Here is a 57,307-nt window from a genome sequence, read left to right as displayed (position 1 = left end):
GTCCTGATGCCCTGACGCTTGCGGCCGGGCCTGCCGCCCGGCCGCAACCAATGCGCCGCACACGCGGCGAAGCAAAGAAAAGGGGCGGAGACATCTCCGCCCCTTTTCGATTCACGGGAATTGCCGGGCGACCCTGCCCTGCCACACCACCAGCGCCGGCACCACCACCAGCTCCAGCGTGAGACCGGCCAGGTGGGGGACCGACGGGACACCGTTGACCACCAAGCCAAGCAGGCGCGCCAGCCCGCCCGCCACCACCAGCGTAGCGGCCAGCCGGAACAGCGCCGTCTTCCGCTCGATCGAGGGAATGGTGGCATAGAAGGTCAGCCCGAGCGCCAGGAAGATGCCCGAGAGATAGCGGACGTGGCTGTCGAGATCGACGGGCCAGCCGCCGGCGCTGGAGAACGCCGCGGGTCCGAGGATCACGCCGGCCGCGCCGGCGGCGACGGGGACGACGCCCAGCACGGCCACCACGGCCTGCAGACATCGCTTGCTGACATTTGGTGACATGAGGCCCGCTTGTGCCGGAGGAAGTCTTCACTCCGGCTTACGCACACCAGTGCCCGCCGTATCACATGGCCACCAGATCGTGGCCCGGGGAAACCGTCAGCGGGTGTCGACCTTGTGGTCGAGCGGATTGGGGAACGGCAGGTCGTCGAAGCTGAGGTCGGAGACGACCACGGCATTGACGCCGAGCAGCACGAACACCGCCAGCACGGCGGCGATCACCCCCTTCAGCAACAGGCGCGGCCGCGCCGGTGCTTCCGACATCGACCCCGGCACGATCTCCTCGCCCGCTTCCGCGTGGGTTCGATTTCCCCACGGCAGCAGCAGGAAGAACATGAGCCACCAGACGATGAAGTAGATGGCGATGATGCTTGTCAGGGACATGATGCGCGGGGTGCCCGTCTGTCGTGGGAGGCGATCACGGTCGCCGGTCCGGTCAGGCCTGCTCGAGCTCCGTCAGGGTCCCGCAGAAGTCCTTCGGATGCAGGAACAGCACCGGCTTGCCGTGGGCGCCGATCTTCGGTTCGCCGTCGCCGATGACGGTGGCACCCGCCTCCACGAGCCGGTCACGCGCGGCGAGGATGTCGTCGACCTCGTAGCAGATGTGGTGCATCCCGCCCGCCGGATTGCGGAGCAGGAACTTGGCGATCGGCGACGCCTCGCCCAGCGGTTCGAGCAGTTCGATCTTGGTGTTCGGCAGTTCGATGAAGACCGTCGTCACTCCGTGATCGGGCTGCTGCACGGCCTCCGACACCTTGGCGCCGAGCGTGTCGCGATAGACCGCGCTCGCCGCCGCGATGTCGGGCACGGCGATCGCCACATGGTTGAGCCGTCCGATCATGCCCATCGCCTCCCGTTCCGTGAGCGGTCCGTCCGACCAGTCATAGTACCGTGACGTCGACCCGGCAAAGCGGCTTCTTGCCCCACTTCTGGGACATGATCGAGCGGAGCGCCTTGACCGACGCCTTGGCGACCAGGTCGCGGTCGCGGCGGCGCTGGCGCGGAATCCCGTCGATCGCGTCGTCGACGGCGTCTTCCAGGATCTCGATGAAGCTCTCCCCCGCCGCATCGAATTCCGGCAGGCCGAACGCGATGATGGTCGGGTCGGTCAGGATCTCGCCCTTGCCGTCCAGCGTGACGTGGGCGACGACGCAGCCGGCGAACGCCAGCTTGTTGCGCTCAGGCACGCCCGACTTTTCCGGCCCGGCGATCAGGTTGCCGTCCTTGTAGAGGAAGCCGGTCGGGGCGTGATCGGTGATCGCAAGCGGGCCCGGCGCGATGCGGAAGATGTCGCCGTTCTTGCCCTTCACCACTTCCCGGACGCCCTGCTGCTTGGCGAAGCGGGCGTGCTGGTCGAGATGGTACGGCTCGCCGTGCACCGGGATCAGCGCCTCGGGCTTGAGCCAGCTGTAGAGATCGGCCAGTTCGTCGCGGCGCGGGTGGCCGGAGACGTGAACCAGATCGTCCCTGTCCGTCAGGATCTGGATGCCCCGCTCGGCAAGCGCGTTCACCACCGAGATCACCGGCGGCTCGTTGCCCGGGATGGTGCGCGACGAGAAGATGACCAGATCGCCGGGCGACAGCGCCACGCGCGGATGCTCGTCGTGGGCGATCCGCGCCAGCGCCGCGCGGGACTCCCCCTGGCTGCCGGTCAGGAGCGCCACCACCTTGTCGCGCGGCAGGTAGCCGTAGGCGTCCTCGTCCAGGAACGGCGGCACGTCGGACAGATAGCCGAGCTCGGTCGCCACATCGATCACGCGCTTCATGGCGCGGCCCATCACGACCACGTCGCGGCCCGCCGCCCGGGCGGCGACGGCCACCCCGTGGATCCGCGCGACGTTGGAGGCGAAGGTGGTGACGGCGACCCGGTTCGGCGCCGCCTTGATGATTTCCGTCAGCCGCTCGGCGACGTCGGACTCCGACGGCGACCGGCCGCTGCGCACCGCGTTGGTGGAATCGCAGATGAGCGCGCGCACGCCCTCTTCGCCCACCGCCTTCAGCCGGTCGACGTCGATCGGCCGCCCGATGCCGGGAGTCAGATCGATCTTCCAGTCGCCCGAGTGGACGACGGTGCCGTGCCGGGTGCGGATGACGAGTGCGTTCGGCTCGGGGATCGAGTGGCTCATCGGCACCAGCTCAACCTCGAACGGGCCGACGTTGATGCGCGATCCCTGCTCGACGATGGTCACCGGGACCGGCTTCGAGCCGCGATTCTCGGCGGCCTTCGCCTCCAGCAGCCCCGCGGTGAACGCGGTCGCGTACAGCGGAACGCCCAGGCGCGGCCACAGGTCGAGGATCGCGCCGTAGTGATCCTCGTGGGCGTGGGTGATGACGATGCCGGCCAGCCGGTCCTTGTTTTCCTCGATGAAGGTGATGTCGGGGTAGATCAGGTCGACGCCCGGGGTGGTCTCATCGCCGAACGTGACGCCGAGATCGACCATCAGCCACGTGCGGTCGCGCCGCGACCCGAGCCCGTACAGGCCCAGGTTCATCCCGATCTCGCCGACGCCCCCGAGCGGAAGGAATACGAGCTCGTCCTTGTCGACTTTACTCAAAACGTTCTAGCTCCTCGTTGTGGCGGCAGCCCCGAAATGCACATCGCCGGCCGCGATCGTTTCGCGTCCGCCGTCGGCCGTCCTCACCACCAGATGTCCGTCTTCGTCGACGGTCTCGAATATGCCGCGGACCGTGCGTTCACCGATCGAGACCGCAATCTCCGACCCGATGCCGCTGCCGCGTTCCAACCAGCGCTCGCGGAGGCCGGAAAAGCCGGAGCCCGCCTCCCAGAGCGCGAAATTATCAACCCATGCGTTCGAAAGCGCCTCGAACACGTCTTCCGCCGTCACGTTGGGCGCATAGGCCCGCAGATGCGTCGCCGGATAGGGCGTCCCAGTCGGCGCCGACAAGACGTTGACGCCAATCCCCGCGACGATCGCCGTCTCGCTCTGCCTGGCGCGCGCCTCCAGGAGAATCCCGGCGAGCTTCGCGCCACCGAGCAGCACGTCGTTGGGCCACTTCAGCGAGAACCGCCCGCCCGCATGATCGCCGGCATCGAGGCCGACCGCGAACATGCGCCGGCCGCCAAGCGCCTCGAGCGCATCACCGAGCGCCAGGCCGGCGACGAACCCCACCGTGGCAGCCACGGCAGGCGGCTTGTCCAGGGTCACCAGGATCGACGCCGCCAGATTTCCCGGCCGGCCCTCCCAGGGCCGTCCGCGCCGTCCGCGACCACCGGTCTGATCCGCCGTCACATACCAGACCGGTCCGCGCTCGCCGCCGTCGGCCTCGGCAAGCGCCGCGGCGTTGGTCGAGCCGATCGTGTCGAAATCCTGGAGGCGGTGGCCCGCCTCCCGGGCGTGCGCGCCGAGACGAAAGGCCATCTAGGTCACGACGCCGTCAGGCGACCTCAAGCCGGCCCGCGTCGCCGCCTCACCTGACATAGCGCGGGATGTGGGCGGGAAACCGGTCACCACGTTCCCCTCACCCGCCCTAGAACAGGCTTTGGGCAGCCGCGGTGGCGGCGGCCTCGAGCGGTGCCGCCACAAACACGAAGAACACGATGAAGATGCCGCTGAGCCCCAATACGACGCGCAGCTCTCCCGGCATCGGCTCGAACGCCTCGGCCGGCTCGTCGAAGTACATCAGCTTCACGATCCGCAGATAGTAGAACGCGCCCACGACCGACGTCAGCACGCCGATGATGGCCAGCGTGTAGAGCCCCGACTGCATCGCCGCCGCGAACACGTAGAACTTTCCGAAGAAGCCGGCGAGCGGCGGAATGCCCGCCAGCGAGAACATCAGCATCGCCAGGATGAACGCCATCATCGGACGCGCCCGGGCAAGCCCGGCCAGTTCGTCGATGTCGTAGACCATCCCCTCCTTGCGCCGCATGGTCAGAATGCAGGCGAACACGCCCAGCGTCATCGCGACGTAGATGGTGAGGTAGAGGATCACGCCCTGGACGCCCTGGGCGGTGCCCGGCGCCACGCCCACCAGCGCGTAGCCGACGTGGCCGATCGACGAATAGGCCATCAGGCGCTTGATGTTGCGCTGGCCGATCGCCGCGAACGCGCCGAGCGCCATCGACAGGATCGAGATGAAGATGATGATCTGCTGCCACTCGAAGTGCGCCGGACCGAACGCCTCGATCACCACCCGCATCAGGAGCGCCAGCGCGGCGACCTTGGGGGCTGCCGCGAAGAACGCGGTCACCGGCGTCGGCGCGCCCTCGTAGACGTCCGGCGTCCACATGTGGAACGGCACGGCGGAGATCTTGAAGGCAAGTCCGGTCAGCACGAACACGATGCCGAAGATCGCGCCGATCGAGGCACCGTCCGCCTCCAGCACGCCGGCGATGGTGTTGAAGTCGATGGAGCCGGTGAAGCCGTACACCAGCGAGATGCCGTACAGCATCATGCCCGACGCCAGCGCGCCGAGGACGAAGTACTTCAGGCCGGCCTCGGTGGAGCGCACAGAATCGCGGTTGATCGAGGCGACCACGTAGAGCGCCAGCGACTGCAGCTCCAGGCCCAGATAGAGCGCCAGCATGCTGCCGGCCGAGATCATGATCATCATGCCCACGGTCGAAAGGACCACGAGCACCGGGTACTCGAAGCGCTCGAAGCGGGCCGCCCGGGCGTAGGCCGTCGTCATCACGATGGCGAAGCCGGAACCGATCAGCGTCAGCACCTTCATGAAGCGCGCGAACGGGTCGAGGATGAAGGCCCCCTCGAAGGTCGTGCCGTAGACCGGCGCGAACACCAGCAGCGCGGCGGCGACGACGATCAGAATCACCGCTCCCGCCGTCACCGTCCCGACGGGCTCGTCTCCGGCGAACACGCCGATCATCAGGAGCACCAGCGCCCCGACAGCCATCACGAGCTCGGGAAGAAGGGGCATGAGGTCGGGCACAGCGGTCATCCCTTGGGCCTCGCGGGAGTGAGTTTGACGGCGTCGATCAATGGAGCACCTGTGCGGTCTGGGCGGCCACTTCCAGCGCGGCGTGATAGTGCTGCAGCAGGTTGTCCACGGACGCGGCGGTGACGTTGAGGACCGGAGTGGGCCAGATGCCGAACAGGATGGTCAGCACGACCAGCGGAACCAGCACGACCTTCTCGCGCAGGTTCAGATCCGGCAGCGCCTTCAGGCTTTCCTTCTCCAGCGGCCCGAACGCGACCCGGCGATAGAGCCACAGCGCGTACGCGGCCGACAGGATGATGCCGGTGGCGGCGAGGAACGCCGTCAGGGTCGACACTTGGAACGCACCGACCATGGTCAGGAACTCGCCGACGAAGCCGCTGGTGCCCGGAAGGCCCACGTTGGCCATGGTGAACACAAGGAACGCCATGGCGAACCACGGCATCTGCTTGGCGAGCCCGCCATAGGCGGCGATGGCGCGGGTGTGGGTACGGTCGTAGATGACCCCGACGGAGAGGAACAGCGCGGCCGACACGATGCCGTGGGAGAGCATCAGGTAGATCGCGCCCTGGATGCCCTGGGTCGTCGCCGTGAACATGCCCATCGTCACGAAGCCCATGTGGGCGACGGACGAATAGGCGATCAGCTTCTTCATGTCCTCCTGCATCAGCGCGACCAGCGAGGCGTAGATGATCGCGATCACCGACAGGCCGAAGATGTAGGGGGCGAAGAAGTCGGAGGCGACCGGGAACATCGGCAACGAATAGCGCAGCACGCCGAAGCCGCCCATCTTCAGGAGGATGCCCGCCAGCACGCCGGAGGCCGCCGTCGGCGCCTCGACGTGGGCGTCCGGCAGCCATGTATGGACGGGCCACATCGGCATCTTCACCGCGAACGACGCGAAGAAGCCGAGGAACAGCCAGTACTGCATCGAGACCGGGAAATCGTGCTCGAGCAGCAGTGGCACGCTGGTGGTGCCCGCCTCCCAGTACATCGCCAGGATGGCCAGCAGCATGAACAGCGAGCCGAGCAGCGTGTAGAGGAAGAACTTGAACGTCGCGTAGACGCGCCGGTCGTGGCCCCAGATGCCGATGATCAGGAACATCGGGATCAGGCCGCCTTCGAAGAAGACGTAGAAGACCACGATGTCGAGCGCGGTGAACACGCCGATCATCAGCGTTTCCAGGACGAGGAACGCGATCATGTACTCCTTCACCCGCCACTGGATCGCCTGCCAGCTGGCAAGGATGCAGAACGGCATTAGGAGCGTGGTCAGAAGCACGAACAGGATCGAGATCCCGTCGACGCCCACGTGGTAGGTGAACGGCCCGCCGATCCAGTCGTACTGCTCGACGAGCTGGAAGCCGGGATCGCTGGAATCGAACTGCAGCAGGAGCAGCAGCGAGACCAGGAAGGTGAACACGGTCGTGATCATCGAGACGCGACGGATGTTCGTCAGCGCCGTCTCGTCCTCCCCCCTCACCAGCAGGATGAAGAGCACCCCGACCAGCGGCAGGAAGGTAACGATCGTAAGGAGCGGCCAATCACTCATCAGGGAGCTCCCACGCCCGTCATCATTGCCCAGGTGATCAGCGCCGCAACGCCGATCAGCATCGCGAACGCGTAGTGGTAGATGTAGCCCGTCTGCAGCCGCACGACCCGCTGGGTCACGTCGAGCACCCGGTGCGAGACACCATCCGGACCGAACCCGTCGATGAGCCAGCCATCACCTTTCTTCCAGAGGAAGTGGCCGAGGCGCTTGGCCGGACGGACGAACAGGAAGTCGTAGAGTTCGTCGAAGTACCACTTGTTCGCGAGGAACTGGTACAGGCCCGGATGCTCGCGGGCGAGCGTCACCGGCGTCTGCGGCGAGCGCATATACCAGAGGTACGCCCAGCCGAAGCCGATGATCATCATGACGGTCGGCGCGAGCGGCACCCAGCCCGGAAGGTGATGCATCTCTTCGAGGATGTGGTTCTCTGCCCCGAGGTAGAGCGAGGCGCGCCAGAAGTGCTCGTAGCCCTCGCCGATGAACGCGCCGTGCAGCAGGAAGCCGGCGAACAGCGCGCCACAGGACAGGAGCGCCAGCGGGATCAGCATCACCGGCGGGCTCTCGTGGGCGTGCTTGAACACGTCCGCCGCGGCCCGCGTCTTGCCGTGGAACGTCATGAACATCATGCGCCAGGTGTAGAAGGCCGTGAGCAGTGCCGCGAACAGCGTCAGCCAGAAGGCGTACACCGAGAACGGATTCTCCGCGGCGAACGTCGCCTCGATGATCGCGTCCTTGGAGAAGTAGCCCGAGGTGAACGGGAAGCCGGTGAGCGCCAGGCCGCCGATCAGCATGGCGGCGTAGGTCCACGGGATCTTCGAGCGCAGACCGCCCATGCGGCGCATGTCCTGCTCGTCGTGCATCGCGTGGATCACCGAGCCGGCGCCGAGGAACAGCAGCGCCTTGAAGAAGCCGTGGGTCATCAGGTGGAAGATGCCGGCCGAGTAGGCCCCCACCCCGAGCGCGGCGAACATGTAGCCGAGCTGCGAGCAGGTCGAGTAGGCGATCACCCGCTTGATGTCGTTCTGGACGCAGCCGATGGTCGCCGCGAAGAAGGCCGTGGTCGCGCCGATGAACGTGACGAAGGCCAGCGCCGTCGGCGCGTATTCGAACAGCGGCGACATCCGCGCCACCATGAACACGCCGGCCGTCACCATGGTGGCGGCGTGGATCAGCGCGGAGACCGGCGTCGGGCCTTCCATCGCGTCCGGCAGCCAGGTGTGCAGGCCGATCTGGGCCGACTTGCCCATGGCGCCGATGAACAGCAGGAAGCAGATCGTCTCGACCGCGTTCACCTCGTAGCCGAGGAACGCGAAGGTGGTGGTCGACAGTGTCTGGGCGTCGCCGAAGATGGTGTCGAGGTCGACCGAGCCGACCAGCATGAACAGCGCGAAGATGCCCAGCATGAAGCCGAAGTCGCCGACGCGGTTGACCACGAACGCCTTGATCGCCGCGGCGACCGCCGAGGGCCGCGTGTACCAGAAGCCGATCAGCAGGTAGGAGGCGAGACCGACGCCCTCCCAGCCGAAGAACATCTGCACGATGTTGTCGGCGGTCACCAGCATCAGCATGGCGAAGGTGAACAGCGACAGGTAGGCGAAGAAGCGCGGCCGGTCCGGATCGTGGGACATGTAGCCGATCGAGTAGAGATGCACGACGGCGGAGACCGACGTCACCACGATCAGCATCACCACGGTCAGCGTGTCGATGCGGAGCGACCAGACCACCTCCAGCGCGCCGGACGTGATCCAGGGCGACAGCGCCACCTTGATCGGCTCGACGTCGGAGAAGCCCACCTGGATGAAGGCGACCCACGACAGGATCGCGGAGACGATCAACAGGCTCGTGGTGACGATCTCGCTGGCGCGGGCCCCGATCACCCGGCCGAAGATGCCTGCGATCAGGAAGCCGATGAGCGGCAGGAAGACGATTGCGGCGTACATCAGCCCGTCAGCCCTTCATCGTGTTGATGTCTTGCACCGCGATAGAGCCGCGGTTGCGGAAGAAGACGACCAGGATGGCCAGGCCGATCGCGGCCTCGGCCGCGGCAACCGTGAGCACGAACAGCGCGAAGACCTGGCCGACGAGATCGCCCAGGAAGGCGGAGAACGCGATAAAATTGATGTTCACGGCCAGCAGGATGAGTTCGATCGCCATGAGGATGACGATGACGTTCCGCCGGTTCAGGAAGATGCCGAACACCCCGAGGGTGAACAGGATCGCCGCGACCGTGAGATAATGCGCGAGACCGACCGCCATTTTCGGTGCTGCCCCTTCTGGAAATGTCGTTCGAACGACCGGATGCGTCAGATGCCCTTGCGGGAAGGCACCTTGCGCACCTCGACCGACTGTTCGCGAGTACGTGCAACCTGCTGGCTGATGTTCTGCCGCTTCACGCCTTCCTTGTGGCGCAGCGTGAGCACGATGGCGCCGACCATCGCGACGAGCAGAACCAGCCCCGCAGCCTGGAAGAAATAGACGTAGCGGGTGTAGAGCAGCTGACCGAGCGCCGCAATGTTCGACACCTGGTCGGCCGGCGGGATCGGAGCCGAGGCCACGGCACTGACGTCGGGCGCGATCGCCCAGGCGCCGAGCACCAGCACCAGCTCCAGGAACAGGATGATGCCGATGAGGCCGCCGATCGGCAGATACTGCAGCGCCCCCTGGCGCAGCTCGGCGAAGTCGACGTCGAGCATCATCACCACGAAGAGGAACAGCACCGCGACGGCGCCCACGTAGACGACCACCAGGATCATCGCCAGGAACTCGGCGCCGAGCAGCAGGAACAGCCCGGCCGAGTTGAAGAAGGCGAGGATCAGGAACAGCACCGAGTGCACGGGATTCCGCGACGAAATCACCATGAACGCCGACGCGACGGTCACCGCGGCGAAAAGATAGAAGAAGAGTGTCTGCAGGATCATCGCCTGGCCCGCCCCGTTGTCGGAGTGGTCGTCTGCCCGCGTCGTCTCATAGCCGAGCCCTCATTGCGCGTCCACACCCTCACCGGAACGGTGCGTCCTGAGCGATGTTGCGCGCGATATCGCGTTCCCAGCGGTCGCCGTTCGCGAGCAGCCGCTCCTTGTCGTAGTAGAGTTCCTCGCGCGTTTCGGTCGCGAACTCGAAGTTCGGCCCCTCCACGATCGCGTCGACCGGGCACGCCTCCTGGCAGAACCCGCAATAGATGCACTTCACCATGTCGATGTCGTAGCGCGTGGTGCGGCGGGTGCCGTCGTTGCGCCGCGGACCGGCCTCGATGGTGATCGCCTGCGCCGGGCAGATCGCCTCGCACAGCTTGCACGCGATGCAGCGCTCCTCGCCGTTGGGATAACGGCGCAGCGCATGCTCGCCGCGAAAGCGCGGAGAGATCGGCCCCTTCTCGAAGGGGTAGTTCAGGGTCGACTTGGGCTTGAAGAAATATCGCATGCCCAGAAAGAAGGCCGATACGAATTCCGACAAGAGCAGCGATTTGGCTGCGCGATCCAAGGCTGCCATGACGCGTGTCCTCGTAGTCCGATCCTAGAACGGGACGGGACCCCTGCCCCGCGTCCCCGCTCCTGCGTGTCTGTTTCGCGCCGGCCCCAACCGTCGGGGCGGCGCGTCGCTCAGTCCGTCAGCCCCGCCCGTCCTCAGGCATACCAGCCGGTCAGCTTCAGCACCGTCGCCACCACGATCACCGCCACCAGCGAGATCGGCAGGAACACCTTCCAGCCGAGTCGCATCAGCTGGTCGTAGCGGTAGCGCGGCACGATCGCCTTCACCATGGCGAACATGAAGAACACCAGCAGGCACTTCAGCACGAACCAGACGATGCCCGGCACCCAGATGAACGGCACCACCGCCACCGGCGGCAGCCAGCCGCCCATGAACATGATGCTCATCAGCGCGCACATCATCGCGATCGAGACGTACTCGCCCAGCATGAACATCATGTACGGGGCCGAGCCGTATTCGACCATGAAGCCGGCGACCAGCTCCGATTCCGCTTCCGGCAGGTCGAAGGGCGGCCGGTTGGTTTCCGCCAGCGCCGAGATGAAGAACACCACGAACATCGGGAACAGCGGCAGCCAGTACCAGTTCAGGATCGTCAGCCACGGGACGCCGAGCATCGTTGCCAGTCCGGTCTCCTGGGAGTGGACGATGGCGGAGAGGTTCAGCGAGCCGGCGCACATCAGCACCGTGATGATGACGAAGCCGATGGAGACCTCGTAGGACACCATCTGCGCCGCCGAGCGCAGCGCGCCCAGGAACGGGTACTTCGAGTTCGACGCCCAGCCGCCCATGATGACGCCGTACACGCCGAGCGACGAGATCGCGAAGATGTAGAGGATGCCGACGTTGATGTCGGCGATCACCCAGCCGTCGGCCACCGGCACCACCGCCCAGGCCGCCAGCGACAGGATCACGGTGACCAGCGGCGCCAGCAGGAACACCGTCTTGTCGGCGCCCGCCGGGATCACCGGCTCTTTCAGCACGAACTTGCCGAGGTCGGCGAACGACTGCATCAGGCCGAAGGCGCCGACGACGTTCGGACCGCGCCGCATCTGGACGGCCGCCCAGATCTTGCGGTCGGCGAGCAGGATGTAGGCGATCACGACCAGCAGCACGACCAGGAGCAGCAGGCTCTGGCCGAGCATGATCAGGAACGGAAAGCCGTAGGTGGACCAGAAGTCGTTCATGACCTTTCGGAACCCTCGTTCATCATGCCGTTCAGGCCGGTCGTTCCCATCGTCGTCGATGCGCGGATCGTCATGGTCGCCACCTCACTCCGCCGCTTCGGCGCCGAGCCGGTCGCGGGCGATCGCGGAACACTCCGCCATCACCGCCGACGCGCGCGCGATCGGGTTGGTGAGATAGAAGTCGCGCACCGCCGACACGAACGGAGCCGGGTCGACCGAACCGCCGAGATCGGCCAGCGCGCCGAGGTCGGCGGCATCGGACGGCGTCACGACGTCGCCGACGGCGAGGTGCGGGTGCTTGGAGAACATCGCGGCGCGCAGCTCCGGCAGCGAATCGTAGCCGAGCTGGTGACCCAGATGCGGCGACAGGGCGCGCAGGATCGCCCAGTCCTCGCGGGCCTCGCCGGGCGGGAAGCCCGCGCGGTTGGCGCGCTGTACCCGACCCTCGGTGTTGACCCAGGTGCCGGCCTTCTCCGGATAGGCGGCGCCCGGCAAGATCACGTCTGCGCGGTGCGCACCGACATCGCCGTGGGTGCCGATATAGACGACGAACGCCTCGCCGAGCCGGCGCGTGTCGAACTCGTCGGCGCCGAGCAGGAAGACCACGTCGAGCCCTCCGCTCTCGGCCGCTCCAAGCATGCCCGCAACGTCGAGACCGCCCTCGCCCGGCACGCAGCCGACGTCGAGGCCGCCGACGCGACCGGCCGCCGTGTGCAGCACCGAGAAGCCGTTCCAGCCTTCAACGACGGCACCGGCCGTCCGGGCCACCTTCGCGGCCAGCGACAGGATCGCCTCGCCGTCGGGGCGCGACAGCGCGCCCTGCCCGACGATGATCAGCGGACGCTCGGCGTCGGCCAGGATCTTCGCGAACGAGTGGCTGCCGTCGACGATGCCCTGAAGCGTGTCGGTGCCGGCGCCCAGATACTCGTAGTCGTAGGTGAGGTCCACGCGCTCGCCGATCACGCCGACCGGCAGCGGGCCCATCCGCCACCGCTTGCGGATCCGGGCATTGAGCACGGCCGCTTCCCAGCGCGGGTTGGTGCCGATCATCAGCACCGCGTCGCAGTCCTCGATGCCCTCGATGGTGGAGTTGAACAGGTAGCTGGCCCGCCCGAACTTCGGATGCAGCCTGGTGCCGTCCTGGCGGCAGTCGACGTTGGCGACGCCGAGCTTGTCCATCAGGTCCTTCAGCGCGAACTGCTCTTCCGTCGTGGCGAGATCGCCGGCAATCGCCGCCATCCGATCCGACGCGACGCCCTTCGCCTTCGCCGCGATCGCCTCGAAGGCCTCGGGCCAGGTCGCCGGAACGAGACGGCCGTCCTTGCGGACATACGGACGGTCGAGACGCTGGGTGCGCAACCCGTCCCACACGAAGCGCGACTTGTCGGAGATCCACTCCTCATTCACCGCCTCGTTGAGGCGCGGCATGATGCGCATCACCTCGCGGCCGCGGCAGTCGACGCGGATCGCCGAACCGAGGGCGTCCATGACGTCGATGGACTCGGTCTTGGAGAGCTCCCACGGGCGCGCCTTGAAGGCGTACGGGCGCGAGGTCAGCGCACCGACCGGGCAGAGGTCGATGACGTTGCCCTGCAACTCCGAGCTCATGGCGTGCTCGAGGTAGGTGGTGATCTCCATGTCCTCGCCGCGGCCGATGGCGCCGAGGTCCGCCACGCCGGCGACCTCGGTGGTGAAGCGCACGCAGCGGGTGCAGTGGATGCAGCGGGTCATGATCGTCTTGACCAGCGGGCCGATGTACTTGTCCTCGACGGCGCGCTTGTTCTCGTGGAACCGCGAGCCGGAGACGCCGTAGGCCATCGCCTGGTCCTGCAGGTCGCACTCGCCGCCCTGGTCGCAGATCGGGCAGTCCAGCGGGTGGTTGATCAGCAGGAATTCCATCACCCCTTCGCGCGCCTTCTTCACGAAGGGCGTGCGGGTGTTCACCTGGGGCGGCGAGCCGTCCTTGCCGGGACGCAGGTCGCGCACGCCCATGGCGCAGGACGCCACCGGCTTCGGCGGACCGCCGACGACCTCGACCAGGCACATGCGGCAGTTGCCGGCGATCGACAGCCGGTCATGGAAGCAGAAGCGCGGGATTTCCGCGCCGGCCGCCTCGCAGGCCTGCAGGATCGTGTAGTGGTCCGGCACCTCGACTTCGGATCCGTCGACGATCAGCTTGGCCATCGATCAGTTTCCCTCGTTCGTCGCGCGGGCGGCATAGGCGGCAAGCATGTCGCTCACCAGCACGCCATCGATACGCATTCCGCCAATCTGGGCGTCAACGATCTGCACGTTGCTGAGATTGACGTCCGCCAAAACCGAACTGGACAGGTTTGCGTTCTCGATCCGCATGTTCGTCAGATTGGCGTCGGTGATCTTCGCAACCGAAAGATTCACGTTGTTGAAGCTGGTGTTCGACAGGTTCACGTTGTCGAACATCGCGTTCGTGAGGATCGCGCTCCGCACGTCCAGTTGGTCGCGGATGTCGTGGATCTGCATCATTGCCCCCTACTGCGCCGCCACCGCGGGACGACCCGCGTCGGCGGCACGGCGCTGGGCGATGCGGTCCTCGATCTCCGGGCGGAAGTGGCGGATCAGGCCCTGGATCGGCCACGCGGCGGCATCGCCGAGCGCGCAGATCGTGTGGCCTTCAACCTGCTTGGTGACTTCCAGCAGCATGTCGATCTCGGCCGGATCGGCGCGGCCCTCGACCAGGCGCTCCATCACCCGCCACATCCAGCCGGTGCCCTCGCGGCACGGCGTGCACTGGCCGCAGGACTCGTGCTTGTAGAAGTGCGCGAGCCGCGCGATCGCCTTGATGATGTCGGTGGACCGATCCATCACGATCACCGCCGCGGTGCCGAGGCCCGACTTCTTGTCGCGCAGCGTGTCGAAATCCATCGGCAGGTCCTGGCATTCCGACGCGGGAAGGCACGGAACCGACGAGCCGCCCGGGATCACCGCCAGCAGGTTGTCCCAGCCGCCGCGAATGCCGCCGCAGTGCTTCTCGACCAGCTCGCGGAACGGGATGCCCATCTCCTCTTCCACCGTGCACGGCCGCTCGACGTGGCCGGAGATGCAGAAGAGCTTGGTGCCGACGTTGTTGGGCTTGCCGAGCCCGGCGAACCAGGACGGCCCCCGGCGCAGGATTTCCGGCGCCACGGCGATCGACTCGACGTTGTTGACCGTCGACGGGCAGCCGTAGAGGCCGACGTTCGCCGGGAACGGCGGCTTCAGGCGCGGCTGGCCCTTCTTGCCTTCCAGGCTTTCCAGGAGCGCCGTTTCCTCGCCGCAGATGTAGGCGCCGGCGCCGTGGTGGACGACGATGTCGAAGTCCCAGCCATGGACGTTGTTCTTGCCGATCAGCCGGGCCTCGTAGGCCTGGTCCACGGCGGCCTGCAGGTGCTCGCGCTCGCGGATGAACTCGCCGCGCACGTAGATGAACGCGTGATGCGCGCCCATCGACACGCCGGCCAGCAGGCAGCCTTCGACGAGGAGATGCGGATCATGCCGCATGATCTCCCGGTCCTTGCAGGTGCCCGGCTCGGATTCGTCGGCGTTGACCACCAGGTAGTGCGGCCGCGCCGGATCGACCTCCTTCGGCATGAACGACCACTTCAGACCGGTCGGGAAGCCGGCGCCACCGCGCCCGCGCAGCCCCGAGGCCTTCATCTGCTCGATGATCCACTCGCGACCGTTGTCCACGAACTCCTTCGTCCGGTACCACTGGCCGCGTTTCTTCGCGCCTTCGAGGCCCCAGTCGTGAAAGCCGTAGAGATTGGTGAAGATGCGATCCTGATCGGCCAGCATCTCAGCTCTCCTTCTCGCTCGGGGAGCCCTTGGTCCGGGCGCGCGCCTTGGCCTTTGACCCCTCGGCACCGTCGGCATCCGCGGCCGGCTCGCCCTTGTCGGCGGCGGTCGCCTTGCCCGACTGGCGCGCGGCGGCAGCCTCCGGCTCGGCGTCGTCGTCCGGCCGGCCCTTGTTCTGGTCGGCGGCCTTCGTCGTCGCCGGGTCGACGGAGGTGTCGGGCTCGGCGTCGGTCTTGGCCGGAGCCGCGTCCGTCTTGGTGTCGTCGCGGTAGCGGCTGCCGTCGTAGAGCGACGGATCGGTCAGGGTGGTCGCCCCGGTGATCGGCTCAGACGACTTTCGGTCGCTGAGCGGACCGGGAGCCGGCGGATTGCCGGAGGCAAAGCCGTCGATCAGCGCCTCGAAGCTCTCCGGCGTCAGGTCCTCGTAGGTGTCGGATCCGACCTGCACCATCGGCGCGTTCACGCACGCGCCCAGGCACTCGACCTCTTCCCACGAGAACTTGCCGTCGCCGGACAGCTCGAAGGCATGCGCGTTGATGCGCCGCTTGCACACCGAGACCAGCGCTTCCGCGCCGCGCAGCTGGCACGGCGTCGTCCCGCACACCTGGATGTGCGCCGTGGTGCCCACCGGCTTCAGCTGGAACATCGTGTAGAAGGTCGCGTTCTCGAAGACGCGGATGTACGGCATATCCAGCATGTCTGCGACGAGCCGGATCGCCGGCTCCGGCAGCCAGCCGTGCTGCTCCTGGGCGCGCCACAAAAGCGGCACCACGGCAGACGCCTGACGGCCTTCCGGATACTTCGCGATCGTCTTCTTCGCCCAGGCGAGGTTCTCCTCGGTGAACGAGAAGCTCTCGGGCTGCACTTCAGCAAGGCGGCGGACAGCCATGACTCGACGAAAACCTCCGCGATTGCGGTCGCGCGACATGCGCGGCAAGGAACAATGGACCGCTCGACCCAGCCCGCGATGAGGCGGCGTCGAAAACCGATCCTTTTCAAGGCCCTGGACTTATCACCTCACCCCGTGCGGGGGGTTGGCAGGTCCAGGTTCGGGCGGACCGCCCGGACAATTCAGGCGCCGGTCAGCGATCGACTTCGCCGAACACAATGTCGAGCGAGCCCAGCACCGCCGACACGTCGGCGAGCAGGTGGCCGGAGCAGACCATGTCCATCGCCTGCAGATGCGCGAAACCGGGCGCGCGGATCTTGCAGCGATAGGGCTTGTTGGTGCCGTCGGACACGAGGTAGACGCCGAACTCGCCCTTCGGCGCCTCGACGGCGGCATACACCTCGCCCGCCGGCACGTGATAGCCCTCGGTATAGAGCTTGAAGTGATGGATGAGCGCTTCCATCGAGCGCTTCATCTGGCCGCGGGTCGGCGGAACCACCTTGCCGTCGCGGCTGTGCACCGGGCCGGCCTCGCGGCTCAGCCGCTCGCAGCACTGCTTCATGATCTTGATGGACTCGCGCATCTCTTCCATGCGGATGAGATAGCGGTCGTAGCAGTCGCCGTTCTTGCCGATCGGGATGTCGAACTCGAGATCCTCGTAGCACTCGTAGGGCTGCGACTTGCGCAGGTCCCAGGCCGCCCCCGAGCCACGCACCATCACGCCCGACATGCCGTTGGCCCACGCCTCGTCCAGCGTGACCACGCCGATGTCGACGTTGCGCTGCTTGAAGATGCGGTTGCCGGTGAGCAGCGTCTCCAGATCGTCGCAGACCTTCAGGAACGGATCGCAGAAGGCGTGGATGTCGTCGACCAGCTCCGCCGGCAGGTCCTGGTGGACGCCGCCCGGCCGGACGTAGGCCGCGTGCATCCGGCTGCCGGAGGCGCGCTCGTAGAAGACCATCAGCTTCTCGCGCTCCTCGAAGCCCCACAGCGGCGGGGTCAGCGCGCCGACGTCCATCGCCTGGGTCGTCACGTTGAGGATGTGCGAGAGCAGCCGGCCGATCTCGGAATAGAGCACGCGGATCAGCTGGGCCCGCATCGGCACGGTGATACCCAGCAGCTTCTCCACCGCGAGGGCGAAGGCATGCTCCTGGTTCATCGGCGCGACGTAGTCCAGCCGGTCGAAATACGGGACCGCCTGCAGATAGGTCTTCTGCTCGATCAGCTTCTCGGTGCCGCGATGCAGCAGGCCGATGTGCGGATCGACGCGGGTCACCACCTCGCCGTCGAGCTCCAGCACGAGACGCAGCACGCCGTGGGCCGCCGGATGCTGCGGACCGAAGTTGATGTTGAAATTGCGGACCTCTGCCTCGGGCATCCCGTCAATTCCCCTGAAACATGGCGAAGAGCTCGGCACCGGTCATCTTCTTCGTGTCGCCGGCCAACGCATAGGTCGACGGCTTGGAATCGATGAACACCTCGACCGCGAGCGGCAGCTCCGTCGGCTCGTCGAAGGCGAATGCCGAAACGGTGACGAACCGACCGTCCTTGGTGCGGTAGGCGAGCGACGTCCCGCAGCTCTTGCAGAACAGCCGTTCGGCCCACTCCGACGAATTCCACACCCCCAGCGCGGACTCGTCGCCGACCGCGAAATCGCCAACCTCGATGCCCATCAGCGGCCCGGCCGACCAGCGCCGGCAGGTCTCGCAATGGCAGGCGTCCATGTGGGCGCCCTTCACCGTCGCGGTGAAGCGCACCGCGCCGCACGCGCAGCCCCCTGCCCTGCTTTCCTCGGTCATCGTCATCTTCCGTCAGCTCGCCTTTTCGTCGCCGGGCAGAACGTAGTCGGTGCCTTCCCAGGGCGAAAGGAAATCGAAATTGCGGAACTCCTGGGTGAGCTTCACCGGCTCGTAGACGACCCGCTTGAGGCTGTCGTCGTAGCGCACCTCGACGAACCCCGTCACCGGGAAGTCCTTGCGCAGCGGATGCCCCTCGAAGCCGTAGTCGGTCAGGATGCGACGCAGGTCCGGATGGCCGGAGAACAGGATGCCGTAGAGATCGTAGGCCTCGCGCTCGAACCAGTCGGCGGCGGGGAACACGTCGACCACCGACGGCACCGGGGTCTCCTCGTCGGTCTGCGTCTTGATGCGGACGCGGAGGTTATGCTTGGGCGACAGCAGATGGTAGACGACGTCGAAGCGCCGCTCCCGCGACGGCCAGTCGACACCGCAGATGTCGATCAGGTTGACGAACAGGCAGCGCGCGTCGTCGCGCAGCGTGCGCGCCACGTCCTGGATGCGCGCGGCCTCGACGTCGAGCGTCAGCTCGTCGTGCTCGACGCGCCAGCCGACCAGATCCGCGCCCAGCTTCTGGGCCAGATAGTCTCCAAGTTCGCTCAGCGTCTCGTCCATGGATCCTCGCCTGCCGTCACCGCCACGAAGCGGCGGTCTGCGGCCGGGTTCAGCGTTCGATGGTGCCGGTGCGGCGGATCTTCTTCTGCAGCAGCAGCACGCCGTAGAGAAGGCCTTCCGCCGTGGGCGGGCAGCCCGGCACGTAGACGTCGACGGGGACGACCCGGTCGCAGCCGCGCACCACCGCGTAGGAATAGTGATAGTAGCCGCCGCCGTTGGCGCACGAGCCCATCGAGATGACGTAGCGGGGCTCCGGCATCTGGTCGTAGACCTTGCGCAGCGCCGGCGCCATCTTGTTGGTCAGCGTGCCCGCGACGATCATCACGTCGGACTGGCGCGGGCTCGCCCGCGGTGCGAAGCCGAAGCGCTCCACGTCGTAGCGCGGCATCGAGACCTGCATCATCTCGACGGCGCAGCAAGCCAGGCCGAACGTCATCCACATCAGCGAGCCGGTGCGGGCCCACTGGATGAGGCTGTCGGTGGAGGTGACGAGGAAGCCCTTGTCGGCGAGCTCGTCGTTCACTTCCATGAAGAAGGGGTCGTTCGCTCCGACCACGCGGCCGGTGTCCGGATCGATCGCGCCGGTACCGCCGTGGGCGACGAGCGGACGCTCGGAGGTGCTCAGTCCCATTCCAGAGCTCCTTTTCGCCACTCGTAGATGAAGCCGATGGTCAGCACGCCGAGGAACGCCATCACCGAGAAGAAACCGAACCAGCCGACCTCGCCGAACGTCACCGCCCACGGAAACAGGAAGGCGACCTCAAGGTCGAAGATGATGAACAGGATCGACACCAGATAGAAGCGCACGTCGAACTTCATGCGCGCATCGTCGAACGCGTTGAAGCCGCACTCGTAGGCCGACATCTTCTCCGGGTCGGGATTCTTGTAGGCCACCAGAAACGGCGACACGAGGAGCGCCAGTCCGATGATCCCTGCCACGCCGATGAACACGACGATCGGCACGTATTCCCTCAGGAGATCGTTCATGCTCGCAAGCCTCCTCAGACCGCTCCGGTTGCGGTCCCGGCTTGCGGGGCCGCAGTGAAGACGAAAGGCCGGCAGGTCGCCGGCGGGAGCCCGGTTGTCGCGGGGCCTTGCGGCGCCGTCCCCTGCTCCAGCTTTCGATCTTTCGTCCGAAGCGCCGGCCACTCGGGCCGTCAGCTCTCGAAAACCAACCTATGGCACCGACCCGGCGCGTCAACGGGAGAACCGTCACCGCATCGCAGCATCGCCGCCGTTGGTGGCAGGCTTAGCGGAGGGCTCTTGTTTAGACAAGGTCAAACGCGTCCAGATTGGTGGAGATGCGCGACAAGGTCGCGCGGCCCCGTGTGCCGGGCGCTATTGGCTTCTTCCGGTTGGAAAAATCGCCCCCCGACGCACGTCGAACGCCACCCCGTATGGGGTCGCGTCTTCGGGGATCACGGGACGTCGAAGCGGGAAAACTGGAAACCTTGAGATCCATTCCCGATGAAGGGGAATGGCGGGAGTGACGGGGCTCGAACCCGCGACCTCCGGCGTGACAGGCCGGCACTCTAACCAACTGAGCTACACCCCCGTGGCGGCGAACGACCCGTCCGCGCCAAGGTGTCAGGGAGATACGATCCACCCGGTCGGGTGTCAAGCGCATCTGTCCTAGGAATTGGGGACGGAGGTCCGGGATTTTTCATTAGCCGCCGAAGCCGGCCCCGTTTCGGCCCGCTCCGGGACCTGCAGCATGAGTAATGTTGAAAGCGCCGACGGCTTCCAATAAGCAGAAGTCGCCTGTGGGCGATCGACTCCAGACGAACGGTACGGCGCCTTCAGGCACGCGTTCCATGGCACATCGGCCGGATGATCGGTTCGGACCGGTCGCCCGATTCCCCTCCCCGCCTCGCCTCCGGGCGTCGGTCGCAGGAGAATCGGTGAGTGGGCGCGACGAGACGAACGGGACGACGTCCCCGTCGGCGATCTGCCCGGACAGGCTCCGGTCCGGTCCCGACGCATCGGACGGGCGGTTAGCTCAGCTGGTTAGAGCACCTGGTTTACACCCAGGGGGTCGGGGGTTCGAATCCCTCACCGCCCACCATCTCCCCGGCCATGGCGCCTGAAAGCCTCCGAATCGCGATCGGCAGCCTGTCGGAAGAGGTCCACGCCCGTACGCTGGCGGTTCCATGCGCCCTCGCGGCCCGCGTGGCCACGGACACATGCCGTGCCGGTGTCCCCGTGCCCCCCAAACGACAGAACCGGCGCAGGCTGCCCTCAGGCACGCCGACGCCGGTCCACTTGATCGATGAGCCAGGTCACCCGACCCGGCCTGGAAAGCCCCCGAAAGGCGCGACCGGTCACGACCGGTCGCCTTCCACTCGCTGGAGCTGTTCAGAGACTTTGCAGAAAGACGACCCGCCCGGGAGGCATGACGGCGGGGCGTGGAATGGAAGAGAGCCCGGGATCAGCCCCGGGGCCCGTCCGTGTCTCCGGATCTCGCGAGCTGTCCCGTTCGAATCGCAAAGATCCGAAACGGGACGAACGCGCTCAGCCGAGGACTGCCAGAGCCATTCCTGATCGATCGGCAAAGCCTGATCGGAAACGGCTCACGGCCCGGACCGGACGGGCGTCGGGCGATTAGCTGTTGACGATTTCCTTGAGCGGCTTGCCGGCCCGGAACTTCGGAACGTTGGCAGCCGGAATCTGGATGGTGTTGCCAGTGCGGGGGTCACGACCCTCGGAAGCGGCGCGCTTCGTCACGGCGAACACGCCGAAGCCGACGATGCGAACCTCGTCACCCTTCTTCAGGGCGTCGGAGATGGTCTCGAACATGGCGTCGACGGCCTTCTGGGCGTCCTGCTTGTTCAGGTCAGCCTTCGCGGCAACCTCGGCGACCAAATCATTTTTCTTCATATCGTTCCCTTTCCTGAATGACAGCCACGCTCGTGCAACCGACCCAGCCGTCCATCCTTGGTGCGGCGAATCACGGTCGAGCGCAACCGTATTCTCCCCATTTCTCCCGGAAATCCGACATTCAGAGGGCCTTCCGGCTCAAAAAAAGCCCCCGAATTTGCCGCGCCCTCACTTGCCTGGGGACGAATCATCTGCTCCGCGAAAACTGGAGCATTTCCAAGCGGACCGAACCGACCCGGTGCGCGTCCCTCCGATCCCCGCTTTACCGACCCCAACCCGGGGGAATCCTTCGCGCATCAGACGCGCCGGCGTCTTCGATCAGGAGACAAAAAAAGCCCGCCCGGATCGCGCTGATCCGGGCGGGCTCTACGTTAGCCGCAGAACGAAAGCCGCTTCGATCGACCGGGCTTTCGCCCGGCCGGAAGGGGCACTAGTGCGCGCGCATGGTGGCGCTGTCGTCGTCGGAGACGGCAACCGCATCCTTCAGATGCGCCTTCTCGTCCCATTCGATCGGCTCGGGCACCCGAACCAGCGCCCGGGCCAGCACCTCGTCCATGCGCGAGACCGGGACGATCTCGAGCCGGTTCTTCACCGAGTCCGGGATGTCGGCGAGGTCCTTGGCGTTCTCCTCGGGGATCAGCACCGTCTTGATGCCGCCGCGGAGCGCCGCCAGGAGCTTCTCCTTCAACCCGCCGATGGGCAGGACCCGGCCACGCAGGGTGATCTCGCCGGTCATGGCGAGATCCCGGCGGACCGCGATGCCCGTCATGATCGACACCACCGCCGTCGCCATGGCGATACCGGCCGACGGTCCGTCCTTCGGGGTTGCCCCCTCCGGCACGTGGACGTGGATGTCCCGCTTGTCGAACAGCGGCGGCTCGATGCCGAAATCGACGGCCCGGGAGCGGACGTAGGACGCCGCCGCCGAGATCGATTCCTTCATCACGTCGCGCAGGTTGCCGGTCACCGTCATCTTGCCCTTGCCGGGCATCATGACGCCTTCGATGGTCAGAAGCTCGCCACCGACCTCCGTCCAGGCAAGCCCGGTGCTGACGCCGACGGCATCCTCAAGCTCGGCCTCGCCGTAGCGGTAGCGCGGCACGCCGAGATAGTCCTCGAGGACCGCATCGGTGATCTTGACGCTGGTCTTCTCGCCGTTGGAGAGCACCAGTTCCTTGACCGCCTTGCGGGCCAGCTTCGCCAGCTCGCGCTCGAGACTGCGGACGCCCGCCTCCCGGGTGTAGCGGCGAACCATCGTGCGGATGGCTTCCTCTTCGACCTCGAACTCGCCGTCCTTCAGCCCATGGTCCCGACGGGACTTGGACAGCAGGTGACGCTTCGCGATCTCGATCTTCTCATCCTCGGTGTAGCCGGCGATCCGGATGATCTCCATCCGATCCATCAGCGGCCCGGGGATGTTGAGCGTGTTCGCCGTGGTGATGAACATCACGTCCGACAGGTCGTACTCGACCTCCAGATAGTGGTCCATGAACGACGAGTTCTGCTCGGGATCGAGCACCTCCAGCAGCGCCGACGACGGGTCGCCGCGGAAGTCCATGCCCATCTTGTCGATCTCGTCGAGCAGGAAGAGCGGATTGGACTTCTTCGCCTTCTTCATCGACTGGATGACCTTGCCGGGCATCGAACCAATGTAGGTGCGCCGATGGCCCCGGATCTCCGATTCGTCCCGCACGCCGCCCAGCGACATGCGCACGAACTCGCGTCCGGTCGCCTTGGCGATCGACTTGCCGAGCGACGTCTTGCCGACGCCCGGAGGGCCGACCAGGCACAGGATCGGGCCCTTCAGCTTGTTTGCCCGGCTCTGCACGGCCAGATACTCGATGATCCGCTCCTTGACCTTCTCCAGGCCATAGTGATCGGTCTCGAGCACCTCTTCGGCGTGCTTGAGGTCGTGCTTGACGCGCGAGCGCTGCTTCCAGGGCAGCCCGACGATCCAGTCCAGATAGTTCCGGATCACCGTCGCTTCGGCCGACATCGGGCTCATCTGCTTGAGCTTCTTCAGCTCGGCAGTGGCCTTCTCCCGGGCTTCCTTCGACAGCTTGGTCTTCTGGATGCGCTCGTCGAGTTCGGCCAGTTCGTCCTTGCCGTCCTCGCCCTCGCCCAGTTCCTTCTGGATCGCGCGCATCTGCTCGTTCAGATAGTACTCGCGCTGGGTCTTCTCCATCTGGCGCTTGACGCGCGAGCGGATCCGCTTCTCGACCTGAAGGACCGAGATCTCGCTCTCCATCACGCCGAGGACCCGCTCCAGGCGCTCGCTGACGGATGCAATGCCCAGGATCTCCTGCTTCTCGGGGATCTTGACCGCGAGATGCGAGGCGACCGTGTCGGCGAGCTTGGCGTAGTCCTCGATCTGGGACACCGCCCCGATCACCTCGGGCGACACCTTCTTGTTGAGCTTGACGTAATTCTCGAACTCGCTGATCACCGAGCGGGCGAGCGCCTGAGCCTCGATCTCGTCGGGGATCGTCTCCTCGATCTCTTCGGCCTCGGCCTCGAAGTAGGCCTCGTTGTCGGTGAACTGGAGGATCTTCGCGCGCGCGGAGCCTTCGACCAGCACCTTCACGGTGCCGTCGGGAAGCTTCAGGAGCTGAAGAACCGTCGCGAGCGTGCCCACATCGAAGATGGAATCCGGATCGGGATCATCGTCCCCGGCTTCCTTCTGGGTGGCGAGCAGGATCTGGCTGTCAGACCGCATGACCTCCTCGAGCGCCCGGATGGATTTCTCCCGGCCCACGAAAAGCGGCACGATCATGTGCGGGAACACGACGATGTCGCGGAGCGGCAGGACCGGATAGACCGTGTCGTCCGCGTCCCGCAGAGTTCCCTGTTCCTCAAAACTGCTCATGCATCCGTCCTTTCAAGAGAGCGCCGCGCACGGAAACGGGGCAGCGGATTTCCGCCGAACCGACGCTCTGTCATCTTTGCGTTGATCGAACGCCAGGGACGGGATGTCCCGGTGAAGATCGATCTCGGAGCCGAACTCGCCATGCTTTCATCTGATAATGCACGAGTCGGGCCACCGAAGGTGCGGCTTTTGTCGGCAAGTCCCCGCCGGTTGTGGATGGTGCGGTGAATCGCCGGCCCGGAAGATGCGCACCCAAACTGGCGTGCGCCTTGCCCCGCGGCCGCAGAGGTTCTCAGATAGGTGGATCGCACCGCAGCAGGTTTCAAGACGCAAGTGTCTCTCCCGGATCCCCTTTCGCGGTGACGCCGACACTCAATCGGCCCGCCTTGCACGACCAGATCTACAGGGGCTTACGCGAGCGCCGACGGCGCGGATCATGCGTGGCCTTGAGCGCGGTCCCCAGAGACGCTCGTTCGGAGGGATCGGGCACCTGCGCCATGGCAAAAAAAGACCCGCCGAGGGGCGGGTCTTACGTCTCTGGTCGCGGGATGCGAAGCGTCAGGCCGACGTGAGCGACGTCTCCGCCCGGTCGGCGTAGATGTAGAGCGGACGCGCCTTGCCCTCGACGACCTCCTGGGAGATCACCACCTCGCGAACGCCCTCCAGACCCGGCAGCTCGTACATCGTGTCGAGGAGGATCTCCTCCATGATCGAACGCAGGCCACGCGCGCCGGTCTTCCGCTCGATGGCACGACGCGCGATCGCCGCCAGCGCGTCCTCGTGGAACGTCAGTTCGACGCCTTCCATCTCGAACAGGCGGCCATACTGCTTGGAAAGCGCGTTCTTCGGCTCGCCGAGAATCTGAACCAGCGCGGCCTCGTCCAGATCCTCCAGGGTCGCGATCACCGGGAGGCGGCCGACGAACTCCGGAATGAGACCGAACTTCAGAAGGTCTTCCGGCTCCACGTCGTGGAACAGCTGCCCGGTCTTGCGATCCTCCGGCGCCATCACCTGGGCCGAGAAGCCGATCGAGGTCGTCCGGCCGCGGTCGGAGATGATCTTTTCCAGGCCCGAGAAGGCACCGCCGCAGATGAACAGGATGTTGGTCGTGTCGACCTGCAGGAACTCCTGCTGGGGGTGCTTGCGCCCGCCCTGGGGCGGCACCGAGGCGACCGTGCCTTCCATGATCTTCAGGAGCGCCTGCTGGACGCCCTCGCCCGACACGTCGCGGGTGATCGAGGGGTTGTCCGACTTGCGGCTGATCTTGTCGACCTCGTCGATGTAGACGATGCCGCGCTGGGCGCGCTCGACATTGTAGTCGGCCGACTGCAGCAGCTTCAGGATGATGTTCTCGACGTCCTCGCCGACGTAGCCGGCCTCGGTGAGGGTCGTCGCGTCGGCCATCGTGAACGGCACGTCGAGGATGCGCGCGAGCGTCTGGGCCAAAAGCGTCTTGCCGCAGCCCGTCGGGCCGATCAGCAGGATGTTGGACTTCGACAGCTCGACGTCGTTGTTCTTCGAGGCGTGGTTCAGGCGCTTGTAGTGGTTGTGAACCGCGACCGACAGCACCTTCTTGGCGCTCGGCTGGCCGATCACGTAGTCGTCCAGCACCTTGCGGATCTCCGACGGCGTCGGGATCCCGTCACGGGACTTCACCAGCGAGGACTTGTTCTCCTCGCGGATGATATCCATGCACAGTTCGACGCACTCGTCGCAGATGAAGACGGTCGGTCCCGCGATCAGCTTGCGCACTTCGTGCTGGCTCTTGCCGCAGAACGAGCAATAGAGGGTGTTCTTGCTGTCGCTGCCGCCGCCGCTGACCTTGCTCATCCAATAACCTCTTGTATCCGCCAACCGCCGTTCACCAACGCCGGCGCTTCACCCCCTCAGCCATCGCACGGCATCGCAGGCCCAGTCCAAATCCCGAGATTCGCCGGGCACCGCGATTGACCATGCAATCACGGTGCCCATCGTCAAATCAACCCGCACGCACCTTCCAAAGTCTTAAGACGGCTGGCTGTCGCCAGCCTGCCGTCCGCCCCGTCGCGGCCCGCGCGGTGTGGCACCGGCCCGACCGGACCGCCCTATTCGAGCGCGGCGCGGCTGCTAATGACCTGATCGATCAGGCCAAATTCCTGCGCCACCTCGGGCGTCATGAAGTTGTCGCGCTCAAGGGCTTCCTCGATCTTGTCGAGGGCGCGACCCGTGTGCTTCACGTAGATTTCGTTCAGCCGCCGCTTCAGCTTCAGGATTTCCTGGGCGTGCAGTTCGATGTCGCTCGCCGTTCCGCGGAAGCCGCCGGACGGCTGATGCACCATGATACGTGCGTTCGGCAGCGAGAATCGCAAGCCCTTGTCGCCAGCAGCAAGCAGCAGCGACCCCATCGAGGCCGACTGACCGATGCACAGCGTCGAGATCTTCGGCCGGATGAACTGCATCGTGTCGTAGATCGCGAGACCCGACGTCACCACGCCGCCGGGCGAGTTGATGTAGAGCGAGATTTCCTTGTTCGGATTCTCCGACTCCAGGAACAGGAGCTGGGCGCAGGCGATCGACGCCACGCTGTCCTCGATCGGACCTGTGATGAAGATGATGCGCTCCTTCAGGAGCCGGGAGAAGATGTCGTAGGCGCGCTCGCCCCGGTTGGTCTGCTCGACCACCATCGGCACGAGCGTGCTCATGTAGAAGTCAACCGGATCTTTCATTCTCAGTCCCGCTTCGAGGGAGGGAGGCGCCGGCGGCCGGCGCTCCGCGTCAGGATGGGTCCAAGGTCCGCCCGATGGCGGGACCCGAGGCCGCTGGTCAGTTCGGAGGCGGCGGTGCCTCGGGGCATCCGCCGCGTCCGTCGATCCTAGAGCATGTTCCGGTCGGACCGCAGCGCCCGTCCGGAAGGGACTGCTCAGCCCGTCGAACCGCCCCTAGTGGGCGTGATCGTGGCCGTGGTGATCGTGGTCATGATCATGGTCGTGGTCGTGATCATGACCGTCGGCGTCGGCGAGAAGCTCCTCGCGGGTGACCTTCTTCTCGGTCACCGTCACCAGCTCCAGCATGTAGTCGACCACCTTGTCCTCGTAGATCGGGGCGCGCAGGCTGGCGAGCGCCTCGGGGGACTTGGAGTAGTACTCGTAGGCCTGCTGCTCCTGGCCGGGGAACTGCCGCACGCGCTCGATCAGCGCGCGCTGCACTTCCTCGTCGGTGACCTGCACCTCGGCGTTCTCGCCGATCCGCGACAGCAGAAGGCCGAGCCGGACGCGGCGGTCGGCGATCTTCTGATAGTCCTCGCGAACCGCCTCTTCCGTGGTGTCGTCGTCCTCGAAGGAGCGGCCGTTCTGCTGGCGCTCGTTCTGCTCCTGCTGCCAGATGGCGTCGAACTCGCCGGTGACGAGCTTCTCGGGCACCTGGAACTTGTACTCCTCGTCGAGCGCGTCGAGCAGCGCGCGCTTGGCCTTCTCGCGGCTGGCGCCGGCGAACGCCGTCTCCATCTGGCCGCGGATGGCCTCGCGCAGCTTCTCCAGCGATTCAAGCCCGAGCCGCTCGGCGAAGGCATCGTCGACGACCGCTTCCTTCGGTGCAGCCACCTCGGTGACCGTGACGTCGAAGGTCGCGGCCTTGCCGGCCAGCTGCGTCGCCGCATAGTCGTCCGGGAACGACAGCGCGACTTCCTTCTCGTCACCAGCCTTCACGCCAACGAGCTGCTCCTCGAAGCCCGGGATGAACTGGCCGCCGCCAAGCACCAGGTCGACGTCTTCGGCCGAGCCGCCCTCGAAGGGCTCGCCGTCGATCTTGCCGACGAAGGAGAGCTTCACGCGGTCGCCGTCCTCGGCCACGCCGTCCTTGGCCTCATAGTCACGGGCGCGCTCGGCGAGCTTCTTCAGCTCCTCCTCGACATCCGCGTCGGCGATCTCGGTCACCGGCTTCTCGATCTTGATCTTCTCGAAGTTGCCGAGTTCGATCTCCGGCAGGATCTCGTAGGAGACCTTGAAGGCAAGATCGGTCCCGCCCTCGACGATCTGCTCCATGGTGATGTCGCCGGTCAGGTCGACCTGCGGCTGGGTGGCCGGGCGCTCGTCGCGATCCTGCACCGCCTGCTGCACGGTCTCGTTCAGCACCTCGCCGACGATGTCGCTCATGGCACGCTTGCCGTACATCTTCTTGAGATGGGCGAGCGGTACCTTGCCCGGCCGGAAGCCGTTCAGCCGCACATTGTCCTTCATCTCGACCAGATACCGGTCGAGGCGCTCGTCGAGCGTGGTGGCCGGAACGACGACTTCGAGCTCGCGCTTCAATCCGTCAGACAGCGTTTCGGTGACCTGCATACTTTTCTTCTTCGCTTCCAGTCGTGGAATTCATCGAGGTGAACGGCTTGCGACCGCGGCCGGCACGCTGCGATCCTATGCGGTGAAATAAGAGATGCCCCGGCGCGTTTGCAAGGGCCGCCCCCCGAACGCAGCATGGTGCGGGCGGAGGGATTTGAACCCCCACGGCTTGCGCCACCAGGACCTAAACCTGGCGTGTCTACCAATTCCACCACGCCCGCGCGCCGTCCTTGGGAGCCAGACGAGACGCCAGTTTGTCCCGCTTCTGGCACACATTTCGCGGCTTGGCGACATCCTTTCTTCATGGAAGGGGGGCCGCCCGCGCCCTTGATGGGCCCCTCGGGTGCCCTCGCCCGCCGGTCGGCGCGAATGCCGCACCGAATTTTCACGTCCACGGATCATCGGGGGTTGCGTCGGGGCTGGCGCCTGCGGATGAAGATGCCATACGCGCCCGTCCCGCCGGACGGGCCGTACGTCCCGCCCTGCCCCGAACTCCATGCGAAGGCGCCATGCACCGATCCCTAGCGGCCCTGCTCGGTCTGGCTGCGGTCCTCGTCGGACTGGCCGTCTTCTATCGCGGCGCCCAGGAGCCGGCGACGACCGACTACGCGTTCGGCTGCGACCCGTTCGGCTATTCCCGTCAGGCCCAGCTGTTCCGGGACGAAGGCCTGGTGGACGGGCTCGACACACGCATGCCGGATCGCGAGGCGCCGTTCCTGATCGACCTCGCACCCCGGGTGGGCATAGACGCCGTGCGCTATTCCGAGATGCTGGCGCCCCACTGCCACCACTACGAGCCGAAGACCGACGCGGTGATCCTCCAGTACCCGCCGGGCACGGGCTTCCTGCTGTCGCTTCTGCCCGCCGACCGTCAGGTCGACATGCTGTACGTCGCCTCGCTGGCGCTGCTGGTGCTGTGTTTCGGCCTCTACGCGGTGGCCGCGCTGCCATCCTGGGGTCTTGCCGCCGGTATGGTCGGCAGTCTCGCCGTCGCCGGCGCGACGATCTCCAATTCCGCCCTCATGGTGAGCTATTCCGCGCCCACGACGCTGGGGCTCACGGCGCTTGCCGCGCTTCTCGTCATGGCCGGCCTCCCGGCCGGACGGACGCCCCGCTGGTGGGCGGGCGCCCTCCTCGGCCTGCTGTCGGCGCTCATGATCTCCGTCCGCATTCCCAACGCCTTCATCCTGGCCGGGCTTGCCGCCTTCATCGTGCTGGAAACCGAACCCTGGAAGCGCGCGCGGCTCGCCGGCGCCGTCCTCTACATGGCAAGCGGGCTGGTCGCCTTCGCCGTCGGCCTGGTGCCGCTGCTGGCCGCCAACCGGATCAACGCCGGCGGCATCCTGAACACGACCTACGGTGCCGCCGATTCGGCGGGCGCCCATCTCGGCCTCACGCTGATTTCCAGCAACCTGTTCTACTATTTCGTGGAAACCCCCGCCTGGCCGATCACCGTCGCGGCGGTCGCCGCGCTGGCCATGGGCATCTTCAAGGCGCGCATGGGGCGGGAGAGCATTGCCGGACGACGGCTTCGTGCCGGCGTCGTCGGCGGCGGCCTGCCCTTTCTCATCTCGGTGGCGTTCTTCGCCACCCACGAGGTGCGGGCTTCCTACTATCTGGTGCCCAGCGCCTTCTTCTGCCTGGCCATGTGCCTGTTCGGCGTCGTGGAGGCATATGGCGGCCGCCCCTTCAACCGCGCCGGCGTCGTCTCGGTCACGGTCGTCGTGGCGGTGTTGGCCGCCCTCCAGGTGTCGCAGCTGCCGCGGCGTCCATACTCCTTCAACGCGCCCGCCGAGGTGCTCGACAAGAACGCCATCGTGTGGGCCGACCGGGCCGGCAGCACGCTCTATTACTATCTCGGAAAATACTCCGGAAAGATCCCGTTCGGCTGGGACTGCGAGCAGAACGCCATCATCAACGGCGTCTCGCAGGCCGGCCGGACCCAGTATTTCATCGTGGACAGCGAGGCGATGAACCGCCTCACCACGCGCCTCCAGCACGAGGACCTGCTGGAGTGGGCTGGAATCCTGGTGGCACTGAAGCCCTACGCCATCTATCGCATGAAGCCTGGCGGGAAGCTGAACGCCTGCTGAGCCAGGCGCGGGCACGCGGCACGGGCCGCGCGCCCTCCGTCTTCGACGGCGCCGTCCAGCCCCGCGAGCACCGGCCTCAGCGCCGGCGCCAGGTCTTCCGCGATCAGCCTGGCCGGGCCGCCATCCCCGCCGCGCCGTGCATCCACACGCCCATCGATCCGGCCTCGTACGCACGGACCGCCTTGGCCAGCAGTCCGGTCATTGTACCGACAGACCGGACGGCCGCTCGGCGCAAGCTCTGTGCAAGCCGGCGCTCCCATGGTCCCGCGAGCATTTCCGCCCGGCGCCTGGGATCACAGACCGATGACCAAACTCAAAATCACACATCAATTGCTTGCCGTGTTCTTCGTCCTGACCATCGTGTCGGTCGTCGGCGGCGCGACGATCTATTTTGCAAATCGCTCCCTCAACCGGAGCATCGGCTGGACGGTGCACACCTACAACGTCCTCAGCCAGGCGGATAAGATCCTGCAAGGCATGATCGACCAGGAAACGGGGCTGCGCGGCTATATGATCACCGCAAACCCGGCGAACCTCGATCCCTACAAGTCCGGCAAAGCGGAATTCGAGGCGGCGCTCGCCTCGGCCACCGAGCTGACCAGCGACAACCCGGCTCAGCAGGAGCGGATGGCCAGCCTGAAAGAAGCCGTCGAGCTCTGGCGGAAAGACGTCGCCGACGAGGCCATCGCGCTGATGAGCGACCCGGCCACATACGAAGCAGCGCGCGGCATCGAACGGCGGGGCGAGGGCAAAGCCCATTTCGACCAGATACGGTCGACGCTCGCCGACTTCACCGCCGCCGAGGCATCGCTCCTGGGCGTACGCGAGGCCGAGCAGGCCCGGACCAAGCAGACGATCGACCTCGTGCTGGCGGCGACGATCGCCATCAATCTGCTGCTGACGATCTTCGCGGGCTTCTTCGTCCACCGTCGCATCGGCAACCCGATCCGCCGCAACACCGAGATCATGAACGCACTGCGCGACGGCAAGTACGACGTCGAGATCAACCGCGTGGAGCGGTCTGACGAGATTGGCGAAATGACGACCGCGCTGATCCGGTTCCGCGACGAGATGGTGGAGGCGACGGAGCTGCGCAAGCGCGAGGAGGCTGCCCGCGCGGAGGCTGCCAGGTCGGCACACTCACGCGCCGAGCTGGCCGAAAGCTTCGGCAATCGGATGCTCAAGTTCGTGACCTCGTTTACCGAATCGTCCGCAGGCGTCGCCGACGCGGCGCGCGGCCTGTCGGCGGCCGCCGAACAGACCACCCGGCAGGCGGAGGCCGTCTCGGGTGCTGCGGAATCCGCCTCGGCCAACGTCCAAACCGCTGCAGCCGGCACGGAGGAGCTTGCCGCCTCGATCTTTGCGATCACCGAACAGGTGGCGACCGCCAACAAGGTTGCGGAGGAGGCCGTGAGGGGAGCCGAGCAGAGCTCCAGCTACGTGCAGAAGCTTGCGACCGCCGCGCAGCAGATCGGGGAAGTCGTCGATCTCATCACCAACATCGCCTCGCAGACAAACCTGCTTGCGCTGAACGCCACCATCGAGGCCGCGCGGGCAGGCGAAGCCGGCAAGGGCTTCGCGGTCGTCGCAGCCGAGGTCAAAGGCCTCGCCGAGCAGACCACCAAGGCAACCGACGAGATCGGCCACAAGATCGGCGAGATTCAGGGGGCGACGACCACCACCGTCGGCCACATGCAGGAGATCATCCAGACGATCATGTCGATCCAGGAATCCTCCCGCACGATCGCCGACGCGATCGCCCAGCAGCGGGCCGCGACCGACGAGATCGCGTCGAACACCCACCTTGCCGCAACCAGCACCGTGGACGTGACGAACAACATCGCCGGCGTCAGCAGCGCTGCCGAAATGACCGGCAAATCGTCCGTCGAGCTGCTTCGCCTCTCCGGCGACGTGGCCCTGCAGTCGGAGGATCTGCGCAGCGAGGTCGACGGCTTCGTCACCGCTCTCAGGGCGGCCTCGTAACGCCGAGCCGCGCCAGCAGGGCGGCCCAAGGACCCGCCCGACGGGCGGCCTCGCTTCGGCGGGGCCGCCCTGTCACCGATTGGGTATGCGTGCAGGGCGAACCTGCCATGGTCGATGCCGCTGGTGTCGCCAAGTCCAATCGACACCAAGCGACAGACCAAAATTACCAGAGGCAGGGCTCACGATCCGCAAATCGACGGAACGGCTCACGCCCACGCCGATCCGGGAACCTAATGCCGGCGCCGGCAAGCCTCGGCCTTTTCCCTGGTTCGCGGAACTCGAGGACCGGGCTTCACGCTGTCTCTCTTCACGCGGCTCCGTCAGCCGTCAGCCCCAGCCGCTTCGACGGCGGCGACCAGCCGGGCGATCACCGGCCTCAGTGCTGGCGCCAGATCCTCCGCGATCAACCCCGGCCCGGCCGCCGTCCCCGCCTCGCCGTGCATCCACACGGCCATGGATGCGGCCTCGAACGCCGGCACCGACTGGGCCAGCAGGCCGGTCACGATGCCGGCGAGCACATCGCCGGACCCGGCCGTTGCCAACCACGCCGGCGCATTGTCGGCGATCGACGCACGGCCATCGGGCGCAGCCACCACGGTGTCCGCGCCCTTGAGGAGCACCACGGCCCCACTCCGCTCGGCCGCCGCCCGCACGCGGTCCAGCTTCGAGGGCGCGTCGGCATCCGCGTCGGCCGCGGCCGGCGGCAGGTCCGGGAACAGGCGGGCGAACTCTCCCTCGTGCGGCGTCAGCACCACCGGGCGGTTCGGACGGGCGCGGATCGCCGCGAACAGCCGCTCCGGCGATGTTTCGAAACTGGTGAGCGCATCGGCATCGAACACGGCGGCCCGTTCGCCGTCTAGAATCGCCTCCACCGAAGCGGCGGTCCCCTCGCCCACTCCGGCGCCGGGCCCGATCAGCACGGCGTTCAGGCGGGCGTCGCCCAGCATCTCCGACAGTCCGCCTGCGCCATCCACCGAACGCAGCATCACCGCGGTGACGTGCGCGGCGTTGACGGCCAGCGCGTTCGGCGGCGAGGCCACCGTCACCAGCCCGGCGCCCGCCCGCAGCGCCGCGCCGGCGGCAAGCCGTGCCGCCCCTGTCTGGGTGATCGGCCCGGAGACGACGACCGCGTGGCCGCGCGCGTACTTGTGGGCATTGCCCGCCGGCGGATGCCAAGACGTTGCCCAAAGTCCGGGCACGTTACGAAAGGCCGCAGGCTGGATCAGATCCAGCGACTCCGGCGGAATGCCGATGTCGGCGACGCCGACGTCGCCGCAGCGGCTGCGCCCGGGCAGCAGAAGGTGTCCCGGTTTCAGCCGAAAGAAGGTCACGGTCGCGTCCGCCTCGATTGCCGCCCCCAGCACCCTCCCGGATTTGCCCGAGACGCCGCTCGGCAGGTCGACGGCCACGATGTCGGCGCCCGACCGGTTGATCGCCTCGACGAGGGCGGCTCCCGCACCGTCGATCGGCCGCGCCAGCCCGGCGCCGAACAGCGCGTCCACGATCAGATCCCCCGAGACCGCCTCCGGGTCGGCGGGCTCGACCGCTCCGGCCCAGGCAGCGGCGGCTCCGGCGGCGTCGCCCGCCAGTCTTTCGCGATCCCCGAGCAGCATCAGCCGGACCCGGTAGCCGAAGCGCGCAAGCACCGTGGCCGCGACGAATCCATCGCCGCCGTTGTTGCCGGGGCCGGCCGCGACCAGCACCCGCGCGCCCGGCGCATGGCGCGCCATCACCGCATCGGCGACAGCGCGGCCCGCCCGGTCCATCAGCACGGCCCCCGGGGTCCCGGCGTCGATCGCGAAGGCGTCCGCTCGGCCCATCTCGGCCGGTGTCAGAAGCTCGATCACGGGCGTCTCCCTTGCTGTCTCCGCGGCCCACTCTACACGCCGCAAGATATGCGCAATCTGCGCATTTTGCGTGCATAATGCCTGCGAATTAGGCATCCTCGATCGATCCGCGTTTGCCACTATGGACGGAGCCTGCGCGGCGTGCGAACAAACGGAATGTCAGCGCGGGCGCGGTGATCGGTGCACCCGCACCAGTTTCGCGTCGGGCGGTTTTGACGATTTGACCCCAGTGTCTGCCAACCCAGGCGGCGGGCGTCTATCCACATGGCACGGGCTGTGCTTTAGCCACCGTGGATCGGCCGTGCCGGTTTGTTTTGGAGCCACGGAAAGGGAGGCGATGAAGAAGATCGAGGCGATCATCAAGCCCTTCAAGCTCGATGAAGTGAAGGAGGCTCTCCAGGAGGTTGGTCTTCAGGGAATTACGGTGACGGAGGCCAAGGGCTTCGGTCGCCAGAAGGGTCACACCGAGCTGTATCGAGGGGCGGAGTACGTGGTCGACTTTCTGCCCAAGGTGAAGGTCGAGATCGTGCTGACCGACGAGCTGGTCGACAAGGCTGTCGACGCCATCCGGAATGCGGCTCAGACCGGCCGGATCGGCGACGGCAAGATCTTCGTCTCGAACGTCGAAGATGCTATCCGCATCCGCACCGGTGAGACCGGTATCGACGCCATCTGATTCCGCCCGTCTCTCGGCGCGGTCGCCAGTTCCCCAGAGTTCGTTTATCCGGGTCTAACCCACAGGATCTAAGGAAGTTATTCATGAGCACAGCCCAGGACGTTCTGCAGTCGATCAAGGACAAGGACGTTAAATTCCTCGACCTGCGCTTCACCGATCCGCGCGGCAAGATGCAGCACGTGACGATGGACGTGAGCATCGTCGATGAAGATCTGTTCGCCGACGGCACGATGTTCGACGGCTCCTCGATCGCCGGCTGGAAGGCCATCAACGAGTCCGACATGATCCTCATGCCGGATCCGGAGACGGCCCACATCGACCCGTTCTTCGCTCAGACGACGATGGCGGTGTTCTGCGACATCCTCGAGCCGTCGACCGGCGAGGGCTACAACCGCGATCCGCGCTCCACGGCGAAGAAGGCGGAAGCCTACGTGAAGTCCGGCGGCTTCGGCGACACCATCACGATGGGCCCGGAAGCCGAGTTCTTCGTGTTCGACGACGTGCGCTTCTCCACCGAGCCCTACGACACCGGCTTCGCGCTCGACTCCATCGAGCTGCCGTCCAACATGGGCACGGAATACGAGACCGGTAACCTCGGCCATCGTCCGCGCACCAAGGGTGGCTACTTCCCGGTGCCGCCGATCGACTCCGCCCAGGACATGCGCTCCGAGATGCTCTCGGTCATGACCGAGATGGGCGTCGCGGTCGAAAAGCACCACCACGAGGTGGCGGCCGCCCAGCACGAGCTCGGCCTCAAGTTCTCGACGCTGACGCTGATCGCCGACCACATGCAGATCTACAAGTACGTCGTGCACCAGGTCGCCAACGCCTACGGCAAGTCGGCGACGTTCATGCCGAAGCCGGTGTTCGGTGACAACGGAACCGGCATGCACGTGCATCAGTCGATCTGGAAGGACGGCAAGCCGATGTTCGCCGGCGACCTGTACGCCGACCTCTCGGAAAGCTGCCTGTTCTACATCGGCGGCATCCTGAAGCACGCCAAGGCGCTCAACGCCTTCACCAACCCGTCGACGAACTCCTACAAGCGTCTCGTCCCGGGCTATGAGGCTCCGGTGCTGCTCGCCTACTCGGCGCGCAACCGTTCGGCGTCCTGCCGTATCCCGATCTCGTCCTCGCCGAAGGGCAAGCGTCTCGAGGTCCGCTTCCCGGATCCGTCCGCCAACCCGTACCTCGCCTACGCGGCGATGTGCATGGCCGGTCTCGACGGCATCAAGAACAAGATCCACCCGGGCGACCCGATGGACAAGGATCTGTACGACCTGCCGCCGGAAGAGCTGAAGGAAATCCCGACCGTCTGCGGTTCGCTCCGCGAAGCGCTCGAGGCCGTCGATGCCGACCGCGACTTCCTGAAGGCCGGCGGCGTGTTCGACGACGATCAGATCGATGCCTACATCGAGCTGAAGATGGAAGAGAACATCCGCTACGAGATGATGCCGCACCCGGTCGAGTTCGACATGTACTACTCGGTCTGATCGGCCTTTCCGGAGGGCCTCCCTCCGGTCTCCGCCTGTCGCGAAACCCCGGCCCTCTCGGCCGGGGTTTTTCGTTGGGAGAGATCGCGACGGCAGCCCTTGCCTTCTGGCCGGGACGAACGGACAAGAGGACGATCTCGCCACCCGCCCGCACAGCGGCGGATCCGTGACACCGCGCCGCTCTTTCGGGTGTATCCGCCCGGTCCCAGGATCACCCGTCCGGCCGGCGCGCCCGTTGGCATTCGCCTGACTTCCCCCTGAGCGGACGCAGCACCCCGCATGTTCCTCGACGAAGCCACCCTCTTCACCCTGGTCATGGCGCTGGCGATCGATGCCGCCGTGGGCGAGCCGCAATGGCTGTGGAGCCGCTGGCCGCATCCGGTGGTCGTCGTCGGCCGGATGATCGGCTGGCTCGACCGCACCCTCAACGACGACCGGCTCTCCGACGTCAGTCGCAGGCGGCGCGGGGTCATCGCGGTCGCCGCCCTGGTGATGGGTGCCCTGATCGCCGGAAGCGCTCTGGAGGGCCTCCTGGCGCTCCTGCCGTTCGGCTGGCTGCTGACCGCCGCCGTCGCCTCCATCTTCATCGCCCAGCGGAGCCTCTACGACCACGTCCTGGCGGTGCAGAGATGGCTGGCCGCCGGCGACCTCGCCGGCGCCCGTCGCGCGGTGTCGATGATCGTCGGTCGCGATCCGGCCCGCCTCGACGCGTCGGGCGTTGCCCGCGCCGCGATCGAATCGACGGCGGAGAACGCGTCCGACGGCGTCATCGCGCCGGCCTTCTGGTTCGCCGTGCTCGGGCTGCCGGGCCTCGTCGCCTACAAGGTGATCAATACGGCGGATTCGATGATCGGCCACCGGTCCCCGCGCTACCTCGCGTTCGGATGGGCGGCTGCCCGGCTCGACGACCTGGTGAACCTCGCCCCCGCCCGCCTGAGCGGCATCCTGTTCGCGCTCGCCGCGCCCGCAGTCGGGGGGCGGATCGGAACGGCCTTCGCCATCATGCGGCGCGACGCCCGCCGCCATCGCTCCCCGAATGCCGGCTGGCCGGAGGCCGCCGCAGCAGGCGCGCTCGGCATCGCGCTCGCCGGCCCCCGCTTCTACGCCAGCGGTCCGGTCGACGATCCGTTCCTCAACCCGGAAGGACGGCGCGATCCGGGTGCGCGCGACATCGCGCGCGCACTGCGGCTGTTCGTGGCGATGTGCGCACTTCAGGCTGCGCTTTACGCGCTTCTGGCGTTCATCGCGTAACGCCGCGCGCGATCGCCAGAATGGCGTCCGCATCGAGGCAGGCTTCCAGGTGGACGGCCAGTTCGTCGAGGGTGCGCTCCACCGCCGCCTCATAGGCAAGGTCGCTGTGCGCATCGTATGCGCGGAGAAACTGCGCACGGAACGCGTCGTGCGCGAAAAGCCCGTGCACGTAGGTGCCGCAGATCCTCCCATCGCCGGACACCGCGCCTTCCGCGACACCTTCGATCTCAAGGAACGGCCGCGCGCAGTCCGCGCCGCGCGTGCGTCCCATGTGGATCTCGTAGCCGCTGACACGCGCACCCGTCTCCGGATGCGTGCCGCCGACCAGGCGGGTGGTCTTGTCGCCTGCAAGCACCGTTTCGACGTCCAGAAGCCCGAGCCCCTCGACCGTGCCGGGCGGGCCTTCGATCCCGTCGGGATCCGCGATCGTCCGGCCCAGCATCTGGTAGCCGCCGCACAGGCCGATCACCCGCCCGCCCCGGCGGACGTGGGCGCGGATGTCGATGTCCCAGCCGGCGACCCGCAGCGCGGCCAGGTCGGCGACGGTCGACTTGGAGCCGGTGAGGATCACCAGGTCGGTGTCCCCCGGCATCGCCTCGCCAGGCTGCAGCAGCCGCACGGAGACGCCCGGCTCCTGGGCAAGCGGATCGAGATCGTCGAAGTTGGCGATGCGCGGCAGGCGCGGCACGACGACCTTCAACGCGCCCGACCGGTGGGCACCTCCATCGAGATCCAGCGCGTCCTCGGCCGGCAGGGTGGCCGCGCCGGGAAAGTACGGCACGACCCCCAGCGGCGCCCAGGAGGTGCGCCGCGCGATCTCCGCCATGCCGTCGTCGAACAGCGAAACATCCCCCCGGAACTTGTTGACGATGAAGCCTTTTATGCGATCGCGCTCAGCCACGGGAAGCACCGCATGCGTTCCCACAAGATTGGCGATCACCCCGCCCCGGTCGATGTCGGCAACGACCACGACGGGAATGTTCGCCGCTTCGGCGAAGCCCATGTTGGCGATGTCACCGGCGCGCAGGTTGATCTCGGCGGGGCTGCCCGCCCCCTCCACGATCACCAGGTCGGCGCCCGTGGAGACGCGCTCGAAACTCTCCAGCACCCGCGGCAGAAGCGTCGTTCGGAGTGACTGATATTCACGAGCGCGCGCGGTGGTCAGCCGCCGTCCCTGGACGATCACCTGGGCGCCGATGTCGGTCTCCGGCTTGAGGAGGACCGGGTTGAAGTCGACGGACGTCTCGACCCGGCAGGCCCGCGCCTGGAGCGCCTGGGCACGGCCGATTTCGCCCCCGTCGGCGGTGGCCGCGGCGTTGTTCGACATGTTCTGCGGCTTGAACGGCCGCACAGCGAGACCCTTGTTGGCGAACAGCCGACAGAGGCCGGCCACGACCAGCGACTTGCCGACGTTCGAACCGGTCCCCTGCACCATGACGGCCGCGGCCCGCCCCGGCGTCGGCGTCTTATCGATGCTGTCCGTCACGCCCCGCCCACTTTCCCGGTTCCCGTTTCCCATCGACGCTTTCGGATGTCCCGTTGTCGGTCAAAGGAACCTTTCGCCGCCTCTCGCATTTCCTGAACTCGTGATGCGCCATCGCCCGACGGGTCGGACGCACCGAAAAAGAGCAGTCCATTTCGAAGGAGTGAAGCGTGAAAGCCCTGATGATCATCGCAGTTCTGGCCGTGAGCCTTGCCGGCTGCAACTCCTATTCGACCCGCGATCGCGCGCTCGGCGGTGCTGCCCTCGGCGCCGGCACGGGTGCCGCGGTTGGCGCGATTGCCGGTGGCAGCACCGGTGCTGCGCTTGGCGGTGCCGCGATCGGCGCCGGCGCCGGTGCGCTGGCGGGCGTTGCGACGGCTCCGAAGGCGTGCCGCGACGCTTACGGCCGCGCGGTTACCTGCCCGTAAGCTCCACGCTTGCCCAAATGACAGAAGACCGGTCGCCCTCTCGGCGGCCGGTTTTTTTGTGTCCGGTCTCCGCGATCGGCCGATTGAAGAGCGGGATTCCATCCGTTTCCAACAAAAGTTCTGGCCTGGGCGCGCGAAATGGCGATCATTCGCGGCGTCAATCGCAAACGGCATGACCGGAATCGCTCCGACATGCTGCAACCAGAACCAGGAAACCTGCCCGTGAAAGTCGCGATCATTGTTGCCACGCTGGCGCTCGCCCTTGCCTCCTGCAACTCATCCTCGACGACCGACCGCGCCCTCGTGGGCGGTGCGCTCGGCGCCGGCACGGGTGCGATCATCGGCGGCGTTGCCGGCGGCAGCGCCGGCGCGGCACTCGCGGGCGGTGTGATCGGCGGCGCAGCCGGCGCCATCGTCGGCGGCGCGACCACGCCGAAGAACTGCCGCGATCGCTATGGCCGCGCGGTCCGCTGCCCGTAGCCTTTTGCAGCCGCCCGGCTCTCGCTGACATGAGCGGGGGCCGGGTTTCGGTCGACGCTCTTCCGGAACCTGCGGATACCGGCCGTTCTCCCGCACGCGACGGACGGGCTAGAACTCGATTCCCTGCTGCGGCTTCACGCCGGAGCGGAACGGGTGCTTGATCATCGTCATGTCGGTGACGAGATCGGCCGCCTCGATCAGTTCATCCTTGGCGTTGCGGCCGGTGACGATGACGTGGACGTCGTCGGGCCGCTCCTTGCTCAGAAACTCAACGACCTCCTCGATGGGCAGATAATCGTAGCGGAGCACGATGTTGAGCTCGTCGAGCAACACCATCCGGTACTCGCCCGAGGTGATCATCTCCTTCGCCGCCTCCCAGGCCGCCCGGGCAGCCTGGATGTCGCGTTGACGGTCCTGGGTCTCCCAGGTGAAGCCCTCGCCCATCCGCTTGACCGTGACCAGCTCAGGGAAACGGTCGAGGGCGGCGCGCTCGCCGGTCTCGATCCGGCCCTTGATGAACTGGACGACACCCACCCGGAAGCCGTGCCCCAGTGCCCGGAACACCATCCCGAAGCCGGCGGTCGACTTCCCCTTGCCCTTGCCGGTGTTGACGATCAGAAGCCCCTTCTCGATCGTCTTGGTGGCCAGGATCTTGTCGCGCGCCGCCTTCTTCTTCCGCATCTTGTCGGCATGGCGGGCGTCGAGTTCCTCGTCGCTCAGACCTTCCTTCACGTGACGTCCTCCCTGAGAGCCGGTGCGGCACGGCCGGGTTCCGCCCAGCCGGCCAGTCGATCGTAGGCGCTGTTCGCCCGCGGCGACCAGAGGCCGCGGTCGATCGCTTCCCTGAGACGCGCCGCCATCTCGGCCAGCGCGTGCGGATTTTTCTCCTCGACAAACGCCCGTACGTCCTCATCGTCGAGGTAGGCGTCGAACAGCTGGTCGAAGTGGTGATCGGACACGGCGTTGGTCGTCGCCGCGAACGCGAACAGATAGTCCACCGTTGCCGCCATCTCGAAAGCGCCCTTGTAGCCATGGCGCATCATGCCGGCGATCCACTTCGGATTGGCGGCCCGGCCCCGGACCACCCGGCCGATTTCCTCCGACAGCGTCCGCGCCACCGGGCGTTCGGGACGGCTGGTGTCCACGTGGAGGCTGACGGGAGCCGCTCCCGAGAGCGTTTCCACCGCCGCCGCCATGCCGCCCTCGAACTGGTAGTAGTCATCGGAATCGAGGATGTCGTGTTCGCGGTTGTCCTGGGCCTGCAGCACCGCATCGGTGCGACCGAGCTGGGTCTCGAAGCGGTCGCGCGCCGTGGCGCCCTCGACGCCTGCGCCATAAGCATAGCCGCCCCAGGACAGGAACACGTCGGCCAGCTCGCCGCGGGTCTCCCACAGACCGCTGTCGATGGGCGCCTGCAGGCCGGCGCCATAGGCCCCCGGCATCGAACCGAACACCCGGTAGCCAGCTTCCCGCGCAGCCTCCGCGGTGCTCCGCCCCTCGGCCGCCAGCGCCGCCGCGTCGGTCCGCATCCGCTCGGCGGTGGGGTTCTGGTCGGCCGGTTCGTCGAGCGCGCCGATGGCGCGGACGGCCTGGTCGAACAGGGCGATCTGGTTCGGGAAGGCATCGCGGAAGAAGCCGGAGACCCGGAGGGTGACGTCGACGCGGGGCCGCTTGAGGGCCGAAAGCGGCAGGATCTCGAATCCGGTCACGCGGCCAGACGCTCCCTCCCAGGTCGGCTTCGCCCCGATCAGCGCCAGCGCCTGGGCGATGTCGTCGCCGCCGGTGCGCATGTTCGCGGTCCCCCAGCAGGTGAACGCGATGGCCCGTGGCCAGTCGCCCTCCTCCATGACGTAGCGCTCGACCACCCGCTCGGCCGCCTTCGCGCCGATCCGCCACGCCGCCTCGGTCGGCACGGCGCGCACGTCGACGGAGAAGAAGTTGCGCCCCGTTGGGAGCACGTCGATCCGACCCCGCGTCGGCGCGCCGGACGGCCCCGGCGCCACGAAGCGCCCGTCGAGGGCACGGAGCACGGCGGCGATCTCGTCTGCGCCCGATCGGTCGAGCGCCGGCGCGACACGGCCGGAAAGCACATCGAGCACCGCGCGCGTGGCCGACCAGCCGGATGCCGGCTCCCGGTCGCCCGCAATCAGCGCCGCCGACAGGAGCTCGATCCGCTCGATGGTGTCACCCGCCGTCCTCCAGAGCGCATCTGAGACCTCGGCGAGCGCCTCGGGACGCGCCGCGTCCCACGGTTCCGCCATGCCGGCCTCCAGCGGGTCGAAGCCCTCGAGGCCAAGGTCGGCGGCAAGGGCGCGCGATAGCGAGGCAGCCTCGGCGCCCTCGCCGCGCGGGATACGGGCGATGGCGGCCAGCGTGTCGGTGCGCAAACGGCCCCCCGGCGACTGCCCCAGGATGTGCAGGCCGTCGCGGATCTGCAGTTCCTTCAGGTCGCAGATGTGGGCATCGAGGGCGACCAGGGCGGCTTCCGGATCGGCGGCGAAATCCACACCGATGTCGCGGTCGAAGCCACGCGCGATGGCCAGATCGACGATGTCGCGGCGGAGCACGTCGGCCCGGCGCGGATCGACGGCATCCGCCAGCGAGAACTCGTCGAGGAGATTTTCCAGCGTTTCGGCGGCGCCATGGCTTTCGGCCCGCGTCATCGCCGGCGTCAGATGGTCGACGATGACGGAGGCGGTCCGCCGCTTGGCCTGGCTGCCTTCGCCGGGATCGTTGACGATGAACGGGTAGACGGTCGGCAACGGGCCGAGCGCGACCTCGGGAAAGCACGACGCCGACAGCGCCAGCGCCTTGCCCGGCAGCCATTCCAGATTGCCGTGCTTGCCGACCTCGACGACCGCGTCCGCGGCGAACGCCTCGCGCAGCCAGCAATGGAAGGCGAGATAGGCGTGGGTCGGCGGCAGATCGGGGTCGTGATAGGTCGCCTTGGGGTCGCGGTCGTAGCCGCGCGCCGGCTGGATGGCGACCACGACATTGCCGAGAACATGGACGGCGAGCCGGAACGCGCCATCCACGAGCGAGGGGTCCGTGGCGGGATCGCCCCACTTCGCAACGACCTTTTCCCTCGCATCCTCAGGGAGTTGCGCGAAGAAACTGAGATAGGCTTCGAGTGAGAGCCTCACACCGCCGGTGCGATCGCCCGAGCCGGGCGCGTTGGTGGGTCCGGCCGTCAGCCGCTCCATCAAGGCGTCGCTGGTCGGCGGTGAATCTTCGACCCGGTAGCCGGCGGCTCTCATTGCATCGAGGAGCGCGACCGTCGAGGCCGGCGTGTCGAGACCGACGCCGTTGGCCAGCCGCCCGTCGCGGGTCGGGTAGTTGGCGAGCACCAGGGCGATCCGGCGCTCCGCCGCCGGGGTGCGGCGAAGCCTGGCCCAGCGCGCGGCGAGGTCGGCGACGAAATCGACACGGTCGGCCACGGGAACGGGGCGCACCGGACGCCACTCGGTGCGCGGGTCGACTGGCGCCTCCTCCTTGAAGGAAATGGCGCGGGTGAGGATCCGACCGTCGATCTCGGTCGTCACCACGTTCATGGCGAGGTCGCGGATGCCGAGGCCGCGCGTGCTCTCCAGCCAGCCGTCGCGGGACGAGCCGCCCTGGACGACCTGCAGAACCGGCGCACCGGTCCGGTCCAGCGCGGTGCCGGCGTAGGCATCGCCGATGCCGGCGGCGGAGAACACGGTGGAGGTGAGCACGACCGCCGGATCGGTGGCGGCGAGTGCGGCCGCCACCACCTCGGCAGGGGCACCGTCGCGCAGGCTGGAGGCGAACATCGGCAGCGGATTGAGACCGCGCGCGACGAGCGCTTCCACCAGCGCATCGGAGGGCGCGGTGGCGCCGTCCTGGAGGTGGGCCCGGTAGAAGACCAGGGCGGCGACGGGGGCGCCGGGATCGCGCCAGTTCGCCCGCACACGGTCGAAGCCGACGGCGCCCTCGCCCGGCCAGTAGCAGCCGGCCAGCGGGATCGGCTGCGGTTCGGGCGGGCGCTCGGCCCGGCCGAGGAGATGGGCGGCGAAGCGCAGCGCATGCGCGCGGTTGCGGGCGCCGCCCTCCACGCAGTAGCGCCAGAAGGTGCGGGCGTCGTCCTCGCCGACGGTGCCAAGCTTCGCCAGCGCCTCCGACCAGCGCGCCTCGCCCGGCACGATCGCCAGCTGCACGCCGCGCTGGCGGGCGAGCGTTTCCAGGGCGTCGACGCCGTGGGGCCAGTAGGCGGTGCCACCGAGCAGCCGCACGATGACGAGCTTCGCGTGCCGGAAGGTCTTCTCCAGCGCCAGGTCCACCGACAGCGGGTGGGCCAACGTGACAAGGCTGGCCAGCCGCAGGCTCGGAAAGTCGTCGGGCAGCGCCTCGGCGGCTTCGGCGAACGCCGACAGCTCGGAATCGGCAGCCGACAGGATGACGATCTCGGCCGGCGTCAGGTCGAGATCGACCGCCTCGTCGGCGCTTTCGATACCGGAGGAGCGGGCCGCGAGAAGATGCATCAGGCCGACGCGGGCGCCATCAGCCCTTCGACCGCGCTCCGATCCATGTCGTGCGCGCCGATCACCACGACCCCGCCGGCCGCCTCGCCCGGACGGCCGAACCAGGTCTCGACGCGGGGCCCGACGGCCTGGACCACCAGCGGCGCCGGACGGCCGGCAACGGCGAGCCGCCCCTTCACGCGCAGCACATCGTCGCGGCCGACGATCGCCTCCACCCAGGCGCGGGCGCCGTCGACGTCGGCGAAGGCGGGCGGCATGACCACGAAGGAATCGAAATCGTCGTGCTCGTGGTCGTGATCGACCCCATGATGGCCGGCGCGCGCGGCGACGTCCTCCTCGGCGGCGGCGACGATGCCGAACAGCACGTCGACCGGAACGTCGCCGGCGCGACCCTCGACGGTCTGCACGCCGGCGCGGATGCGGCCGGAGACCTGGTCTCGCACGGCCGCGAGCGACGCCGCGTCGACGAGGTCGGTCTTGGTGAGCACCACGAGATCGGCGCAGGTGAGCTGGTCCTCGAACAGCTCCTCGATCGGGCTTTCGTGATCGAGCGCCGGGTCGGCCCGTCGGCGCGCCTCGACGGCAGCGAGATCGGAGGCGAGCCGGCCTTCCGACAGCGCGTGGGCATCGACCAGCGTCACCACGCCGTCGACGGTGACTCGGGTCTTGACGGTCGGCCAGGCGAACGCGCCGACCAGCGGCTGCGGCAGCGCCAGCCCCGAGGTCTCGATGACGATGTGGTCCGGCGGCACGGCCCGGTCCAGCAGCGCCTCGATGGCGGGCAGGAAGTCGTCGGCCACCGTGCAGCAGATGCAGCCGTTGGTGAGCTCGATGACGTCCTCGTCGGCGCAGTCCGGATCGACGCACTCGGCGACCAGGCCGCCGTCGAAGCCGAGGTCGCCGAACTCGTTGACAATGACGGCGATGCGCTTGCCGTCGGTGCGTTCCAGCAGGCGGCGGATCAGGGTCGTCTTGCCCGCCCCGAGGAAGCCGGTGACGATGGTGGCGGGGATGCGGGGTGCGAGGGTCAAAGCACGATCTCCGGGGATGGGGATTTGGGAAGGACGAGCGCGCGGCCGGCGACCACCAGGACGACATGGTCCATGGCGGCGGCCAGGCGCTGGTTCATGCGACCGTGGTGGTCGCGAAAGGCACGCGCGAGCGCGTTGGCCGGCACGATGCCGCTGCCGACCTCGTTGCTGACGACGACGACGGGGCCCGGCAGGCGGGCAAGCGTCTCGGCGAGGATGCCGACCGCGCGATCTGGTTCGGTGCCGGCTTCCAGGAGGTTCGACAGCCACAGCGTGGCGCAATCGAGAAGGATCGCGGTGTCGGGCCCGGAGGCCTCGAGCAACGCCTCCGCAAGCTCCAGCGGCGCGTCGACGGTGCGCCAGTGATCGCCGCGACGGGCGCGATGGTGCGCGATGCGGTCGGCCATCTCGCCGTCGCGCGCGGGTCCGGCGGTGGCGACGTAGACGGGGGTGCGGCCGGAAGCCTCGACGAGGGATTCCGCGTAGGTGCTCTTGCCGGAGCGTGCGCCGCCGAGCACCAGCACCGATTTGGCCGTCGCGCTCATCGGCCGCCTGCGCGCCAGGGACGCAGCGGCATGGAAGCGGCGAGGCGCCGGCACGCACGGGCACCGCCCGCATAGGGGGCGCGGGGGCCGGGTCGAGCACGGAAAGTGGGGCCGGACAGCGCCGGATCAGACATAGCGGGCCTCCATGAGCCGTCCACCCGACGGCCCGGGATGAAGTCGTGCGCGCTCGGCCGGTCTCCTGGCTCGCGGGTCACGACCCCTCCTCCGCCTTCCCGGTTTCCCAGTGGCTGGCGGTCGGGACCGCCGAGGAGAAAGGGCTCGCCGCTTACAGTTGCGGGGGCAGCTGCGGCTTCGCGCGCCCGACAGGCGCCGCTCACCGCATTCCCGAAGAGCCGACGGACAGGCCGTCCGCTCACCGAAGCACCCGCCGACCATGCAAGAAATGCGGCGGCCATGCAATCGGGCAGCGCCGATCGGCCGGTTCAGCCTTGGGCGGTACTCAGCGATCCGCCGCGGGGCGCTCGGCTCCGGGTCCGGGCTTCGGTCTGCCGGCGAACGGCCGCTTCCGCCCCCACCACACCTCGGTGCGGCGCCGCAGGCGGCGCATGACGGGGCTGTCGACGGAGAGCACGATCACCCCGAGCGGCAGCATCCAGAACCCCAGGATCGGCAGGAAGCCGAGCACGCCGCCGAGAATCAGCGCGACGCCGAGCCCAACGCGCACCGGCCGCGAGCGCGGCAGGGGAAAGCGTCTGCGCCCGAGCCTGATCTCTGCCATCGATCCCTCATTCTCTCCAAAACCCACGCGGCGGCATGCGCCGACGTGCTCATTCCCATGCCGTCCCGGCCCACGGGGCTTTTCGCGGGCCCGAAATCCGGGCGCCGGACTTGCATCCACAGCCGGAGCGCCAACATGTAGATGGGCGGGCTTGGCAACGCCGGGAAGGCTTGATATAGCCAGCCTCCTAACGAAAGACGTGGCCCTGTTCCTCGGTAGCTCAGTGGTAGAGCAATCGGCTGTTAACCGATCGGTCGCTGGTTCGAATCCGGCCCGGGGAGCCACCTCTTCGTTCTAGGCGTCGAGTGATCTTCAGACCTCCGCCTGTCCGCCTCCCCTCCGAACCGCGTATGACACCGACCTGCGGCTGATGCCTTGGCGACCGCTGGTCGTCTGTGCATCGGGTGCCGTCCGGGCGGCCGTGCTCCTCCAGACTTTTTCACCGTCCAGCGGAACCCGGCCGGTAGGCAATGCGTTGTCACTTCCACCGTTGCGGCGGATGAGGCAGCCCGCATCGGGCGCACACCACAAAGGTGGTGGCTCAAGTGCCCCTTAGCCTCTCTGGCGGGTCTATCCGTCACGATCCGCGTCCCGCCGCCGCGACGAGGAGCGGCCGCCTCGCTCTCCCATGGCGAGCGAACGGCCATAACGGCCGGAAAAGGCCGGGTGATCAAAAAGGAGGATCTGCCATGAAAGCACGTCAGAAGATCGGCGATGTGGCGAGCGTCGCCGTCGACGGCAGCCTGAGGACGGGGCGGATCACCGCGCTGGATGCGCGTGATGCGTCGCTCGTCCTTGCGGACGGTCGGACGGTCACGCGCCCGCGCGCGGCGCTCAAGGCGGTCCGCCCGTTCAGGCAGGCCATGCGGGGCGGACGGGAACTGGCGAAGCGGGACGGCCCGACCCTTGATTGGAGCCGCGGCCCGGGCAAGCGTCGCGCCGGCTGGCGATAGACCGCCGCGCGCCTAGCCCCTGTGCCTGCTCACTGCAATCGCGCTCGCCGACCACTCGGCGAGCTTGCATTGCTCCCGACGCTTCCCTCACATGGGGTGAACCGGGAGGGGGAATGCACAGGCTGATCGTTACCTTCGTCTGCGTGACGGCATTGGGCGCGGCTGCGGTTCCGCAGGTCAGTGCTGCCGGCATCTCCGGGTTTGCCCCCGCGTCAGAAAGCGCCCGCGGGCCAGCGGCAGATCAGGTCGCGGCGAAGCGCAGTTGCAAGGCGGTTTCGAGCTGCCGGGAAGCCGTGCAGATGTGGTGCGACGGCTACAAACGCGCCGACGCCGACAACGACGGCATCCCGTGCGAAAACATCTGTCATTCCAAGAAGGAGGTCGACGCGATCCGGGCCGAGATCGGCTGTTGAACGGATGGTCGGGGTGATGCCTCAGCCAGTGCGGTGCGCTCGCAACTCCTCGCCGTCCAGCCAGCGATGCCGACCCGACGCCACCAGATGCCCGGTTTGCCACAAGGCGGCGATGATGCGGCTGCTTCCCGTTGCGGCGACCATTTCGGTTCAGATCGACCCGGTCAGAATGCCGAGCAAGTGGCCAAAGCACTCACTCTCGAGCGATCCGCGATCGACCAGCCGTCCTGAGTTGCTCTGAACCCCGCCCGGCATGCTGCCCGCTCATTTCGGTTTGCCGATACCGGTAAAGTCTGGAGTACGCCTTTCTCCAAAGGCACGCATGGCCTCTTCCACCTCCGGGCCGCCGACAAGACCGGCCTGGGCATCACGCTCTGCATCGAGTTGGGCATCGAAGCCGTTGACGAACGCGCGATCCACCAGCCGGCGCGTCGCGACCTGACCGCTGAGAGGGCCGGCGGCGAGCCGCAGGGCCAATTCCATGGCGGTAGCCTGCAGGACGTCGTCGGCGACCACATCCCAGATCATGCCAAGGCCTGCGGCTTTCTCGGCGGAAATCCGCTCGCCGAGCAGCGCCACGCCGAGGGCCCGCGCGCGCCCGAGATGATGAGCGAGCTGCCAGGACGTGCCCAGGTCGGGCACCAGCCCGAGCTTGGAGGTAAACGTCAGAAGGAAGCCTGCCGAGCGCGCCGCGATCGTGACGTCGCCGGCAAGGGCAAGGCCCACCCCACCACCGGCAGCGATCCCGTTCACCGCAGTGACAATGGGGAAAGGAGCATTGCGGATGTCGCGGATCAGCGCATGCATGAGGCTGTCGAGCACCTCGGCACAGGCAGCGCCCCTCTTCTCCGGTGGGAGGTGATTGCCCATCATGGGATCGGACAGGTCCGCGCCGGAGGAGAACGTCCCCTCCGTCCCTGTCAGCACCATCGCCCGCACGTCGTCGGTCTCAACGAAGCCGGCGATTGCCGCCCGCAGTTCTTCGAACGTGCGACGGCGCAGCGCGTTCTTCGTCTCCGGCCGGGCGATTGCAACCACGCCGACTCCGTCACGGACGCTGATCTCCAGATCGCCCTGGTCCATTCGGTTACGCTCCAAACTTGGACGACCCGCGCCCGTCTTCATCCCGCCGGCACCTTGCCGGCGAGCAGCACCCGTCGATCGGGAGCCGCTGCGAAGAGCGCCTCCAGCTCCTGTGGGCGATTTTCCACGATCCGGCGGGCATTGAGCGAGCCCTTGTCGGACACCTCGCCTTGCTCCGGCGAGGGTGGCGACGCCTGCAGGATCGCCCGTCCGACGAACGTCGACGATCCGGTGGCTCGCCCGGCGAGATCGTCGAGAACCGACTGGAAATGATCCCGGACCAATGGGTTCGACGCCGCCAGCTCGTGCGAGGAAACCCGGCCGCCGGTGAGCGCGCCACAGGCATCCGGCGCGAGGAACACGATTGCCCCGACGCCGTCCTTCCCCTCCCCGACCAGAACGACGTCCTGGGCCGCCAGTCCGGCACGGGCAAGAAAGGCTTCTCGCAGTCCGCCGACGTTGACCCACGTTCCGGTGGAGAGCTTGAAATCCTCCGCCAGCCGACCGTCGAAGCGCAGGCCCCGGCCTGGATCATCCGACAACGGCGCGAGCGCGTCGCCGCTGCAATAGTACCCCTCGTCGTCGAAGGCCGCGCGTGTCAGCTCCGGCTCCCGCCAGTAGCCGGGCATGACGTTCGGGCCCTTGACCCTCGCCTCGTATTTTCCCTGCGACGGGACCAGCTTCAGGGTGACGCCGGGAAGTGGCAGGCCGGCGAGCCCCGTGGTTTCGCTCGGCCAGTTGGCGATCAGGGAAAACGGCGCGGTCTCCGTCGCCCCGTAGGCGCTCATCACCGGGGTTCGGAAGCCGACAGCTCCGACGGACAGGCGGTCGAAGGCTTCGAGGACGGGATCGGACAGGGCCGCGCCCGAGTAGAACACAAACTCGACGGAGCCGAAGAAACGTCGGGCAAAGGCCGGATCGTCGCGGAGATAGACGATCAGTTCGGCGAGCCCCTTCGGTACGGTGAAGTATGCTGTCGGCGCGACGTCCTTGAGGGAGTCGACGGTGATCGCCATGCCCTCGGCGGTCGGCTTGCCCGGATCGACATAGAGGCTACCGCCGAGATACGGGACCATCCCGAGGATCTGGTTGCCGCCGGACGTATGGTGCCAGGGCAGCCAGTCGACGAGAACCGGCGGCCGCCCGGCAACGAACGGAAGCGCCTGGGCGAACATCTGCTGCGCGCTCGTCAGCATCCGATGGGTGTTGATCACGCCCTTAGGCACTCCGGTCGAGCCCGACGTGAACAGGATCTTGGCCACCGTGTCCGGGCGGATGGCATCCGCGGCGCGCCCGACCGCAGCGCTCACCGGCGTTGCGAGAAGGGTCGAGAAGGGTGTCGCGTCGCCATTCCCCGGATTCGAAGCCACAACCTCGCACCCGGTCGGAGCCGCACCGGCGATCGCCTCCGCATAGGAGGCGATGTCGTCGCAGAAGATCAAACCGGGCGTCAGCTTCGCGAGGACATGGGCAAGCTTGGCCTGACCGCCGGCAAGGAGGGAATAGGCAGGATTCACCGGCGCATAGGGTATGCCGACATGCTGGGCGGCATAGGCGAGCACCGCGTGGTCGATGCCGGCGCCCGATAGGATCGCGATGGGGGTTTCCGACGTCAGACCCCGCGCCAGCAGCGCGGCCCCAACACACTGGATTGCCTGGGCCGCCTCGCCATAGGTCAGCCGGCGCCACCCGCGCGTTCCGGCACGCCGTTCCGCAATGAAAACCCGGTCGGGAAAATGCCGGCCTCCCTCGAGCAGCCGCGCTGTCAGGCACGTGGGATAGGTCTCCAGCGGCTGGCGCGACCGAAGCAGCGTCGCGCCATCGGGACGGGTCTCCGCGTCGACATCGATGACCGCAAGATCCAACGGACGGAATGGCGCGAACGTTGCGTCAGAATCGAGCATGCCGCACCGTCGACGCCGGCGCCCGACCGTCGGAACGGCATCCGTTGGTCACACGTCGCATGAGAGTGCATCGCATGGGGTCCTCCCGAGATATTTTTATTAACACATTTATTAATTGATCCCCCCGCCTCGCCGCAACTTGATTCTGTTCCCGGCATGCGGGAGAAGTTCTGACATGTAGAAACGGTGATAGAACGAAATGGCCAAGACGAAATCGGCGAAGAAGTCGACGCACCCTCAACTAACCAAAGAACAAGTCGCCGAAGCTCTTCCGCTGTCGATCGTGAGGGCGCGTGAGACCGTCATGAGTTGTTTCCGGACATTGCTGCGCAAGTACGGCCTGACGGAGCCGCAGTGGCGAGTCATCTGGACGATCGAATCCCTAGATGAGGTCGAGATGACGGAATTGTCGCGCATGACGGCGCTGCTGTTTCCGTCGCTGTCACGAATCGTGCGGGAGCTCGAGCAACGCGACTACATCAAGCGCCGCCCCGACCCGACTGACATGCGCCGGATGCTGATCTCGCTCAACGAACGGGGGGCCGCGCTTTTCGAGCTTGTTGCGCCCGAATGCCGCGCGGTCTATCGCGGCATCCGCGATGCCATGGGCACCGAGAAGCTGCACCAGCTGCAGTCGCTGCTCGTCGAGCTGGACGAGCGTGTCTCCACCATGGTCGTGCCCACGCCCAAGAGCGTTGGGTTGCCCGACCAGCTCTCCCCCGCCGTACAGCCGAAGACACGCGGCCGCCCCCGCAAGATGGCCGCCGAAGAATAGACCTGCTCCCTCGTCGCAGCCCACGCACTCCTGAGACCCACGACCACGAGACGGTGGTCCTGTGCACCCGATCGAGCGCTCGGGAAAGTGTGCTTGCGTTGATATTTAACATGTTTAATGATATGTATGTCTCAAATGGTCGGGCATACACCGCGAGATCGGATCCGGGCGAGGCAGCGATGCTGGCCACGGAGCTAAACCGATCCGATGACCTGCCCTGGGAGGGGACGCATGAAAGCCTGTCTCACGCAGCCGCTGAAGCGCGCGGCGCTGGTCAACCGCAACGGGGCGGCGACAATTGATGGCGCGCGTCGTCGGACCTGGGCGGAGGTGATCGACCGGGTTCCCCGCGCTGCCGGTGCGCTGCAGTCGCTCGGAATCGCGCCGGGTGAGCGCATCGCCCTTCTGGCGCTGAACGGCGACCGCTACTTCGAACTCCAGTTCGCCATCCCCTGGGCGGGTGCGGCACTCGTCCCGATCAACACCCGGTTGTCAGCCAACGAAGTCGCCGATGTCCTGCGGGATTCCGGCGCCGTTGCGCTGGTGGTCGACGATAGCCAGCGCGAGACAGTTGCCGCCCTCGGTGAGCTGACGGCCAACATGAAGGCGGTCATCAGCCTGTCGGAGACGCCGGCCGACGACTGGCTCGGCTACGAGGAGCTGGTGGCGAAAAGCGCGCCGATCCCGGATGCGATGCGCGGCGGCCAGGACATGGCGGGCATCTTCTACACCGGCGGCAGCTCCGGCCGATCGAAGGGCGTGGTGCTTACCCACGACAACCTCTCGACCAATGCGCTCAATGCGGTCGCCCTGATCGGCTACGACCGCACCAGCACCTATCTCCATGCCGCACCGATGTTCCACCTGACCGACGGCATGTCGACCTACTCGCTGACGATGGCGGGCGGCACCCACGTCTTCGTCCCGCGCTTCGACGCCCGCAGGTGCCTGGAGCTGATCGAGCGCCACAAGGTTACCCACATCTGCCTGGTGCCGACCATGATCGAGATGCTGGTGAAGCAGGCCGAGAGCGAGCCTTTCGACGCCTCCTCGCTGAAACAGATCCAGTTCGGCGCCGCCCCCATGCCCGAGGCGACGCTTGCGCGTGCGGTCGCGCTCTGGCCGGACCTGCTGTTCCTGCATGGCTGGGGCATGACGGAGATCTCGCCGCTCGGCATGCTGATGCCGTTCGAATGGCGGGATCCCAAGACCGCCGGCGAGCGACTGAAGTCGTGCGGCATGCCCGTCTACAACGAGGAGGCGCGGATCGTCGATCCGCTGGGCAACGAGTGTCCGCCGGGCGTCGTCGGCGAGCTCGCGGTGCGCGGCCCCATGGTGATGAAGGAATACTGGAACCTGCCAGAGGAAACCGCCAAGGCGCTGCGCGACGGCTGGATGCACTCCGGCGACGCCGCCTACGTCGACGAAGACGGCTTCTTCTACATCGTCGATCGCATCAAGGACATGATCATCACCGGCGGCGAAAACGTCTACTCGCTCGAGGTGGAGAACGTGATCGGTCAGATGGAGGGCGTCCAGCAGGTGGCCGTGATCGGCGTGCCCGAACCGTTCTGGGGCGAAACCGTCCACGCCGTCGTCGTCCCCAAGGAGGGAGCGGAACTGACGGCGGACGATGTGATCGAATTCTGCAAGGCCCGGATCGCCCGCTACAAGAGCCCGCGCTCGGTGGAATTCCGCCCCGCCCTGCCCGTCACCGGCGCCGGCAAGATTTCCAAGAAGACGCTGCGCGAGGACCGCGTGGCCACGGCAGACGCCACGCGAGATACGGAGAAGACCCGGTGAATATCGTCCCCCCAAAGCTCGAATTCGCCTTCCGGATCCGTCTGAAGCTCGGGATACGGCAGAAGATCGGCGAGATCCCGTCGGGTGGCGTGCGCGGGTTCGTGGCGGCGGCCGGCGGCGAGATCGAAGGCCCGCGCCTCAACGGGCGTGTCGTGCCCAATTCCGGCGCGGACTGGGCGCTCTACCGGCCCGACCACACGGTCGCATTCACCGCCCACTACATGCTCGAAGCCGACGATGGCACGGCGATCTACATGCGCAACGTCGGCTACCGCCATGCGCCGCCGGAAACCGCGCGCAAGATGGAGGCGCTCGAGCCGGTCGACCCGGACGCCTACTACATGCGGCTCGCGCCCACCTTCGACACCCCGATCGGACCGCACGACTGGCTCACCCGCACGGTGATCATCGGACGCGCCGAACGCCAGGCCGACCATTCGGTCTTCGACTACTTCGCCGTTCTGTGACGCGCCTTCCCCCTTGGTGCCCTCCGTACCAAGGGGCCCACGCGATCGACCGAGACCACCTTCGCCATAAGATAATTAACGCGTTCAATAATTCAGGGTGACGATCAGAATCGCCCGTTCAAAGCCTTCAACAGGAAAATCAGGGAGGATTGCCGTGAAAACGCTTCTCTTGGCGACCGCAGCGACGCTCATGCTTGCAGGCGCCGCCCACGCCCAGACCACCCCGATGCGCGTGGCGCATCAGTTTCCGCCCACCCACTACATGGCGGTTGCCCTCGATGCTTGGGCTGAGGAAATCGAGACCAAGTCGAACGGCGAAATCGACGTTCAGATGTTCCCGGCCGCCCAGGCCTTCAAACCGAACCAGGTCTATCCCGCCGTCGCCCGCGGCCAGGTCGAGGCCGGCTTCCAGGTGTCCTTCCAGTGGGGCGACACGCTGCCTGACATGGGTGCTCTGACGATCCCGTTCATTCTCTCCGGAGTGGAGCGGGGCAAGGCGTTCATCGGCTCGGAGGCAGCCCAACTGCTCGACGAGGAACTCGCCGGCAAGGGCGTCCACAACCTGATGTGGATCTTCCTCGGCAACGCCAATCTCGTCTCATCGAACGGGAAGCCACTGATCCACATCGCCGACTTCGACAAGGTCAAGATGCGCGGGGGCGGCAAGATCTTCGATTCCGGTTTCGTCGCAGCCGGCGCGACGTCGGTCATCATGCCGGCCTCGGAAGTCTATCAGGCTCTCGACACCGGCATCGTCGACGCCGCCAGCGGCGACTTCATCGGCTCCTTCGCCCGCAAATACTACGAGGTTCAGGACTACGGCACGGTCAACGGCCTCAACTGCGTGTTCGGCCAGATGATCTCCAATCCCGGCTGGTGGAAGGCCCTGTCGGAGGAAAACCGGGCGGTCATCGACGCGGCGAGCGCCCACCTCGAGCAGCGCCTCTTCGACGACTATCAGAAGAACTACGAAGCGGCTTACGAACAGATGAAGGACCGCATGACCCTCCACATTCAGACCGACGAGGAAGCGGCGGAGTGGGAGGCGTTCATGAAGCCGGCGGGCACCAAGGTCTTCCTGGAGGAAGGCTCACCGAACGGCGAGAAGCTGGTCGAGCTGCTCGAGAAGCTCTGATCGGTCATGCGCGCCGTTCTTGACCGCTGGCTTGGGCGGATCGTCACCGCAGCAGCCGCCCTTGCCGCGCTCCTGATGCTCGTCTGCGCGGGCTCGCTCGCCTACGGGATCCTGGTCAGGTGGCTCACCGGCGCATCGGCCACTTGGCCGATCGACATGACGTCCCACGCGCTGGTCTACATCGTCATGCTAGCGGCCGCGGAAGCGTTCCGTCGGCAAGAGCACATCAGTGTCGACCTGCTGACGCTGACCCTCTCGCCCCGGGCTCGGTACGTTGCCGACAAATGGGCGAGCCTCGCCGTCCTTGCGACGGCACTGGCCCTGGTGTGGACCGGCGCGGACCTGGTCGCATTTTCCCGCATGATCGACCTGCACACGTCCGACTACGTCGCGCTGCCAGCCTACCTCGTTCAGCTCGGCATGCCGGTCGGCGCCGCACTCCTTGCTCTCGTCGCGCTCCGCAGGCTGATCGGGCCGTACGAAGAGCAGGACAGCAGAGGCAACGAATGATCCTCGCGATCCTCTTTCTCGGCACGCTGATCCTGCTCATCACCGGGGTGCCGATCTTCGCCGGACTGGCGATCAGCGCGATGGTCGCGAGCTATCTGGAGAGCGGTTCGATCCAGGGTCTCGCCGATATCTTCGTGGGTGAGATCGACTCCTACCTTCTGGTCGCCATCCCCCTCTTCGCGATGATGGCGAATGTCATGGTCAGGACGAATGTCGTCGACGACCTGTTCCGCTTCGCCGATGTGATGACCCGACATCTTCCCGGCGGCCTCGGCATTGCAACGATCCTGTCGTGCACGATCTTCGCCGCGATCAGCGGCTCGTCGGTCGCGACCGCGCTCACCATCGGCTCCGTCGCCGTGCCGCAGATGCGCCGTTACGGCTACTCGACGTCACGGGCGGCCGGCGCGGTCGCGGGCGGCGGCACGCTCGGCATCCTGATCCCGCCGTCAGGGCCGATGATCCTCTACGCCGTCGTCTCGAACGCCTCGATCGGGGCGCTCTTTATCGCTGGCATCCTCCCCGGCCTTCTGCTGGCGGCGATCTTCGCGCTCTACGTCGCGGTCTCGTCGTGGCGCTCGGACACCGAACAGGTTCGCCCGAGGGCCCATCCCAGGGAGGTCCTCTGCGCCGCATACGCCGCTCTCGGCCCGCTGCTGCTGCCGATCGCGGTGCTGGGCGGGATCTATTCGGGCCTGTTCACCGTGACCGAAGCGGCCGCCGTCGGCGTTGTCGGCGCGATGGCGATCGCCTTCTTCGTCTATCGCACCCTGACCTGGCGCATCCTCTACGAGTCCGCGCTCGGCGCGGCCATGACAGCCACGATGATCCTGTTGATCGTCGCCGCCAGCAGCCTGTTCAGCCACGTCCTCACCATCGCCCGCCTGCCGAACCAGGT

General features: G+C 67.0%; 51 protein-coding genes, 4 tRNA genes and 1 riboswitch (2 of these 56 running past the window's edge). Of the genes, 18 read left to right on the top strand and 37 right to left on the bottom strand.

The features are described from left to right. Positions 1-15, top strand: the end of a protein-coding gene (locus tag AB7M35_RS01015; RefSeq protein WP_453956508.1) for a fasciclin domain-containing protein. 555 nt of this gene lie to the left of the window's left edge; only the last 15 of its 570 coding nucleotides appear in the window; its start codon lies off the left edge, out of view; its stop codon occupies positions 13-15. A 96-nt stretch (positions 16-111) separates the two neighbouring features. On the opposite strand, the gene AB7M35_RS01010 is transcribed toward AB7M35_RS01015, so the two are convergent. The 22 genes from AB7M35_RS01010 to AB7M35_RS00905 form a co-directional block, all read right to left on the bottom strand. Continuing rightward, complete coding sequence (locus AB7M35_RS01010; protein ID WP_453956506.1) at positions 112-510, bottom strand: DUF4345 domain-containing protein; 399 nt, start codon at positions 508-510, stop codon at positions 112-114. A gap of 96 nt (positions 511-606) precedes the next feature. Further along, positions 607-891 carry a DUF1467 family protein gene (locus AB7M35_RS01005; protein WP_453956504.1) on the bottom strand — a complete coding sequence of 95 codons (285 nt, stop codon included), beginning with the start codon at positions 889-891 and terminating at the stop codon, positions 607-609. Between the two features lie 52 nt (positions 892-943). Continuing rightward, on the bottom strand, positions 944-1,348 hold the full coding sequence (gene mce / locus AB7M35_RS01000; protein WP_453956502.1) for a methylmalonyl-CoA epimerase: 405 nt from the start codon (positions 1,346-1,348) through the stop codon (positions 944-946). Positions 1,349-1,388: 40 nt separating this feature from the next. After that, on the bottom strand, positions 1,389-2,999 hold the full coding sequence (locus tag AB7M35_RS00995; protein ID WP_453960552.1) for a ribonuclease J: 1,611 nt from the start codon (positions 2,997-2,999) through the stop codon (positions 1,389-1,391). 69 nt (positions 3,000-3,068) lie between these two features. Further along, the gene (locus AB7M35_RS00990) at positions 3,069-3,887 is read right to left on the bottom strand and encodes a biotin--[acetyl-CoA-carboxylase] ligase (RefSeq protein WP_453956500.1); all 819 of its coding nucleotides are present in this window, start codon (positions 3,885-3,887) and stop codon (positions 3,069-3,071) included. 109 nt (positions 3,888-3,996) lie between these two features. Continuing rightward, positions 3,997-5,427, bottom strand: a complete 1,431-nt coding sequence (gene nuoN / locus AB7M35_RS00985; RefSeq protein WP_453956498.1) for an NADH-quinone oxidoreductase subunit NuoN — start codon at positions 5,425-5,427, stop codon at positions 3,997-3,999. A 37-nt stretch (positions 5,428-5,464) separates the two neighbouring features. Next, positions 5,465-6,976, bottom strand: coding sequence for an NADH-quinone oxidoreductase subunit M (locus tag AB7M35_RS00980; protein ID WP_453956496.1), 1,512 nt, complete (start codon positions 6,974-6,976; stop codon positions 5,465-5,467). Further along, entirely contained in the window at positions 6,976-8,916 is a 1,941-nt protein-coding gene (gene nuoL / locus AB7M35_RS00975; protein ID WP_453956494.1) for an NADH-quinone oxidoreductase subunit L, read from the bottom strand. Before nuoL ends, AB7M35_RS00980 begins: the two co-directional genes overlap by 1 nt. Positions 8,917-8,923: 7 nt before the next feature. After that, complete coding sequence (nuoK, locus tag AB7M35_RS00970) at positions 8,924-9,232, bottom strand: NADH-quinone oxidoreductase subunit NuoK (protein ID WP_453956492.1); 309 nt, start codon at positions 9,230-9,232, stop codon at positions 8,924-8,926. A 47-nt stretch (positions 9,233-9,279) separates the two neighbouring features. Further along, entirely contained in the window at positions 9,280-9,894 is a 615-nt protein-coding gene (locus AB7M35_RS00965) for an NADH-quinone oxidoreductase subunit J (protein ID WP_453956490.1), read from the bottom strand. A 79-nt stretch (positions 9,895-9,973) separates the two neighbouring features. Next, positions 9,974-10,465: an NADH-quinone oxidoreductase subunit NuoI gene (gene nuoI, locus AB7M35_RS00960; protein ID WP_453956489.1), complete on the bottom strand. Its 492-nt coding sequence runs from the start codon at positions 10,463-10,465 to the stop codon at positions 9,974-9,976. A gap of 134 nt (positions 10,466-10,599) precedes the next feature. Beyond that, entirely contained in the window at positions 10,600-11,649 is a 1,050-nt protein-coding gene (gene nuoH / locus AB7M35_RS00955; RefSeq protein WP_453956488.1) for an NADH-quinone oxidoreductase subunit NuoH, read from the bottom strand. A gap of 84 nt (positions 11,650-11,733) precedes the next feature. Further along, on the bottom strand, positions 11,734-13,833 hold the full coding sequence (gene nuoG / locus AB7M35_RS00950) for an NADH-quinone oxidoreductase subunit NuoG (RefSeq protein WP_453956487.1): 2,100 nt from the start codon (positions 13,831-13,833) through the stop codon (positions 11,734-11,736). A 3-nt stretch (positions 13,834-13,836) separates the two neighbouring features. Continuing rightward, positions 13,837-14,148, bottom strand: coding sequence for a pentapeptide repeat-containing protein (locus tag AB7M35_RS00945; RefSeq protein ID WP_453956486.1), 312 nt, complete (start codon positions 14,146-14,148; stop codon positions 13,837-13,839). 9 nt (positions 14,149-14,157) lie between these two features. Further along, the gene (gene nuoF, locus AB7M35_RS00940; RefSeq protein ID WP_453956484.1) at positions 14,158-15,459 is read right to left on the bottom strand and encodes an NADH-quinone oxidoreductase subunit NuoF; all 1,302 of its coding nucleotides are present in this window, start codon (positions 15,457-15,459) and stop codon (positions 14,158-14,160) included. A gap of 1 nt (position 15,460) precedes the next feature. After that, positions 15,461-16,348 carry an NADH-quinone oxidoreductase subunit NuoE gene (gene nuoE / locus AB7M35_RS00935; protein ID WP_453956483.1) on the bottom strand — a complete coding sequence of 296 codons (888 nt, stop codon included), beginning with the start codon at positions 16,346-16,348 and terminating at the stop codon, positions 15,461-15,463. A gap of 193 nt (positions 16,349-16,541) precedes the next feature. After that, on the bottom strand, positions 16,542-17,726 hold the full coding sequence (locus AB7M35_RS00930) for an NADH-quinone oxidoreductase subunit D (protein ID WP_453956482.1): 1,185 nt from the start codon (positions 17,724-17,726) through the stop codon (positions 16,542-16,544). A gap of 4 nt (positions 17,727-17,730) precedes the next feature. Continuing rightward, positions 17,731-18,147 (bottom strand): GFA family protein, encoded by a 417-nt coding sequence (locus AB7M35_RS00925; RefSeq protein WP_453956480.1) that lies wholly within the window; start codon positions 18,145-18,147, stop codon positions 17,731-17,733. Between the two features lie 12 nt (positions 18,148-18,159). Beyond that, positions 18,160-18,759 (bottom strand): NADH-quinone oxidoreductase subunit C, encoded by a 600-nt coding sequence (locus AB7M35_RS00920; protein ID WP_453956478.1) that lies wholly within the window; start codon positions 18,757-18,759, stop codon positions 18,160-18,162. Positions 18,760-18,808: 49 nt separating this feature from the next. Continuing rightward, positions 18,809-19,390 (bottom strand): NuoB/complex I 20 kDa subunit family protein, encoded by a 582-nt coding sequence (locus AB7M35_RS00915; protein WP_453956476.1) that lies wholly within the window; start codon positions 19,388-19,390, stop codon positions 18,809-18,811. Further along, positions 19,381-19,746 (bottom strand): NADH-quinone oxidoreductase subunit A, encoded by a 366-nt coding sequence (locus tag AB7M35_RS00910; protein ID WP_453956475.1) that lies wholly within the window; start codon positions 19,744-19,746, stop codon positions 19,381-19,383. The genes AB7M35_RS00915 and AB7M35_RS00910 overlap by 10 nt, the downstream gene beginning before the upstream one ends. A gap of 491 nt (positions 19,747-20,237) precedes the next feature. Further along, positions 20,238-20,314: transfer RNA gene (locus AB7M35_RS00905), tRNA-Asp, on the bottom strand. A gap of 433 nt (positions 20,315-20,747) precedes the next feature. On the opposite strand from AB7M35_RS00905, the gene AB7M35_RS00900 reads away from it, so the two are divergent. After that, a tRNA-Val gene (locus AB7M35_RS00900) sits at positions 20,748-20,824 on the top strand. 536 nt (positions 20,825-21,360) lie between these two features. On the opposite strand, the gene AB7M35_RS00895 is transcribed toward AB7M35_RS00900, so the two are convergent. The 6 genes from AB7M35_RS00895 to AB7M35_RS00870 all read right to left on the bottom strand — a co-directional run bounded on the left by AB7M35_RS00895 (position 21,361) and on the right by AB7M35_RS00870 (position 29,039). Continuing rightward, a complete protein-coding gene (locus AB7M35_RS00895) occupies positions 21,361-21,660 on the bottom strand; it encodes an HU family DNA-binding protein (protein WP_453960550.1) in 300 nt (99 codons plus the stop codon). 406 nt (positions 21,661-22,066) lie between these two features. Then, complete coding sequence (gene lon / locus AB7M35_RS00890; RefSeq protein WP_453956473.1) at positions 22,067-24,502, bottom strand: endopeptidase La; 2,436 nt, start codon at positions 24,500-24,502, stop codon at positions 22,067-22,069. Positions 24,503-25,060: 558 nt separating this feature from the next. Then, positions 25,061-26,332, bottom strand: coding sequence for an ATP-dependent Clp protease ATP-binding subunit ClpX (gene clpX / locus AB7M35_RS00885; protein WP_453956471.1), 1,272 nt, complete (start codon positions 26,330-26,332; stop codon positions 25,061-25,063). Between the two features lie 254 nt (positions 26,333-26,586). After that, on the bottom strand, positions 26,587-27,207 hold the full coding sequence (locus AB7M35_RS00880; protein WP_453956470.1) for an ATP-dependent Clp protease proteolytic subunit: 621 nt from the start codon (positions 27,205-27,207) through the stop codon (positions 26,587-26,589). Positions 27,208-27,420: 213 nt separating this feature from the next. Continuing rightward, complete coding sequence (tig, locus tag AB7M35_RS00875; RefSeq protein WP_453956467.1) at positions 27,421-28,818, bottom strand: trigger factor; 1,398 nt, start codon at positions 28,816-28,818, stop codon at positions 27,421-27,423. 136 nt (positions 28,819-28,954) lie between these two features. Next, positions 28,955-29,039 (bottom strand) — tRNA-Leu (locus AB7M35_RS00870). Between the two features lie 288 nt (positions 29,040-29,327). Here AB7M35_RS00870 and AB7M35_RS00865 point away from each other — a divergent pair. Together AB7M35_RS00865 and AB7M35_RS00860 are read left to right on the top strand one after the other, a co-directional pair. Further along, on the top strand, positions 29,328-30,911 hold the full coding sequence (locus tag AB7M35_RS00865; RefSeq protein ID WP_453956466.1) for a hypothetical protein: 1,584 nt from the start codon (positions 29,328-29,330) through the stop codon (positions 30,909-30,911). 303 nt (positions 30,912-31,214) lie between these two features. Further along, on the top strand, positions 31,215-32,894 hold the full coding sequence (locus AB7M35_RS00860; RefSeq protein ID WP_453956464.1) for a methyl-accepting chemotaxis protein: 1,680 nt from the start codon (positions 31,215-31,217) through the stop codon (positions 32,892-32,894). A 320-nt stretch (positions 32,895-33,214) separates the two neighbouring features. Here the strand turns inward: AB7M35_RS00860 and AB7M35_RS00855 are convergent, their stop codons facing one another. Next, positions 33,215-34,738, bottom strand: coding sequence for an NAD(P)H-hydrate dehydratase (locus AB7M35_RS00855; protein ID WP_453960549.1), 1,524 nt, complete (start codon positions 34,736-34,738; stop codon positions 33,215-33,217). 340 nt (positions 34,739-35,078) lie between these two features. Between AB7M35_RS00855 and AB7M35_RS00850 the strand changes: the two genes are divergently transcribed. The 3 genes from AB7M35_RS00850 to cbiB all read left to right on the top strand — a co-directional run bounded on the left by AB7M35_RS00850 (position 35,079) and on the right by cbiB (position 38,161). Next, complete coding sequence (locus AB7M35_RS00850; RefSeq protein ID WP_453956462.1) at positions 35,079-35,417, top strand: P-II family nitrogen regulator; 339 nt, start codon at positions 35,079-35,081, stop codon at positions 35,415-35,417. 83 nt (positions 35,418-35,500) lie between these two features. Next, positions 35,501-36,910 carry a type I glutamate--ammonia ligase gene (gene glnA / locus AB7M35_RS00845; protein ID WP_453956460.1) on the top strand — a complete coding sequence of 470 codons (1,410 nt, stop codon included), beginning with the start codon at positions 35,501-35,503 and terminating at the stop codon, positions 36,908-36,910. A 279-nt stretch (positions 36,911-37,189) separates the two neighbouring features. Continuing rightward, positions 37,190-38,161 carry an adenosylcobinamide-phosphate synthase CbiB gene (gene cbiB / locus AB7M35_RS00840; RefSeq protein ID WP_453956458.1) on the top strand — a complete coding sequence of 324 codons (972 nt, stop codon included), beginning with the start codon at positions 37,190-37,192 and terminating at the stop codon, positions 38,159-38,161. Here the strand turns inward: cbiB and AB7M35_RS00835 are convergent. Then, positions 38,151-39,596, bottom strand: a complete 1,446-nt coding sequence (locus AB7M35_RS00835) for a cobyric acid synthase (protein WP_453960547.1) — start codon at positions 39,594-39,596, stop codon at positions 38,151-38,153. The genes cbiB and AB7M35_RS00835 overlap by 11 nt on opposite strands. A 218-nt stretch (positions 39,597-39,814) precedes the next feature. Here AB7M35_RS00835 and AB7M35_RS00830 point away from each other — a divergent pair, with 218 nt between their 5' ends. After that, positions 39,815-40,072, top strand: a complete 258-nt coding sequence (locus tag AB7M35_RS00830) for a bacteriocin (protein ID WP_453956456.1) — start codon at positions 39,815-39,817, stop codon at positions 40,070-40,072. A 138-nt stretch (positions 40,073-40,210) separates the two neighbouring features. Next, the gene (locus AB7M35_RS00825) at positions 40,211-40,552 is read left to right on the top strand and encodes a bacteriocin (protein ID WP_453956455.1); all 342 of its coding nucleotides are present in this window, start codon (positions 40,211-40,213) and stop codon (positions 40,550-40,552) included. Between the two features lie 108 nt (positions 40,553-40,660). Here AB7M35_RS00825 and cobO read toward each other — a convergent pair whose 3' ends face one another. The 5 genes from cobO to AB7M35_RS00800 form a co-directional block, all read right to left on the bottom strand. Beyond that, the gene (gene cobO / locus AB7M35_RS00820) at positions 40,661-41,284 is read right to left on the bottom strand and encodes a cob(I)yrinic acid a,c-diamide adenosyltransferase (protein WP_453956454.1); all 624 of its coding nucleotides are present in this window, start codon (positions 41,282-41,284) and stop codon (positions 40,661-40,663) included. After that, positions 41,281-45,051, bottom strand: coding sequence for a cobaltochelatase subunit CobN (cobN, locus tag AB7M35_RS00815; RefSeq protein ID WP_453956452.1), 3,771 nt, complete (start codon positions 45,049-45,051; stop codon positions 41,281-41,283). Before cobN ends, cobO begins: the two co-directional genes overlap by 4 nt. Continuing rightward, on the bottom strand, positions 45,051-46,082 hold the full coding sequence (cobW, locus tag AB7M35_RS00810; protein ID WP_453956450.1) for a cobalamin biosynthesis protein CobW: 1,032 nt from the start codon (positions 46,080-46,082) through the stop codon (positions 45,051-45,053). Before cobW ends, cobN begins: the two co-directional genes overlap by 1 nt. Next, complete coding sequence (gene cobU, locus AB7M35_RS00805; protein WP_453956449.1) at positions 46,079-46,627, bottom strand: bifunctional adenosylcobinamide kinase/adenosylcobinamide-phosphate guanylyltransferase; 549 nt, start codon at positions 46,625-46,627, stop codon at positions 46,079-46,081. The genes cobW and cobU overlap by 4 nt, the downstream gene beginning before the upstream one ends. A 172-nt stretch (positions 46,628-46,799) precedes the next feature. Beyond that, positions 46,800-47,035, bottom strand: a riboswitch (cobalamin riboswitch). A 52-nt stretch (positions 47,036-47,087) separates the two neighbouring features. Beyond that, positions 47,088-47,366, bottom strand: coding sequence for a hypothetical protein (locus tag AB7M35_RS00800; protein WP_453956447.1), 279 nt, complete (start codon positions 47,364-47,366; stop codon positions 47,088-47,090). 209 nt (positions 47,367-47,575) lie between these two features. On the opposite strand from AB7M35_RS00800, the gene AB7M35_RS00795 reads away from it, so the two are divergent. From AB7M35_RS00795 to AB7M35_RS00785, 3 genes are all read left to right on the top strand, one after another. Further along, a tRNA-Asn gene (locus tag AB7M35_RS00795) sits at positions 47,576-47,650 on the top strand. 405 nt (positions 47,651-48,055) lie between these two features. Continuing rightward, positions 48,056-48,319, top strand: a complete 264-nt coding sequence (locus AB7M35_RS00790; protein WP_453956446.1) for a hypothetical protein — start codon at positions 48,056-48,058, stop codon at positions 48,317-48,319. A gap of 113 nt (positions 48,320-48,432) precedes the next feature. Beyond that, entirely contained in the window at positions 48,433-48,732 is a 300-nt protein-coding gene (locus AB7M35_RS00785; protein WP_453956444.1) for an excalibur calcium-binding domain-containing protein, read from the top strand. Between the two features lie 264 nt (positions 48,733-48,996). Here the strand turns inward: AB7M35_RS00785 and AB7M35_RS00780 are convergent, their stop codons facing one another. Both AB7M35_RS00780 and AB7M35_RS00775 read right to left on the bottom strand, forming a co-directional pair. After that, the gene (locus tag AB7M35_RS00780; RefSeq protein WP_453956443.1) at positions 48,997-49,815 is read right to left on the bottom strand and encodes an enoyl-CoA hydratase-related protein; all 819 of its coding nucleotides are present in this window, start codon (positions 49,813-49,815) and stop codon (positions 48,997-48,999) included. Between the two features lie 38 nt (positions 49,816-49,853). After that, positions 49,854-51,719, bottom strand: coding sequence for a feruloyl-CoA synthase (locus AB7M35_RS00775; protein WP_453956441.1), 1,866 nt, complete (start codon positions 51,717-51,719; stop codon positions 49,854-49,856). Between the two features lie 199 nt (positions 51,720-51,918). On the opposite strand from AB7M35_RS00775, the gene hpaR reads away from it, so the two are divergent. From hpaR to AB7M35_RS00745, 6 genes are all read left to right on the top strand, one after another. Continuing rightward, positions 51,919-52,494, top strand: a complete 576-nt coding sequence (hpaR, locus tag AB7M35_RS00770; protein ID WP_453956439.1) for a homoprotocatechuate degradation operon regulator HpaR — start codon at positions 51,919-51,921, stop codon at positions 52,492-52,494. 231 nt (positions 52,495-52,725) lie between these two features. Beyond that, positions 52,726-54,297: a class I adenylate-forming enzyme family protein gene (locus tag AB7M35_RS00765; protein ID WP_453956437.1), complete on the top strand. Its 1,572-nt coding sequence runs from the start codon at positions 52,726-52,728 to the stop codon at positions 54,295-54,297. Next, positions 54,294-54,764: a DUF3237 domain-containing protein gene (locus tag AB7M35_RS00760; protein WP_453956436.1), complete on the top strand. Its 471-nt coding sequence runs from the start codon at positions 54,294-54,296 to the stop codon at positions 54,762-54,764. The genes AB7M35_RS00765 and AB7M35_RS00760 overlap by 4 nt, the downstream gene beginning before the upstream one ends. A 154-nt stretch (positions 54,765-54,918) precedes the next feature. Further along, the gene (dctP, locus tag AB7M35_RS00755) at positions 54,919-55,899 is read left to right on the top strand and encodes a TRAP transporter substrate-binding protein DctP (RefSeq protein WP_453956433.1); all 981 of its coding nucleotides are present in this window, start codon (positions 54,919-54,921) and stop codon (positions 55,897-55,899) included. Positions 55,900-55,905: 6 nt separating this feature from the next. Beyond that, positions 55,906-56,409: a TRAP transporter small permease gene (locus tag AB7M35_RS00750; protein ID WP_453956431.1), complete on the top strand. Its 504-nt coding sequence runs from the start codon at positions 55,906-55,908 to the stop codon at positions 56,407-56,409. Next, on the top strand, positions 56,406-57,307 hold the 5' portion of the coding sequence (locus tag AB7M35_RS00745; protein ID WP_453956429.1) for a TRAP transporter large permease. The gene runs 382 nt beyond the window's last position; 902 of the gene's 1,284 nt are visible here — the first part of the coding sequence; it begins with the start codon at positions 56,406-56,408; its stop codon lies off the right edge, out of view. Before AB7M35_RS00750 ends, AB7M35_RS00745 begins: the two co-directional genes overlap by 4 nt.

Source organism: Amorphus suaedae (genome assembly GCF_053629675.1).
The sequence above is the reverse complement of the archived record's forward strand: the minus strand, read 5'-3'. Positions and strand labels throughout refer to the sequence as shown.

Coding starts and splice junctions, on each gene's coding strand:
- AB7M35_RS01010 (WP_453956506.1), bottom strand. CDS start 510: ATGTCACCAAATGTCAGCAAGCGATGTCTGCAGGCCGTGGTGGCCGTG.
- AB7M35_RS01005 (WP_453956504.1), bottom strand. CDS start 891: ATGTCCCTGACAAGCATCATCGCCATCTACTTCATCGTCTGGTGGCTC.
- mce (WP_453956502.1), bottom strand. CDS start 1,348: ATGATCGGACGGCTCAACCATGTGGCGATCGCCGTGCCCGACATCGCG.
- AB7M35_RS00995 (WP_453960552.1), bottom strand. CDS start 2,999: ATGAACCTGGGCCTGTACGGGCTCGGGTCGCGGCGCGACCGCACGTGG.
- AB7M35_RS00990 (WP_453956500.1), bottom strand. CDS start 3,887: ATGGCCTTTCGTCTCGGCGCGCACGCCCGGGAGGCGGGCCACCGCCTC.
- nuoN (WP_453956498.1), bottom strand. CDS start 5,427: ATGACCGCTGTGCCCGACCTCATGCCCCTTCTTCCCGAGCTCGTGATG.
- AB7M35_RS00980 (WP_453956496.1), bottom strand. CDS start 6,976: ATGAGTGATTGGCCGCTCCTTACGATCGTTACCTTCCTGCCGCTGGTC.
- nuoL (WP_453956494.1), bottom strand. CDS start 8,916: ATGTACGCCGCAATCGTCTTCCTGCCGCTCATCGGCTTCCTGATCGCA.
- nuoK (WP_453956492.1), bottom strand. CDS start 9,232: ATGGCGGTCGGTCTCGCGCATTATCTCACGGTCGCGGCGATCCTGTTC.
- AB7M35_RS00965 (WP_453956490.1), bottom strand. CDS start 9,894: ATGATCCTGCAGACACTCTTCTTCTATCTTTTCGCCGCGGTGACCGTC.
- nuoI (WP_453956489.1), bottom strand. CDS start 10,465: ATGGCAGCCTTGGATCGCGCAGCCAAATCGCTGCTCTTGTCGGAATTC.
- nuoH (WP_453956488.1), bottom strand. CDS start 11,649: ATGAACGACTTCTGGTCCACCTACGGCTTTCCGTTCCTGATCATGCTC.
- nuoG (WP_453956487.1), bottom strand. CDS start 13,833: ATGGCCAAGCTGATCGTCGACGGATCCGAAGTCGAGGTGCCGGACCAC.
- AB7M35_RS00945 (WP_453956486.1), bottom strand. CDS start 14,148: ATGCAGATCCACGACATCCGCGACCAACTGGACGTGCGGAGCGCGATC.
- nuoF (WP_453956484.1), bottom strand. CDS start 15,459: ATGCTGGCCGATCAGGATCGCATCTTCACCAATCTCTACGGCTTTCAC.
- nuoE (WP_453956483.1), bottom strand. CDS start 16,348: ATGGCTGTCCGCCGCCTTGCTGAAGTGCAGCCCGAGAGCTTCTCGTTC.
- AB7M35_RS00930 (WP_453956482.1), bottom strand. CDS start 17,726: ATGCCCGAGGCAGAGGTCCGCAATTTCAACATCAACTTCGGTCCGCAG.
- AB7M35_RS00925 (WP_453956480.1), bottom strand. CDS start 18,147: ATGACCGAGGAAAGCAGGGCAGGGGGCTGCGCGTGCGGCGCGGTGCGC.
- AB7M35_RS00920 (WP_453956478.1), bottom strand. CDS start 18,759: ATGGACGAGACGCTGAGCGAACTTGGAGACTATCTGGCCCAGAAGCTG.
- AB7M35_RS00915 (WP_453956476.1), bottom strand. CDS start 19,390: ATGGGACTGAGCACCTCCGAGCGTCCGCTCGTCGCCCACGGCGGTACC.
- AB7M35_RS00910 (WP_453956475.1), bottom strand. CDS start 19,746: ATGAACGATCTCCTGAGGGAATACGTGCCGATCGTCGTGTTCATCGGC.
- lon (WP_453956473.1), bottom strand. CDS start 24,502: ATGAGCAGTTTTGAGGAACAGGGAACTCTGCGGGACGCGGACGACACG.
- clpX (WP_453956471.1), bottom strand. CDS start 26,332: ATGAGCAAGGTCAGCGGCGGCGGCAGCGACAGCAAGAACACCCTCTAT.
- AB7M35_RS00880 (WP_453956470.1), bottom strand. CDS start 27,207: ATGAAAGATCCGGTTGACTTCTACATGAGCACGCTCGTGCCGATGGTG.
- tig (WP_453956467.1), bottom strand. CDS start 28,818: ATGCAGGTCACCGAAACGCTGTCTGACGGATTGAAGCGCGAGCTCGAA.
- AB7M35_RS00865 (WP_453956466.1), top strand. CDS start 29,328: ATGCACCGATCCCTAGCGGCCCTGCTCGGTCTGGCTGCGGTCCTCGTC.
- AB7M35_RS00860 (WP_453956464.1), top strand. CDS start 31,215: ATGACCAAACTCAAAATCACACATCAATTGCTTGCCGTGTTCTTCGTC.
- AB7M35_RS00850 (WP_453956462.1), top strand. CDS start 35,079: ATGAAGAAGATCGAGGCGATCATCAAGCCCTTCAAGCTCGATGAAGTG.
- glnA (WP_453956460.1), top strand. CDS start 35,501: ATGAGCACAGCCCAGGACGTTCTGCAGTCGATCAAGGACAAGGACGTT.
- cbiB (WP_453956458.1), top strand. CDS start 37,190: ATGTTCCTCGACGAAGCCACCCTCTTCACCCTGGTCATGGCGCTGGCG.
- AB7M35_RS00835 (WP_453960547.1), bottom strand. CDS start 39,596: ATGGTGCAGGGGACCGGTTCGAACGTCGGCAAGTCGCTGGTCGTGGCC.
- AB7M35_RS00825 (WP_453956455.1), top strand. CDS start 40,211: ATGGCGATCATTCGCGGCGTCAATCGCAAACGGCATGACCGGAATCGC.
- cobN (WP_453956452.1), bottom strand. CDS start 45,051: ATGCATCTTCTCGCGGCCCGCTCCTCCGGTATCGAAAGCGCCGACGAG.
- cobU (WP_453956449.1), bottom strand. CDS start 46,627: ATGAGCGCGACGGCCAAATCGGTGCTGGTGCTCGGCGGCGCACGCTCC.
- AB7M35_RS00800 (WP_453956447.1), bottom strand. CDS start 47,366: ATGGCAGAGATCAGGCTCGGGCGCAGACGCTTTCCCCTGCCGCGCTCG.
- AB7M35_RS00790 (WP_453956446.1), top strand. CDS start 48,056: ATGAAAGCACGTCAGAAGATCGGCGATGTGGCGAGCGTCGCCGTCGAC.
- AB7M35_RS00785 (WP_453956444.1), top strand. CDS start 48,433: ATGCACAGGCTGATCGTTACCTTCGTCTGCGTGACGGCATTGGGCGCG.
- AB7M35_RS00780 (WP_453956443.1), bottom strand. CDS start 49,815: ATGGACCAGGGCGATCTGGAGATCAGCGTCCGTGACGGAGTCGGCGTG.
- AB7M35_RS00775 (WP_453956441.1), bottom strand. CDS start 51,719: ATGCTCGATTCTGACGCAACGTTCGCGCCATTCCGTCCGTTGGATCTT.
- hpaR (WP_453956439.1), top strand. CDS start 51,919: ATGGCCAAGACGAAATCGGCGAAGAAGTCGACGCACCCTCAACTAACC.
- AB7M35_RS00765 (WP_453956437.1), top strand. CDS start 52,726: ATGAAAGCCTGTCTCACGCAGCCGCTGAAGCGCGCGGCGCTGGTCAAC.
- AB7M35_RS00750 (WP_453956431.1), top strand. CDS start 55,906: ATGCGCGCCGTTCTTGACCGCTGGCTTGGGCGGATCGTCACCGCAGCA.